The 40,871-nt window shown below is 61.1% G+C and carries 24 protein-coding genes and 5 pseudogenes; 4 read left to right on the top strand and 25 right to left on the bottom strand.

Annotated elements, in window-relative coordinates; genetic code table 11:
- The 14 genes and pseudogenes from F0169_RS28440 to F0169_RS14015 form a co-directional block, all read right to left on the bottom strand.
- Positions 1-5,759, bottom strand: a 5,759-nt coding sequence (locus F0169_RS28440; protein ID WP_152746855.1) for a hemagglutinin repeat-containing protein, incomplete at its 3' end; no start/stop codon positions are given.
- A complete protein-coding gene (locus F0169_RS28435) occupies positions 5,705-7,264 on the bottom strand; it encodes a hypothetical protein (protein ID WP_425274298.1) in 1,560 nt (519 codons plus the stop codon). The genes F0169_RS28440 and F0169_RS28435, both read right to left, overlap by 55 nt.
- A gap of 38 nt (positions 7,265-7,302) precedes the next feature.
- Positions 7,303-9,717 (bottom strand): two-partner secretion domain-containing protein, encoded by a 2,415-nt coding sequence (locus tag F0169_RS28430; RefSeq protein WP_425274297.1) that lies wholly within the window; start codon positions 9,715-9,717, stop codon positions 7,303-7,305.
- Between the two features lie 30 nt (positions 9,718-9,747).
- Entirely contained in the window at positions 9,748-11,469 is a 1,722-nt protein-coding gene (locus tag F0169_RS14055; RefSeq protein ID WP_152746854.1) for a ShlB/FhaC/HecB family hemolysin secretion/activation protein, read from the bottom strand.
- A 403-nt stretch (positions 11,470-11,872) separates the two neighbouring features.
- Positions 11,873-11,980: pseudogene (locus F0169_RS28425) on the bottom strand (poly-beta-1,6-N-acetyl-D-glucosamine biosynthesis protein PgaD); the annotation flags it as partial.
- A gap of 100 nt (positions 11,981-12,080) precedes the next feature.
- A complete protein-coding gene (locus F0169_RS14050; RefSeq protein ID WP_152746853.1) occupies positions 12,081-13,577 on the bottom strand; it encodes a YdgA family protein in 1,497 nt (498 codons plus the stop codon).
- A 147-nt stretch (positions 13,578-13,724) separates the two neighbouring features.
- Positions 13,725-13,937 (bottom strand): annotated as a pseudogene (locus F0169_RS27410) (NADH:ubiquinone oxidoreductase subunit N); the annotation flags it as partial.
- A gap of 55 nt (positions 13,938-13,992) precedes the next feature.
- Positions 13,993-15,441 (bottom strand): efflux transporter outer membrane subunit, encoded by a 1,449-nt coding sequence (locus tag F0169_RS14045; RefSeq protein WP_122250137.1) that lies wholly within the window; start codon positions 15,439-15,441, stop codon positions 13,993-13,995.
- The gene (locus tag F0169_RS14040) at positions 15,438-16,328 is read right to left on the bottom strand and encodes an efflux RND transporter periplasmic adaptor subunit (RefSeq protein ID WP_122250138.1); all 891 of its coding nucleotides are present in this window, start codon (positions 16,326-16,328) and stop codon (positions 15,438-15,440) included. The genes F0169_RS14045 and F0169_RS14040 overlap by 4 nt, the downstream gene beginning before the upstream one ends.
- Positions 16,325-16,534, bottom strand: a complete 210-nt coding sequence (locus tag F0169_RS14035) for a DUF1656 domain-containing protein (RefSeq protein ID WP_012721577.1) — start codon at positions 16,532-16,534, stop codon at positions 16,325-16,327. Before F0169_RS14035 ends, F0169_RS14040 begins: the two co-directional genes overlap by 4 nt.
- Complete coding sequence (locus F0169_RS14030; protein WP_122250139.1) at positions 16,531-18,609, bottom strand: FUSC family protein; 2,079 nt, start codon at positions 18,607-18,609, stop codon at positions 16,531-16,533. Before F0169_RS14030 ends, F0169_RS14035 begins: the two co-directional genes overlap by 4 nt.
- Complete coding sequence (locus F0169_RS14025) at positions 18,606-19,025, bottom strand: MarR family winged helix-turn-helix transcriptional regulator (RefSeq protein ID WP_058413009.1); 420 nt, start codon at positions 19,023-19,025, stop codon at positions 18,606-18,608. The genes F0169_RS14030 and F0169_RS14025 overlap by 4 nt, the downstream gene beginning before the upstream one ends.
- A 200-nt stretch (positions 19,026-19,225) precedes the next feature.
- Positions 19,226-19,492, bottom strand: coding sequence for a hypothetical protein (locus F0169_RS14020; RefSeq protein WP_058413008.1), 267 nt, complete (start codon positions 19,490-19,492; stop codon positions 19,226-19,228).
- A gap of 607 nt (positions 19,493-20,099) precedes the next feature.
- A complete protein-coding gene (locus F0169_RS14015) occupies positions 20,100-21,704 on the bottom strand; it encodes a glycosyltransferase family 39 protein (RefSeq protein ID WP_172979439.1) in 1,605 nt (534 codons plus the stop codon).
- 256 nt (positions 21,705-21,960) lie between these two features.
- On the opposite strand from F0169_RS14015, the gene F0169_RS14010 reads away from it, so the two are divergent.
- The 3 genes from F0169_RS14010 to F0169_RS14000 are packed head-to-tail and all read left to right on the top strand — an operon-like array spanning position 21,961 to position 24,019.
- Positions 21,961-22,650, top strand: a complete 690-nt coding sequence (locus F0169_RS14010) for a hypothetical protein (protein ID WP_152746852.1) — start codon at positions 21,961-21,963, stop codon at positions 22,648-22,650.
- On the top strand, positions 22,647-23,351 hold the full coding sequence (locus F0169_RS14005) for an excinuclease ABC subunit UvrC (RefSeq protein WP_206670046.1): 705 nt from the start codon (positions 22,647-22,649) through the stop codon (positions 23,349-23,351). The genes F0169_RS14010 and F0169_RS14005 overlap by 4 nt, the downstream gene beginning before the upstream one ends.
- 8 nt (positions 23,352-23,359) lie before the next feature.
- Positions 23,360-24,019 carry a protein phosphatase 2C family protein gene (locus F0169_RS14000; protein ID WP_241679120.1) on the top strand — a complete coding sequence of 220 codons (660 nt, stop codon included), beginning with the start codon at positions 23,360-23,362 and terminating at the stop codon, positions 24,017-24,019.
- Between the two features lie 40 nt (positions 24,020-24,059).
- Here the strand turns inward: F0169_RS14000 and F0169_RS13995 are convergent, their stop codons facing one another.
- From F0169_RS13995 to F0169_RS13945, 11 genes and pseudogenes are all read right to left on the bottom strand, one after another.
- Positions 24,060-25,493 carry an efflux transporter outer membrane subunit gene (locus F0169_RS13995; protein ID WP_152746851.1) on the bottom strand — a complete coding sequence of 478 codons (1,434 nt, stop codon included), beginning with the start codon at positions 25,491-25,493 and terminating at the stop codon, positions 24,060-24,062.
- On the bottom strand, positions 25,490-26,548 hold the full coding sequence (locus F0169_RS13990) for an HlyD family secretion protein (RefSeq protein WP_152746850.1): 1,059 nt from the start codon (positions 26,546-26,548) through the stop codon (positions 25,490-25,492). Before F0169_RS13990 ends, F0169_RS13995 begins: the two co-directional genes overlap by 4 nt.
- Before the next feature lie 27 nt (positions 26,549-26,575).
- Positions 26,576-28,111, bottom strand: coding sequence for an MFS transporter (locus F0169_RS13985; RefSeq protein WP_058413002.1), 1,536 nt, complete (start codon positions 28,109-28,111; stop codon positions 26,576-26,578).
- A gap of 135 nt (positions 28,112-28,246) precedes the next feature.
- A complete protein-coding gene (locus F0169_RS13980) occupies positions 28,247-29,167 on the bottom strand; it encodes a LysR family transcriptional regulator (protein WP_152746849.1) in 921 nt (306 codons plus the stop codon).
- Between the two features lie 58 nt (positions 29,168-29,225).
- Positions 29,226-30,074, bottom strand: coding sequence for an ABC transporter permease (locus F0169_RS13975; RefSeq protein WP_058413000.1), 849 nt, complete (start codon positions 30,072-30,074; stop codon positions 29,226-29,228).
- A gap of 11 nt (positions 30,075-30,085) precedes the next feature.
- A complete protein-coding gene (locus F0169_RS13970; RefSeq protein ID WP_099238182.1) occupies positions 30,086-30,937 on the bottom strand; it encodes an ABC transporter ATP-binding protein in 852 nt (283 codons plus the stop codon).
- Between the two features lies 1 nt (position 30,938).
- Positions 30,939-31,963, bottom strand: a pseudogene (locus F0169_RS13965) (ABC transporter substrate-binding protein).
- 14 nt (positions 31,964-31,977) lie between these two features.
- Complete coding sequence (locus F0169_RS13960) at positions 31,978-32,871, bottom strand: TauD/TfdA dioxygenase family protein (RefSeq protein ID WP_152746848.1); 894 nt, start codon at positions 32,869-32,871, stop codon at positions 31,978-31,980.
- Positions 32,872-33,118: 247 nt separating this feature from the next.
- Positions 33,119-34,482, bottom strand: a pseudogene (locus tag F0169_RS13955) (HlyD family type I secretion periplasmic adaptor subunit).
- Entirely contained in the window at positions 34,472-36,628 is a 2,157-nt protein-coding gene (locus F0169_RS13950; RefSeq protein ID WP_058412995.1) for a type I secretion system permease/ATPase, read from the bottom strand. The pseudogene F0169_RS13955 and the gene F0169_RS13950 overlap by 11 nt, the downstream one beginning before the upstream one ends.
- A 45-nt stretch (positions 36,629-36,673) precedes the next feature.
- Positions 36,674-38,041 (bottom strand): TolC family outer membrane protein, encoded by a 1,368-nt coding sequence (locus F0169_RS13945; protein WP_058413162.1) that lies wholly within the window; start codon positions 38,039-38,041, stop codon positions 36,674-36,676.
- A 336-nt stretch (positions 38,042-38,377) separates the two neighbouring features.
- Between F0169_RS13945 and F0169_RS13940 the strand changes: the two are divergent.
- Positions 38,378-40,871, top strand: a pseudogene (locus F0169_RS13940) (retention module-containing protein); the annotation flags it as partial.

Raw genomic sequence — 40,871 nt, 5'->3', positions numbered from 1 at the left:
TCTTCAAACTGTGCCTGCAATTTATCAATGCGGTCGATGTACGTCTGTTTGACCGAATCCCAAACGCCGCCGCTCTCAACCACGGCCTTGAGGGCCGCGTACGTTTCCCTAAGGTTGCCAGCGGTGTGCACGATGCTATCAACGGCGTCATTCAGCCCCAACACAGCGCCAGCGGCAGTACCTGCTGTAAAACTGGCGTCTTGCGCGATGTCGATCGCCATCCACTTGGTCGCAGTTCCTGTCCGGCAAACCGTGCCCTCGCAGCCGGCCATTTCCGCGTCACGCTGAGCTTTCTGCGCCTTGCTCAGGTAGTTGTTCTGAACAGCATTGCTACCCGCTTGCGCGCCCGTCACTGCGCCGCTCAGGTCACCACCTGCAATCCCTCCAGCCAGCCCGGCAGCCAAACCGGACAGTGCTGAAACCGTCTCTTTTTGCTTCTGCGTCAGATCATCCGCCGCTATACCCGGATAAAGTTGATGGGCGATTAACTCGCCCGTCGCAGCCCCGGCGCCGCCTGCCAGCGCCGAGTTACCCTGTACCTGCGCAACCACCGCACCCAATACGGCATGCGCCATGGTGTTGAGTGCGAGGTTGTCTCCAGTAGTTTTCTTGATGACTTGCGCCAGGTACGGCGCCGATGCGCCCGCAATGGCTGAACCGATGTCGCCCCCAACCAGCCCCTGCAATGCCGCTGTCACGGCCTGAGCTACGCGCGGGTAGTTACCGCCGACGCCGTAGTCAACCATGACTTTTTTGTACGCAGCGCTGGCAGCGATCTGTTCACTCGTTGGCTTATCAACGCCTTGAGCGGCCAGTTCTTTGCGGCCCGCCTCCTGGGCGTTGAGCTCTCCTTGCGTGTGCACAATATCGACGGTTTGAGTACCAATATCCGCAATCAACTGCACCTGCCGCAGACGTTTCTGCTCTTTCTCCTTATCGAAAATCGGGCTGATGGCGCCGTTGGCGTGTTCAACATCGTGGCTCAGCGTCGCCACATCCTGCTGCTGTTTGGCAGGGTCGCGGAGGTCGAGGGTTCCATTGGAGATCGCCGACGAGGTGGTGCCGCTGTCACTGTCGCCGTGATTGGAGGCGATCAAGGTGCCACTCGGCATATTGCTGATGAAACCTTCAGCGCCATCGCTGCCACTGCTGGCGCTGGCGCTCTGCAACTGGCTTGTGTAGTCAGCCTTGTTCTTTAAAACGCTCCAGCCAAGGGTGTTGGTGCTCAGGCGGTTTTTGTCCGGCGTTGCGGTGCTGGCGATCACGCTGCCATCAAGTTGCGTGTGGTTGCCCACATCAATTTGGTAGCCGCCCTTACCGCCAAATAATCCGGTCTGCTCCTGCACACTTTGGTATTTGGAGTCGATCTTGCTTTTGCTGATGCTCAGATTTGCACTGCCACCGCTGCCGATGATGGCAAAACTGACGCCGCCGCTGACATCGGTCTGCTTGGACTTGTAGTTATCGGTGTCTTGCAGACTTTGCAGCGTGAGGTCGCGACCCACAGAGGCAGTAATGTTGTCTGCACTGACCTGCGCACCTTTGAGGGCCGTGTCGCGCCCGCTGATCAGGCTGACGTGTTTGCCTGCGTCCAGGGTTGTTTCTGTCCAGGTGGTGCCGGTGCCCTTTTCGTTACCGGTTCCCTTGTTCGCATTGGCGAAGACGCTCAGGCCACTCTCTTGCGAACCTACGCCCACACTGATGCCTACGGCACCGCCGCTGCTGCTGTTCTTGCCGTCGAGCTTTTGATTGTTAGCCGCAGCTTCCAGGCGAATATCACGCTCTGCCGCCAACTGCATCTCGTTGCCGGCTTGCAGCTTGCTGCCTTGAACACGGATGTCACCCGCAGCACCGGGCGTACCATTGCCGTCCGCGACGATGGTGATGTTGTTGCCCGCCGTCAGGCTGCTGCCCTGGCTGAGTGTCTGCTCCTGGGTTTGTTTGGAGTCGGACTTTTGCGAACCCAGCGAGAGGCTGATACCCACAAATTGGCTGGCGTTGCCGCTGTTCATGCCGCCGTTCTGTTGCGCCGCTTGCCAGGCCTGCACGCCGGTCAAGCCCGCCTTCACACCTTGTAGCGCCGAGAGGCGGCTGTCGTCCTCGTTCTTGGCTTGCTTGGCGGTCTGGTAAGCGGAATCCACTGCGCTGCCCACGGTGCCGGACAACGCCAGGGTCAAGCCACTGGATTTGCTCTTGGAGGTTTGCTCGCTGCGGTTGTTGTTCTCGGAAGCCAGGAGGCTGACATTTTGCCCAACCAGGCTGATGTCCTTACCGGCAACAACGTCGGAACCCCGAAGGGTCAGGTCGTTGCCGGCCTGGACGTTCACGCTGCCAACCACACTGCCGATGTTACTGGCGCGGGTGGTTTCGGTAGTGCTGGTGGAGGTGTTCTTGTTGCTGCTCGAACCCAGGGTGACGCCGATGCCGCCAGTGCTCAGCAGTCCCGATTTTTTGACCGAAGACGAATGGCTTTGCTCGACGGTTTCTGTCGCCCCGTCGATCAGCACATTGCGCCCGGCAATCAGGCTGGTGGCGTTGGTGGACACGACGTCGCTGGCGCGGGTACCAATGTCACGGCCGGCACGCACGACCACGGTGTCGGCGCTGATGGAGGAGCCTTGCTGGGTGACTGAGTTGCTGCTGTCGATGCGCGTCTTCTGGCTGCTGGAGAGCAACCCGCTGCTGGTTTTGGTTTTACGGTAATAGCTGTAGTCGGTGTTTTGTGCGGCGTTCAGCGCCAGGTCATTGCCTGCGTACAGGTAGGCTTCCTTGCCCGCACTCGCGCGGCTGGCACTGACGACGAGGTCGTTGCCTGCACTCAGGGAAAGGTTGTCACCGGCCACTAACGATGTGCCCGCTTGCTGCACATGGTCTTCCTGACTGGTGACCTTTTTGGAGTTAAACGCCGCATGCTGTTCATTCGCCGCCGACGCCAAGACCACATTGCCCTTGGCCGCCATCGCCAAATCACGCGTTGCATTCAACTGGCTGCCAATCGCACTGATGTCCCGCGCAGCCACAATTTGAAAGTCACGCCCTGCCTCCACAACCGTGCCGTACTGCGCCACGCTGCTGCTGCGTGCGTAGGTGCTGACGGTATTGGCATTGCGCTGTTCAGCGGTGGCCAGGTTCACGTCACGCCCAGCTTGTATCTGCGTGTCGGCGCCGCTTTTAAGCGCGCCGCCGCCGCTGTTGACGTCGCGGCCGGCTTGCACGGTCAGGTTGTTGGCGGCTTCGATGCGCGCCGCGTTGTCGACGAAGTCGGTGCGTTCGGTGCGGTAGCCGCTGCTGCTCTGGTGACTGATGACGCTGCGCTCGTTGAGCACGTCGCCATTCACCGCGCCTACGTTGACGTCGCGCCCGGCGATGATGCCGCCGGCGCGGTTGGTCAGGCTGTTGCCGGCGAGCAGATCAAGGCGGTTGCCCGCTTGGGTGAGGCCGCTGTTGACCATGTTGCGCCCAGCGCTGGCAGCGAGGTTATTGGTGGCGCGCAAGGTGCCGACGTTGTTCAGATCAGCCCCGGACACCAGGCTTAAGTCGCTGCCGGTGATCAGTGCACCGTTGGGCGCCAGGCGGTTGTTGGCCTGGGCCAGGTAGAGCACGGGCACCAGCACTTGCTGGCCGGCGACGGTTGCGTTTTCCATCCACACGATGTCGTGGGTCAGCGCCGCCACTTGTTCGGCGGTGAGGCTCACGCCTACCGACAGGTTGAGTGCCTGTTGGCTGCCGAGGGCGTTGTCCATCAGGTACTTGAACATCGCCGTATCGCTGGTCTGCCCATCGATGAAGCGCTGGCCGGTGCGAGCAATCACGGCCTGCTGGATCAGGCGTTGTTCATAGAGGCCGTCGCCGAGGCGTTTCTGTGCCTGGTCCGGGTCAAAACCCAGCTTGGACAGAATGTAATCAGAACTCAAAAACTGGCTGAGGTTGGTCAGCGCCGGGTTGGTTTCGATCAGGTACTTTTGCGGGTTGGAGACGAACTGGCTGTCGGGCAGGCCTTGCACGCGGTTGATCACCACGCCATCGGCCGAAGTGCCGCTACCCGGCACGACCGGGCCGGTAGCCGCAGTGCGGTCGACGGTGCCGCCGCCCAACGTCCACGGTTGAGGGCCGGTGCTGGCAGGCGCGCTGGCGCTTTCACCACTGAGGCGGAACAGACCACCCTGCCCGCTCGGCAACGCAAAACCCGGCAAGCTCAGCGGGTTGATCTGCTGTTGGGCCAAGTCAGGCGGCAGTTGCTGATTGAGGGTCACGAGGGTCGAGTAACCGGCGGCGCCACTGGCACCGGTGGCCGCGGTCGCGGTTTTCGCACCCGCGCCAATGTAGTGGTAACCCAGGCGTACAACGCTGTTGTCGATACCGGCTTGCGCCTTGACGTCGACCGCGCCAGCGGCCTGAATCACCGCGGCGTAGCGTTGGTCATCGCTGGCGATTTTGGTGACTTTGCCGAATTGGGTTTTCTCGCTCTCCATCAAACCGATGAAGTTGGCGACGGCCGCTTGCAGGCCGCCGAGGTCATTGGGCGTGTAATCCGGGCTTTTGTACCAATACTTATCGGTCAGTGCGCTAGCGGCGCTGAACCAGCCATCCGGGTGCTTGGTGCGCTCGGAAGTAAACAGCCGATAGGTTTCGGTTTCGCCGGTTTCGATGCCGGTGTTAACCAGGCTGTTCAGGCGTGCGGTGAAGTTGCCACCGGCAGCAATAGAGCTGCTGCTGTTGAGCAAATCGCCGCCAGTCAGCGTCATGTTGCCGCCCGAGGTGATGCTGGAGCCCGCGCTGGCGGCCAATACTTCCAGCTTGTCGCGGGTCACCAGTTCCCATACGTAGTTGCGCGGCGTGCCGCCGGCTCTGCAGTCACCGGCGTTAACCGACTCGATGCAGGTGCCTTCAGTGGCGGAGGCGGTGTAGACGCCCGCGTTATTCACGGTCAGCACCGCACGTTCATTTTTGATCGAGCCCGCGGCGAGGCTCAGGTCGCCGTCACTTTGCAGACTCGACGAGCTGTTGATAATGCTGTCGGCCAAGCCGCCCTTGCCGTCGCGATCGACGCTCAGGTTGCCCATGCTGTAGACGTCGCCGTAGCTGTTGTTCAACGACGCCACACGCAGGCTCATGTCGGCGCCGCTGAAGATCAGGCCGTGGTCGTTGAGCAACGCGCCGGTGGTGGCGGTCAGTGTTTGCCCGCTGCCCAAGGTGGCGTAGTTGTTGAGCGTGCCGGCGTTGATCAGCAAGTCGGTGGCCGAGGTCAGGCGGCCGCGGTTGTTCAGCACGCCGCTGATGGTTGCGCTTGTCACGCCACCACCGGCGATGCTGGCGGTGTCGCTCAAGCTCGCTTGGGCAGCCGTAAGGTTCAATTTGCCCAGGCTGCTGATGCGCCCGCTGCTGTTCAGCGCGCCGCTCAAGGTCAGGTCGAGGTCGCCGTCGCTGGCGATCAGGCCGTTGGTGGTCCAGTTGCCGCCGCTGCCGATAAAGCGCCGCGCGCCGAGCAGTTGCCCGGTCGCGGTCTGGTCGAGGGTGTTGACGTTGACCGTCAGTTGCCCGGCCTGGATGACGCTGCTGTTAGTCCAGTTGTCCTGGCTGATGGTCAGGTCACCCCGCGTGACCAGGCTGCCGCCCACGTCGTTGAGGTTGGCGGGGGCTATGCCGAAGTTGCCGGTGCCGACGTGCAGCACGCTGCCGCCAAGGTTCTGCAAGCTGCCGGCAGTCAGGAGCAGGTCGTTGTTGGCGGTTTCGAGCACGCCGTTGCGGTTGTCGAACACGCCACCGATGGCGAATTCGGTCGTACCACCGGCGCCCAGCGCACGCAGCGCCCGGTTTGGTTGTCGAGGCTGGCCGCGTGCACCTTGAGCGTGGATTCGCTTTCCACAATGCCCAAGCGGTTGTTCAGTGCACCGCTCAGGTCGAGATCGATCTGCTGGGCAGCTATCTGGCCATCGTTATCGCCACTGTTATCGAAGTCGTGCCCGACCACGCGCATCAGGCCTTTGGCATAGAGCCCGCCGTTGCGGTTATCGAAATTGCCGGTGGTGACCAGGCCGTTGCCGCCCTGCGCGGAAATGCGCCCGCCGTAGTTGTCCACGGTGCCGGCTTGCAGGTCCAGGGTTTGCCCCTGCATCACGCCGCCCTGGCGATTGTTGTTGAGGTCGTAACCGTTGCGCAGCACGCCGACGACTCGGGTCTGCAGCAAGGCTTTGAGGCTGGCGAGGGTGCCGCCCCGATTGTCGAGGCTGGCGGCGCTGACGTTCAGGTCGCCCGCCTGGGCGATCAGCTTGCCACTTTGGTTGTCGACGGCGTCGGCCACGTTCAGGGCCAGGCCCGTTTGGCTTTGCACTGCGCCTGCGCTGTTGTCCAGCCGGTTGGCAGTGAGCGTGAGGTCCGCGTTCTGGCTGTAGATCAAGCCATCGCTGCCGTTCTGCACCAGGCCACTGGCGGTGATGCTCAGGCGGTCATTGGCGGCCAGTGTGCCGCGGTTGCGGTTATCCAGGCCGCCGGTCAATAAGGTCAGCAAACCCTGGCTGGCGAGTTGGCCACCCTGGTTGTTGACCTGCGCCGCACGGCTGATCAGCAGCGGGCCACCGCTGGCCAATTTGCCGTTGGTGTTGGTCAGGGTGGCAAGCAGGTCCAGACGCGTGTCGGTGCCGCCAGTGATACTGCCCGCGGTGTTATCCAGGTTCTGCGCGTTCAGTGTGAGCGCCGTACCGCTGTCGATCACGCCGCCTTGGGCGTTGTTCAGCAAACCGGCGACGGTGAGCGTCTGGCCGGTGGCGCTGGAAAGCACGCCGTTGGCGCTGTTGTCCAACTGGGCGGCGTTAACGGTCAGCGCTTTCTGGCTGACCAGTGCGCCCGCACCGCTGTTGAGCAGGCTGGCGGTCAGCGTGGCATTCAGGTCGCCATAGCGGCTCGACAGCGTGCCGTTGTTGCGGTTGTCCAGGTTGGCGCCGCTGACGCTCAGGCCTTGCCAGCCAGACATCAGGCCGTTCTGGTTGATCAGGTTTTCGGCAGTGAGTACCAGCTGGTTATTGCTGATCAACTTGCCGCCGCTGTTGTCCAGCGTGCGCCCGCTGAGGTTCACGGTTTGCGCGCTGGAGAGTTCGCCGCCCTGGTTGCTCAGGTCGCGCAAGTGGCTGATGGTCAGGTTGCCTGCGCTGGTGATCAGGCCACCGGCGTTATACAGGTCGCCCGTGGCGTTGCCGAAGTCCAGGGCAATCGCACTGCCCAGCAGTGAGCCGTTCTGGTTGTGCAACTCGGCGCTGTTAAGCGTCAAGGTGGTGCCTGCGTTGAGCAGGCCCTGATCGCGATTGGTCAGGCGGCCATCAACGTTGAGCAGCGTGTCGCCACGGCTGGTGACGGTGCGCCGCTGTTGTCCAGGCTGGCCGCGTGGGCGTCCAGCGAGGCGGCGGCGATCATGCCTTTGACGTTGGCCAGGGCCTGGCCGATGCGCAGGGTCAGCGCGGTGTTGCTGAGCAATTTGCCGTTGCTGTTGTCCAGGTTGTCTGCAGCCAACGTGAACGCCTGGCTGCTGGAAATCTCGCCGCCCTGGTTATTCACGTCCTTCAGATTGTTGAGCACCAACAGCGGCGCGTTAATCAGCCCGCCCTGGTTATTGAACTGGCCACGATTGAGTGCCAGGGTCAGGCTGTCGGCGCTGGTGATCTGGCCGCCCTGCTGGTTGTTCAGGTCTGCGGTGGTGAGGTTCGCGGTTTGTCGCGCGCTCAGGGTACCTTGCTGGCTGTTGTCGAGACTCGCGCTGTTCAGGTTCAAGGCGCCGTCGGTCACCAGGCGCCCACCCTGATTGTCCAGGGCGCCGCGCGTGCTGATGGTCAGCGCGCCAGCGCTTGAAACGGTGCCCCCGCGGTTGGCCAACGTGCCCGCCGTCACGCTCAGTAGCCCTTCGCTGCTGATCAGCCCTTGGTTGCGGTTGAGCAACTGATCCGCCGTCAGGTTCAAGCCGCTGCCGGCAATCACCAGCCCGCCGTCGCTGTTATCCAATTGCGTAGCGCTGACCTGCACGCCCGCCCGGCTCGACAGCTCGCCGTTGCGGTTGTCGATGTTGGCCACGTTCACCTGCACACCGCTAGTACCCGCGATCAGGCCTTTCTGGCGGTTGTCCAGATTATTCCCGGCGAGGGCGACATTGCCCTGGCTGGTGAGCACCCCGTTCTGATTATTCAAGGCGCCGATGTTCAGGCTCAACGCTTTGCCGGCCGTGACCAGGCCCGCGACGTTATCCAGGGTATTCACTGTCAGTGCCGCAGTGTCCAGGCTCGACACTTCGCCGCCCTGGTTATGCAAGTCGCCCACGGCGGCGGTCAGCGCGCCATTGCTGGTGACCAACCCACCTTGCGTGTTCAGTAGGGTGTCAGCCGTGACACTCAGGCTGTCGTTGCTGAGAATGCGCCCCTTGTTCTGGTTGTCGACGGTCGCAGCGGTCATCTGTGTGCGCTGTTTCGCGCTCAAGGTGCCGCCCTGATTGTTCAAGGCGGTGGCATCCACGGCCACTGTACGGCTTGCGATAACGCTGGCGCCGGTGTTGTTGACGGTGTTGGCGCGCAGGCTCACATCGCCGGCGGCGTTGCGGGTGTTATCGGTGTTGACGCCGGCTTCGATAATGTCGCCGTTGGTCAGCGTGCCACCGCTGGACAGCGCAATGCGGTCACGTGCGGCGAGGCTTTTGCGGTTAGTCAGGTCGCCTTGGGTGTGCACGTCCAACGCGGTGCCCGCGTACACAGGGCCTTGCGCGTCGAGGCTGGCGGCTTTGACGTTGATTGCGCCGCTGGCCGCCGCCTGCGCCATGCTCAAATGCCCATTCGCATCAAGCTGAATATCCCCGCCACTGGCCGCCAGCGTGCCGTCGAGCTTCACGCCCACACCGGCCTCCGTGCCGACCAGTTTGATCGCGCCGGCGTACATGCCGCCCAGCGCCGACGAGTCAATCGACAGCTCGGGTTTGGCACTGCCGTCGTCGGCGCGCGGGGTGGCGGCCAGGGTGTTGGCGTCGACGTCGTTGCGACCGGCGATTACCGCCAGTTGGCGGGCGTTGATTTGCGCGTTGATCTTGGCTGAGCGAGTGATGATTTCGAAGCGGTCGACGTTGCTCGCGTTGAGGCCTTCGCCGTCGATGGTCACGGCGCCGCCGTCGACCTGGTAGCGCTGCAACTGGCCGCTGGCGTCGAGTACCGGTTTGCCGGTGGTCAGGGTGACGTTGGGGGTGTTGATGAAACCGCAGCCGCTGCAGGTGACGCCGTACGGGTTGGCGACGATGACTTTGGCCGACTGGCCGGCCACTTCGGTGTAGCCGCGCAATTGGCTGGGGCTGCCGCCGTTGACTTCGTTAAGGATGACGCTGGCGGCGCCGCCTTTGAGGTTGGGGTTGCCGACAATGTTGCCGCCCAACTGGGTGTTTTGTATCGCGCCGGTGGCGTTGTTGAGAATCACGCCGTTGGGGCCGACGTTGTAGTCCTTGAATTGGTTGTGCGACAAGCCGCTGCCATTCGGGGTGGCGATGTTCACCACGGGCACGCCGTTGCCGGCCTGGCCGACGGTGGTGCCGGGCGCGCTGACCGCAATGCCGTCGGCCTGCGCGAGCAGCGGCTGCCAGAACAGCGCGTTGGCCAGGATCAGCACCAGGCCGCGCTTGGGCAGGCCAAAGAACGAGTCCCGCGGCTTCAACGCAGCAGAAGGTTGGCGGGCCAGGAAGGCAAAGTGGCGAACATCCATTGTCGAACTCTCGATGTAACGGGGCGTTGATTACAGGAAGAAATCCATACGGAAGTAGATCGGCGCTTCGCGCTCGCTCATCACTGCCGGGCGTTCCAAAGAATGTGCAAAGGTCACGCTGGTGCTCACGTATTTGCCACGGGCGAACAGCTCCAGCGAGTTGCTCGACACCCGGCCGTGCACGTCGCCGTTGTAGCGGCCGTTGCTGATCACGCCTTGGTCGTAACCGACGCTGGCGCCGTATTCGACGAACGCCGGGCGCATCCAGTCCAGGGTCACCGGGCGCGCCCAGCGCACCTCGTTGCGCCAGTAGCCGCCGCTGTCGCCGGTCAGTTCCTGGTCCTTGAAACCACGCACCGAGGCCGAGCCGCCGAGGCTGATGCGCTGCGGGCTGAACAGAATGTCTTCACTGCGCTGGCCGGTGGCCAAGCTGGAAAAACTTAACGCCTCGCCCAACAGGCTGAACGGTTGCAGGTAGCTGACGGTGGCCGTGTATTTGCGGTAGCGCGCGCTGGGCTGGCGGTTGCCGTCAGCATCGCGCTCGTGTTCAGACTGGGCGTCGAACGCGCCAATGCCGTTTTGCATGCCCAGGTCGAGGTTGACGAAGGCGGTGCCGATGCGACGGCCGTGGTTGACGCCTAATTGCAGCTCGCTCAGGCGGTTGCTGCTGGTCTGAAGCTGTTCGTCATTGATGTAGTTGTTAGTGCGCAGGTGCGCCACGCCGACGTTGAGCGAGGTTTTGCTGACGTCGTCGCGGTGGATCACGCGTTCGGCGCGCAACTGGTGGTTTTCATTGTCGCCCGACTGCTTGAACTTGAAGGTGTCGGCGTAACCCGGCGCGCGGTAATCGCTCTCGCTGTAGGTGTAACTGAAATTCCACCAACCCCATGGCACGTTGTAGTAGAGCATGCTGTTTTTCGAGGTTTTTTGATGGTCGCTGACAGCATCGTGGCCGCCGCGCAGCACTAATTGGTCGGCCAGGCCGAGCGGGCTGTCCCACTCAAGGCCTGCGCCCCATTGCTGTTCGCCGGTGCTTTTTTGCCCGTCGTTATTACGCGACAGGCTGGCGCGCCAAGGCTTTTGCGGGGTGTTTTTGACCACCACGTCGCTGCCGCCGATCTGGCTGCCGGGGGTCAGCTCCATTTGCGCCTGCTTGGACGGCAAACGGTTCAACTGGTCCACCAGTTGTTCCACTTCGCGCAGGTTCAGCGCCTCGCCGACCTTGCCGGGGAAGGCCATGGCCAGTTCACGGTCGGTCACCGTGCTGCCTTCGGCGCCTCTCAAGGCTTCAAGTTTGCCCTCCACCACCAGCACGTGCAGGTGGCCGGTGGAGAGGTCTTGTTGCGGCAAGTAGGCGCGGCTGGTGACGCGGCCTTTGGCGATGTAGTAATCGGTGATGTTCTTGAGCAGTTCATTCAGCTGCGAGACGCCCAGGCATTGGCCGATGTAGGGCTTGAGCAAGCGCTCGCGGTCGGTGGCCGGCAGGCTGTCGGCGCCTTGCAGTTGCACGTCTTTGATCGGGAAGCAGCGTGTGTCGGCAGGCGTGGCCGGGGCTTGAGGCTTGGCCTCTTTGCCGGGCAGGTCCTTGAGTTCTTCAAGGCGGCGCTGCTGTTCTTCGAGCAAGCGGTTTTGCCGGTCGCGGATCAGGTCCTGATCACCCGGTGTGGGGGCCGCTGCGGCAGTGTTCAGGCTCAAGCAGGCGAGCGTGAGCGTGCACAGCGCAGTCCGAATCCGTGGCAATAACGAAGGCATATCCGATCCATCGAAAATCAAGGGCTGGCAAATTAACACCCAACTTGGGCAGATCCAAGAAGTTGGACTAGCTGCCTATTCGTCGACGTTAAATCTGCAAGTTATTGATTAATAAGAATAATAAAATTATAAAAAAGTGTGACAGCTTGTTACAGAGGATTTTATTCCGACAAGCGGCCGCTGTTTTGATAACGATTCGACAAAGGGCGCCTGGGTGCCAGTATTTAGCCACCAAGTTCGCGTCGTGAGGGTTAGTGCCGGGGAGTTCACAAAAGTTCGCGGGTGTTTTGTGAAGTGGATCGCATTTATCGACTTTGCCGTGTTGGGTCGTGGCGAGTGGGTTGTAGAGGCCTCTCAGCGCGCTCGCCACAATAGCCCGCTGGCCCTATGGAAACGGGGGCCTTTAGCCAAGCCCGCCGGGGCGCTCAACGTCGCGGGAAACCTGTGACTTCACCCGCTCCACGCCGCCCTCCTCATCGTTGTGAATCAACAGCACGCCGGGTTTGCGAAACGGCTCAGAATTACCGGCTCACAAAAACGAAAGGGGAGCGGCCGCTGCCTCAGGCAACCCCACTCCCCCACGCTTTATTGCTTGCTTGATGCAGGAAACGTTACTGCGCGCCGCTCACAGCACCCAACTTGGCCGTCATCAGGCTAATGAATTGCTCAACGGTCATTTTTTGGCCGTTGAAGGTCACTTCATTGTTGGCGTAATGCAGCTTGGACACTACATCCGTGCCCACCAGCGTCGCCAGCTGAGTGCCGACCGCCATGCCGCTGACCATCTCGGCGGCCATCTGCGATTGCTGCTCGATGGCTTTAGGGTCAGTCACGCCACCCGCCTGCGCTTGCAAGGCAGCCACGTCACCGATCATTGGCTTGGACAGGGTCAGGTTGGCGTCCAGCAGCGCGATGGCCTGCTTGCCCAATTCAACCGGTGGCAGTTCCAGCGATGCCGGTTTGGTCAGGTCGACAACCAGGTTGAATTTGCTTTCGCCATGGGTGGTTTTCAGCGAGAGGTTTTCCACCGCCAGTTGCGGCTTGGCAGCCAGCACTTGGTTGACGTTGGTCTCGGCCAGGGTTTGCTCGGCTTCAGTCAGTTGCAACTCAGGCATCGGTTGGTTATTAGCGGAAGCTGCTTGCACCGGCTGCATCTTGTCCTGGTACAGCTTGGTCAGTGCCAGCATGCCCGGAATATCGATGTTCTTCATGCTCACGGCCATGGCCGCCGAACCAACAGGTTTGCCCTGATAACCGATCTCGTCGATCTTGTAGTCAACGCGGCCTGCCAGGTTGTTGCCCTTGGCCTCGCTGCTGTCTTTTTGCTCGAAGCCCTTGAGCGTCAGCACGGTTTTCTGCGGGCCGAAGGTGACTTTGGTGTCGGTCAGCTCAATGGTGTTTTGCCCGGTGTAGAAACCGAACGTGGATTTTTCCAGGTTGCTGGCCACGGTCAGGCCGGACAGCTCGGCTTCGAACGGCTCGCCTTTGGCGTCGATCAACGCGACTTTAAGGCTGTTCATGTAGCCGCTGGCCTTGACCTTCTGGCCTTCGGCGCTGCTGTCGACGTCGAGGTTGGCGCCGGAGAAGCTCACCGAGGACTTGTCGTCCTTGATTTCCAGGGGCAGCAATTCGACATTGCCATTCACCGAGCGGTTATAGCCGATGTTCGCCACGCCTTTGACCGGCGATACGTCTTTGCTGGCGGCGAACCATTTTTCGGTGGTGGGGTTTTTTTCCATCTCGTAATGACTGGTGGCCATGACCGGCAACCACTTCAGCGACACCAGGCGCGAGAATGGCAGCGGGCCGTGTTCAATGTGGTCAACGAACAGCAGCTCCGGGTTCGGGTTGGCGTCGCCGAATACACTGCCCTGCCCTTTGAGGCGGTAGTGCGCGGTACTGCTGAACAGGCCACGGTCCAGCGACACCAGCTCCAGGTTCAAGCTGCCATCGGTGCCGGCCATGGACGTTTGCAGTTCCTTGTTGGCGTTCTGGATCGCGGTTTGCAGCACCGGCTCCAGTTGCTTGCCGGTGTACCAGGCGCCGCCTGCACTGACGACGCCGACGGCGACAACGAAACCCAAAAGAACGACTGCTGGCTTATTCATGAAGTGACCTGATCAAATCCTGTGAGAAGTGGGCTGTCTTCCTTGAACCCCGAAAGGGTTGGCTCAAGCCCGCCGAAAACGGGGGAAGATTAGCACTGGCGGCCGAGAACGGCGCAGCTTTTCAGAGGGGTCAGCCTGGCAGTTGGTTCACGGGTACCGCGTTTTGATCTCATCCAGCGGGTGGTCAAAACGCTTCAAACGCACCGTCCAGGTGTACACCAACACCTCAAACTCACGGTGTGTAACGGCATTATTCGAGGTCATGGCCTCCAGATCGCAGACGTCCAATGGAAAACGCTCTTGGCCCATGGCAGTGGCCACGCCAGACAATTCCCACGCACTATTCAGCCAATGCCTACCGGACCGCCTGACTAAAACATCAAGGCGGACCGACTTTTGCAGCATCGCTATTGGCTCAGGGTTTGCCGGGCGGTGACGCTTGCGCTCGTGCGCTTTCCCAACCGCCGCCCAACGCCAGGAACAGATTGATCTGGCTCATGGCAACTTGAGTGTTCGCCGCCGCCAGTTGCGCGCGCACGTCGGTGTAGGTGCGCGTGGCTTGCAGGTCGGCGAGGAATGAGGCGCGGCCGGCCTGGAAGAAACGGTGCGTCTGTTGCGCGGCTTCTTGGGCGGACTTGCCGGCATCGGCCAGTGCATCCCGGCGCTGCAACTGCGCGGTGTACTGCGCCAGGCCGGTCTGGGTCTCGCGGATGGCGTTGAGCACCACCCCGTCAAAATGCGCCAGCGCGCCTTGGGTCGCGGCTTCGGCTTCGTGAATACGTGCACGCGCACCGTTGGTTGGCACCGTCCAACTGATCAGCGGGCCAAAGCCCCAGCGATTGGTCGCCGGCGTGCCCAAGTCATCAAGCAAGCCAACCGTGCCCACGGTGGCGCCGATACTGATGTCTGGGTACAACGCGCCGGTGGCCACGCCGATACGCGCGGTGGCGGCGGCCAGTTGGCGCTCGGCCTGGCGTACATCGGGGCGGCGCTTGAGCAAGGTGGCGCCGTCGCCCACCGGCAATAACTGGGCAATGTGCGGCAGCTCGGCGCAGCTGTCGGTGCCTGGCGGCAGTTGGTCCAGCGGCGTGGCCAACAGCATCGACAGGCGGAATAACCCGGCCTGGCGTGCCGCTTGGTAGCGCGGCATGTCGGCGCGCAAGGATTTGTATTGAGTTTGCGAGCGGGTCACCTGGGTTTCGTCACCGCGCCCGGCGTCACGCAGGCGCTGGGTCAACTGGGTGCTCTGCGCTTGCAGGCCGAGGGACTCGTTGGCAATCGCCAGTTCTTCGTTGGCCGCGCAGACTTGGGTGTAGGAACGCACCACATCGGCTACCAGCGTGATGCGTGCCGTATCGGCGGCGGCTTGGGCTGCGTCCGCACTGGCGTGGGCGCTTTCGATACCGCGCTGCAAGGTGCCGAACAAGTCGAACTGGTAGGACGTGCTGATGCTGGCGGCACCGATGTTGCCCACCGGGACTTTTTCCGTGAGCAAATAGGCTTCGCCGGACTCTTGCAGGCGCTGGGCTTCAGCCTTGGCACCCACGCTCCAACCGCCCGCAGATTCCGCCTGTTGGGTCTGGAAGCGCGCGCGTTGCAGGTTGGCGGCGGCCACCCGCAGGTCGGTGTTCGACGCCATGGCCTGGCGCACCAGCGCATCCAGGCGCGGGTCGTTGTAGAGCTTCCACCAGTCGGCCGGCACCGGCGCCGACACCACGTTGTTACCCTCGCCCGCGAGCTGCCCTTGCAGGTCGTCACGGTTGATTGCGGCGTTTTCCGGCAACTTATAATCCGGGCCAACCGCTTGGCAGGCCGACAGCAGCACACCCAAGCTGACCGTTGCCAGCAACGCCGCGGGTTTCATGGTTTTTCTCCGTCTGTAGCCGTGTCGGCAATGATCGACACGGTGGCCGTGCGCCCGGCGATCATGCGAAAGTTCGCCGGCACCTCATCAAAGGCGATGCGCACCGGAATCCGCTGGGCCAGGCGCACCCAGCTGAACGCCGGGTTGACGTTGGGCAACAGGTTAGAACCGCTGCTGCGGTCGCGGTCTTCGATACCGGCGACGATGCTCTGCACATGGCCGCGCAGGCGAGCGTTGTCGCCGATCACGCGAATATCCACCGCCATGCCGACGTGAATCCCGTCCAGCTTGGTTTCTTCGAAATAGCCGTCGATGTGGAAGGAGTTGCTGTCCACCACCGACAGCACCGGGCGCCCGGCCGTCACGAATTCCTGGGCACGCGGCGCGCGGTCGTTGACGTAGCCGTCCACGGGGCTGCGGATCACCGAGCGGTCGAGGTTAAGTTGGGCGGCGTCCACCGTCACTTGCGCCTCGGCCAACGCAGATTGAGCGCGGGCCACGCGCGATTGGCTTTCTTCCAGTTGCTCGCTCGGCACCAAATTGCCCAGGCCACGGTTACGCTTGTACTCACGAGTGGCCTGGGCCAGGGTTTCCTGGCGGTCAGCCACGGCGGCCTGCGCTTGGCGCAGGGCCAGCTTGAAGCGGTCCTGGTCAACCGCAAACAGTACTTGGCCCTTGGCGACGAGCTGGTTGTCGCGCACGTCGACTTGCTGGATCAGCCCGGACACGTCCGGGGCGATCTGCACGATGTCGGCACGGATGTGCCCGTCACGGGTCCAGGGCGCAAACATGTAGTACATGACCATGCGCCACACAACAACGACCGCAAACGTCACGATCAACAGCGTCAGGACGACACGGCCGATGGTCAAAAAAGGTTTTTTCATGTCATGAGGTATCGACTGAGTGAGTCCACCGCGCCCAACAACAGCGCGTAGAGCCCCACATTGAACAATGCCCGGTGCCAGACCAGGCGATAGAAGTGGACGCGGGTCAACAGCCCGTGCACCACCAGAAACAGCACATACGTAATGCCCATCAGCACCAGCAACGTGGGCAGGAACACCCCGCTGATGTCCAGGTCACCGATCATAAAGGCGCTCCATCAGGCAGCGGCGCTTCCATTTCGGTGCCGCCAATAAATTCCACGCCCGGCAGCAGCGACAGGCGTAAACCCGCGAGTGCGTGCAACAGATGCAGGCGGCTGTCGTCTTCGTTTTGCAGGCCTTGGCCGTTGAGGGCGCGACGCGTGCGGTCGAGGGTCATCAGCAGACCGCTGGGCGCAGGCAAGCGTTCACCCGCTTTGAGGCAGGCCTTGAAGTAGCCGCCAACGCCCTCGACCACTTGGTTGAGCAATACGCGTGGCACGCCGTGGATGCGTGGCGAGTAGGCGAGCAGATCAAGCAGGTTCAGCGCCACACGCAAATCGCGCAGGGCGATGCCAGTGTCCTGGCCGATGATTGCCAGGCGCGGCAAGTGCTGCATCAAGCGGTCGAGCATTTGCGCGGCCATATGCCGGTGTTCGGCCAGGGTCGCAGGTTCGGTGAGGCTGACAATGTCGCGCCAGCTAAAACGGGTCAGGCGCTTGGCCGCCAGCTCAGCGCCGAAAGGCCGCGCCACCAGCGTCCACACAAACGCAAACAGCAAGCCCACCGGCCCGGCCAGGTTGACGTTGGCGAAGTTCAGGAAGTCTGCGTCATAGGCGCCCTGGATGCTGATGAACGACGAGGTGTTCACCAGCGTCAGCAACATGCCCAAGTAGAAACGCGGCTGCACGGTGAGCGTGCCGATGCAGATAAACGGCACGGCGAACGCCAGCACCAGCATGGGGAAATCATGCAGGTTGGGCAGCACCAAAAACAGATACAGGCTGGCGAACAACACCGACATGGCGGTCCAGAAAAAGAACCGGTAGATCTGCGGCGCCGGGTCGTCCATCGAGGCAAAAAAGCTGCACGCCACGGCGGCCAGAATCACCGCGCTGCCGCCATCGGTCCAGCCCAGCAGAATCCACAATACCGAGGCGACGATGATCGCGGTGACGGTGGAAAACGCCGAATAGAACATCAGGCCACGGTCGAGGAACGGCGTCAGCCGGCCGAGGCGCCAGTGGCGGTAAACCGCGCGCCAGGTGTCTTGGCTTTCGCATTGCAGCGCGGCCTGCAGGCTGCGGCAGTCTTGCCACAGGTCGATCCATTCACCCAGCCGATACAGGGCGTTGGAGAACAGCAGTGTGTGGCGGTCGTTCAGCGCTTCGCCGGCCGGTTGCAGCGCGTCGACTTGGTCACGCAGCACGCGCCAGCGTTCCAGCGGTGCGCTTTCGGTGGTGCTTGCAAGCCATTGCTCAGCCGCTTGCAACAGCGGTGCAAGGCGGTCGAGAAACTCCGGCGCACGATGCTCGACGGCGTACACCGCATCGTCGAGCGCATCGATCACCGGCATCAGGTGAATCATCCGCCCGCGCAGCTCTTTGGTGTTGCGCACCGTTTGCGGCCGCGCGCCTTCGTGCGGCAACTGGCCGATCATCAATTCCAGGGTATTAAAGGTCGCCACCATGGCGCCGCGCAGGTTACTCACCTCTTCCGGCTGCACGTTGCGGGTCAAAAAGCGCTGGCTGTAAACCTGCGCATCGGCGAACCACTTGGCCACCGAACCATCGAACACCGGCATCAGCCGACGCGGCCAGAACATCGCGCCTACCACCGCCGCTACCGCGATGCCGAGGAAGATTTCTTCGGTACGCGCCTCGGCCACATCCCACACTGCCAGCGGGTTATCCACCACCGGCAAGGCGATCAGCGGCAAGGTGTAACCGGCGAGCATCAAGGCGTAGTTATTCGCCGTGCGCAGGTGCATCGACAGGAACAGCAAAATGCCCGTCCACAGCGCAATCACCACCACCAGCACATAAGGCGCTTGCACAAACATCGGCACAAAAATCACCGCGGCCGCGGCCCCCATAAAAGTGCCGACGGCGCGGTACAGCGCCTTGGAGCTGGTAGGGCCGACAAACGGGCTGGAGACGATATACACCGTGGCCATCGCCCAGTACGGACGCGGCATTTGCATGAGCATGGCGATGTACAACGCGATCATCGACGCCGCGAACGTACGTACGCCGTAAAACCAGTCACGGGCAGGCGGGAAGCCGCTGAAAAATCCGTTCAAGACGCTGCAACCCCGGCCACTTCAAAGGCCCGCAGCACGCGCAGCGCCGCTTCGAGATCGCTGCGACCAATGTCCGACAGCACGTCCTGGCGCAGGCGCACCAGTTGCACTTCTACCGCTTGCACCAGCTCTCGGCCACGCGCGGTGAGGCTCAAGGCCTTGGCGCGACGGTCGTGGATGTCTTCGGTACGGCACACGTAGCCGCCGCTGCACAGTTGGTCGAGCAAGCGCACCAGCGACGGGCTTTCAATTCCCGATGCCTGGGCGACTTTTACTTGATGCACACCGTCGCCCAAGCGGCCGATCATCAATAACGGCACGGCGCAGGCTTCGGAAATACCGTAGCTCACCAGCGTGGTCTGGCAGATTTTGCGCCAATTACGGGCGCCCACCACCATGCTGCTGCTGAGGTTCATGTGGAGTTGTTCGAGGGTTTGAGGCACAAGACAGTTCGCATACAGTTAGTTTGCTAACTATCAATATGAGGGACCGACCCAAGTCAGTCAAGTTTCGAAACATATTCGCTGATCGGTGGCGGGTTTCGACGCAGGCTGATAGGGCAGTGGTGGCGAGCAAGCCCGCTCGCCACAACGGGCCTGTTACCTTGGCGCTGGCGTCAGCTCTGCTGTTCGGCCTGCGCATCCAGGCGGCGCTGGATTTCGCCCATCATGTCCAGGCCATCTCGCAGCGAGACCAACGCCGCCGTCACCAAGTGCTGGCGGTTTTGTTCGTCGGTGGTTGAGGTGAGTGTGTCGAGCAGCTCAGTGCCGATACGCACGCGACTGCGGGCGGTTTCATGCAGCAAGTGCGAGGGGGCGAAGGTGTTGAAGGTCAGGACGGGAACGCTGGTCGGGTTAGATTTGAGTCGAGAAAATTGTTCCATTGGGTAGATAACCTTTGAGTTGGCTTCAATTAACCACCCGCCTGTCGCCAAACAGAATAGGTGGCAGCTGTACGCAGGTTGCGAACCGGTTATCTACCCAACCCGGCAGGCCCGAAGGCCTCCCGCGCACAGCCGCCATAGAACCACCCGCCGCAAAATACGGGCAGGTAGCATGGTGCGCTGAAGCGCTGGGTAGATATGCGGATCGCCAAATCCGATCGCCGATGTGCGGCGACGGCGAACTATAGGTGGGATGGTTGAGGCTGTGCAACCGCTACTGCGTTAGCTGAGCGCCTTCCCCGCTTCGACCTCAATAAACTCAAACACCTCCTCCGGCACACTGTACTGAAACTGCTGCGGGATTTCTCTTCGCTCGGGAGCAGGCGCAATCGCTTTCAAGCAGAGGCTTCGGTGAAGATGGGCATAACCAACCAAAGACATCGCGCAACCTCGGAAAAAGTTCACTCAGGCGATTAAACCCCAGATTTTTTCAACCATAACCAGATTTTTTCAAGTTATGGCTTTTTTCCCAAGTTTTTTACACCCCTCGCCCGGCTCGCAACGACATTGCATGAGCGGCTCCCGGGAAGTAACCCATCAACTGAGTTTAGCGGCAGCCCTCAGGTTGCGGTTGCGGCCCGTTGCACACGACGAACAACCGCGCCCTGGCACCGCCGCCATCTTGCCGGCTCAGCTCGCGCCAGCCCTCGGGCAGCGGCGCAAAATCGTCCGGCGCCTCAACGCTGCTGATCAGCCATACGCGGTGAGTATCGGCGGGCAATGCCGCCAGCCGGTCGAGGTAGATGCGCCCGCCGTCCTGGTCCACCAGCGTGCCAAAACCGTAGGCATTCGGGCGGGTGGGCGTACCGTCCGGTTTAGGCGGGGTGTAGAGCTGCAGTTGGGCGTCGGTCTGGTCGTAATACACGTAGCTGAGGTACCACATCATGTCGCTGAGGACGATGCGGTCGTCTTCCTGGTAATTGCGGTTGACGAACTCCACCGGCACGTTGAATTGGTCTTGCTCATCCACGCTGAAATTGTTTTTCAACCCCAGCAGTTCCACCCCGACGAACAGCACGAACAGCGCTGCTCCCAGCAGCGACAGGCGCGATGGCAGGCGGTCGATGGCCAGGGCCAGGAGGATCGGCAACCCGAACGCGTACACGGTGAGGTAACGCTCGATAAACACCGGGGACAGAAACGACACCGCGTACACCAGCAGCAGTGGCAGCAAAAAGAACAGCGCCAGCAAGCTGGCTGGCCGGTAACGCTCGCGGTCCCGCCAGGTGGTGACGCCCACGATGCTCACCAACAGTATCGGAAACAGCCAGAACAGCGGCTGCCAGAAGCCGATGCCTTCATCCTGCAGCACGAATTGCCAGACCATGGATGGCAGGGAAAACACGTTGACCGGCTCTTCCCAGCCAATATCGCCGCCTACTTTCAACTGTTCCACGTGTTGCACCAGGTCCAGCAGGTTCGGCAACCAAGGCAAGTACAGCAGCACAATCGTGACATTGGTCAGCCACCAGGCAGGGCGCAAAATCAAACGCTGGCCCGGCGCCCGGGATGTGCTCAACACCGCCAGGTAGGCCCAATGCACCAGCACGCAAAGCGCGGTGAAGTAATGCGTGTAAAAGCCTGCGGTCATCAGCAGCCCATACGCCACCAGGTAGCGCATGCGTTCGGGCTGCCGCACCCAATACACCAGCGCCAGCGTGGCGCCCAGCAGCCACACGCCGAGCAGTGAATACATGCGCACTTCCTGGCTGTAGCGCACCGCCGTGGGCAGCAGCGCCAGCAGAATCCCCGCCAGCACCGCCGCACGCCGAGTGGAAAGTTGCCGCGTCAGCCAGATACCCAAGCCTACGGCGACCACGCCAGGGATTGCGCTCATGCCGCGAATCGACAAGATGCTGTCGCCGAACAGCTCAATCCAGCCACGCAACATGAAAAAATACAGCGGCGGGTGCACATCGTGCGCCGCGTGAAACCACAGGTCGCCCGCCGCGTATTCACTCAATAGCAGGCTAGAGCCTTCGTCGCCCCAAATTGCCGACGCCGTGAGGTTGTAAAAACGCAGGGCCATGGCCAGTGCCAGGATCGGCACCCACCATAATTGGCTGATATAGCTGGCGCCTTCCCAAGAAAAGCGACTGAATGCGGGTAACTCCCCAAGCTTTTTGTTTTGCTCTACCACAGACCGATGCACCTCAATTCCCCTGCCATTACCTGAATCACCTGACGCAAACACCGCCACTCTAGGACAAAAGCCTGTTATTCGCTTCTGGAATCGGACAAAGCCTTGATCCTGCATTGGCCGCAAAAGTTCTACTTCCGACTGCTGGACCCGAGTGAATGGTTTGGTGGGGAATGGGGTGTTTTGCAGAATCGTTGACATACACGTGAACTCTGTGCAAGAAAGTGTCCTCTGTCCGCGGACAGAGGACACTTAGATTCGGAGCCCCATGAAAAGTCAAGACATCGTGATCCTGTTCAAGCTGATCAGCCTGGAGCTTCAGGCCAAAGGCGAGCGCGTAAAAAAGCGAGAGTTCTCTGTGGAAAAAGAGCACGCGTCCCTCGGATTTCAAAGTCTTCCTGAATACATACAAAATTTTGAAACCGTTCAGCTTTCGTCACTTGATGACTGGCAAGGCTGGGAGGATCTGAATGAAGATTCCGAAAAAAGCAGCCTGCAAAACTACTCGGTCAGAGCCCTGTCTTCTGCATTGGGCTTAAGCAAAACAGAAGTCTCCTCGTCCCTGAACCGTTGCAGGGAAATTGGCATGATTTATACGAGCCATGCCAACGGATTACCTCTGGTAAGGAGCAAGGCGCTGCTTGACCTGGTCACGTACAGCATTCGCTACATCTTCCCCGCTAAACCAGGCCCGATCGTGCGTGGCATTCCAACGGCATTCGCTGCGCCAATCCTGGCGGGCAAAGTCATGAGCGGCGGCGATCTCATTCCGGTCTGGCCGGACGCATACGGCAAAAGCAAAGGTCAGGAGATCACCCCCTTGTATAAAACCGTCCCCGGCGCGGTGAAAAAGGACGAGCTTCTCTATCATTTTTTAGCCCTTGTTGACGCCATTCGCATCGGCGGGCCACGCGAAGCCAAAGTGGCCGATGCGATGCTGCGGGAGTGGATCTTATGACGTCCAACCGAACAATGATGCTGCAAATGCTGGAAGAGGTTGCCGAGGCGCTGGGTGAAGAGTTACGTGGGAAGGTGGCGTTTGTCGGCGGGTGTACCACGGTTTTGCTCATCACCGACGAATACACACTGGAGTCGATTCGAGGTACAGACGACGTGGACTTGGTCATTCATTTGACTGGCACCACGGACTGGTATCGGTTGGAGGAAAGCCTGAAATCCAAGGGTTTCAAAAATACCGGCCAGGACACTGTTACCTGCCGTTTACGACTAGGCGCCTTGAAAGTCGACTTCATGCCGACCGATGAAAAGGTACTGGGTTTCTCCAATACCTGGTTTGTGGGGGGACTGGAAAATGCCATCGCTTACACATTGCCCAACGGAACACGCATTAAGGTATTTTCAGCCCCTTGGTTCCTTGCCGCAAAACTGCAGGCCTATCAGGGACGAGGTCGTGGCGACGTACTGACCTCCAACGACATTGAAGACATCATTGCCCTACTGGACGGACGGGAAGAGCTGATCGAGGAAGTGAAGCAAGCACCTGCTGAGCTGCAACGCTTCGTGAGCGACCAACTTTCGGCGTTGCTCAAGCTGACAGATTTTCAGAGTGTGATTCAAAGCACCGCTCAAGACGCTGATCGCGAAGCCTTGATTTACGACCGCCTGAAAGCCTTGATTGGATTCGGAGCGCGCGTTTGATACTTCGCTTGAGTCTTAGCCAGCAAGGCGCCTGTTCAGCAGAAAACCGCGATGCCAGCGGCTCAGCGCAGAATACGGGGTCGTGTCTTTATATGATTGCTGACGGCTCCGCCAAACCTGGAAGTGGCGAGCTGGCGAAGGCCTTGACTCAACACGTGCTCGACGCCTTTTCCCGGGCTGCACCGATAACCGTGTCTTGCCTTGATGAGGCATTGAAGCTGACGCTGACCTTACTCGAAGACGTGCATTCAAATGTGTGTCCCGACTTTCCGGTCGCCTCCACCAGTTACCTTGCCTTACTGGTGGTTGACCACACAGCAATTTCCATTCATTGCGGTGACTGCTGCCTGGGATACCTGGAAAAGGACCAGCGCCCGCGCTGGCTGACCTCACCTCAATGCGGGCCGAACTGGAAAGGCGATCTAAGCCACGCGCTTATCGCGAACAACCCCGCGCGTAAAATATTGCTCAACTGCATGAGCCGTCGCAGGCGCCATGAACCCCATGTTCAATCTTTGCTGATAGCCAAAGACACTACATGGATACTGGCAACCGACGGGTTCTGGGCTGAACTCTCGCCTGAAAGCCAGCTCGGTGCTATCACCGCAGGCAGCCTTGACGCCTACCCCGCCGAAGACGACGTTACCTTTATGCTGTTGCAAACCTGAAAGCAGTTAAGCCTGGACAATTCCAGTGCGCAAGCTGTGCTTAGCCTTCAGGGTAAACCGACTGCCAGCCGCCGCCCAACGCCTTGTATAAGCCAACCATGGCCAGTGACACGCTGGTGGAGCTTTCCACCCACTGTTCCTGCGTCGCCAGCAGTGCGCTTTGTACGGTGAGTACGTTGACGAAATCGGCGACGCCTTCGACGTACTGATGTTGCGCGGTGGTGAGGGCGATCTGGTTTTGGCGTACCGCCTCGGCGAGGCTGTCGCGGCGCAATTGGCTGGCGTTGTAGCGGGTCAATTGGTCGTCGATTTCATGCCAGGCACGCAGCACGGTTTGCTGGTACGCCAGCGCGGCTTCCTGTTGCTGGGCTTCGCGCAGGTTCAACATGCCTTGCAGGCGCCCGCCATTGAACAGCGGCAGGCTGAACTGCGGGCCGAAGGCAAAAGCGCGCGAGCCCCAAGAGCCGAAATCCGAGAGTTGCAGGGCTTGCGAGCCGAGGCTGCCAGACAAGGTGATGCGCGGGTAGAAGTCGCCCTTGGCCACGCCGATATTCGCAGTGGCCGCGTGCAAACGCGCCTCGGCCTGGCGGATGTCGGGGCGGCGTTCGGCGAGTTCCGACGGCAGGCCGATGGCGACTTGGCGCTGGGCCTGCGGCACGGCGGCGTCTTTGGACAACTGCGCGTGCAGCGCTTGCGGCGGCTCGCCCATCAACAGGCTAAGGGCGTTGATCAACTGGTCCTGGCGCTGCTGCAAATCCGGCAGGCGCGCTTCGATGGCGGCCACCTGCGCGGCGGCTTCGGCCACGTCCAGGTCGGTCGCCACACCGTCGGCCAGGCGCAGTTGCGAGAGCTTGAGGCTGTGGCGGGCGACGTCGAGGTTTTGCTCAGTAACGGCGCGGGTGTTTTGCACGCCGCGCAACTGAATGTAATCCTGAGCGGTGTCGGCGAGTACCGATAACAGCACGGCGCGGCGGTCGTTTTCGGCCACTTGCAGCGTGGCATCGGCGGCCTCGGTTTCACGTTTGACGCGGCCCCAGAAGTCCAGCTCCCAGGCGGCCGAGAAGCCCGCGTCCCACTGGTTGAATGCCGAACGGCCATTTTCGCCAGACGGATCATTCAAGCCTTTGCCGCTGTTGCGTTGGCGCAGGTAATCACCGCTGGCATTGAGGTTGGGGTAGCGCTCGGCGGTGGTCACCTGGCGTACGGCGCGGCTCTGTTGCAAACGGCTGCCGGCCAGTTTCAGGTCGAGGTTATCGCGAAGCGCGCGCTGTGTGAGGGCTGAGAGCTGCGGGTCGTGGAACACTTCCCACCAGCGCTCCTGCAACGGGTCGGTGACCGCGCGGCTGGCGGCCTGTCGCCCTTGGGGCTCGCTCCATGGGTTGACGGGCGAGCCTTGTGGCCGCTGGAAATCCGGGCCGACGGTGCACGCACTCAGGCTGATCAGGCTCAAGCTGAGCCAGGCAAATCGCTTCATTGCTGGGCCACCTCACGCGGCTGCGTGGCTGGCTGGGTGTCGACGCTGGCTTCCACCGACATGCCGACGCGCAGCCGTTCGGTCAGCGGCTGATTGGGCTCTAGCACAATCTTTACCGGAATGCGCTGCACCACCTTGGTGAAATTGCCCGTGGCATTGTCGGGTTTGACCGACGCGAAGGTCACGCCGGTGGCCGGCGCCAGGCTTTCCAAATGGCCGTTAAGCAGTTCACCGTCGAGGCTGTCGACGCGCACTTGCACGGCTTGGCCGGCGTGCATGTGCGACAGCTGAGTCTCCTGGAAATTGGCCACCACAAAGGCCTCGCTCAACGGCACCACGGCGAGTAGTTTGCTGCCCGGCGTCACATAGGCGCCAACCCGCACCGCGCGCTCGCCGACCATGCCATCCATCGGCGCGACGATGCGCGTGTAGGACAACTGATAGCTGGCCATTTCCAGGGCCGCCTGCGCGCGTTTAAGCCCACCTTCGGCGGCGTCACGCTGGGCGCCGAGAATTTCCACCTGCTTGCGTTCCGCCGCCAGCACCGCGGTGGCATTCGCCAGGCGCGCGGTGGCCTGGTCGATGCGGGTTTTGGCTTGTTGGGCGTTCTGTACTGTGCCCGCGCCCACACCGGCGAGGTGGTTGTAGCGGTTCAGTTCGTGTTCGGCGAAGGCCACCTCGGCGCGGTCTGCTGCGACGCTGGCTTGCGCTTGGGCGATCACCGAGCTTTGCCGCTCCAGGGTTGCAGTGGCGTTTTTCAATTGGGCCTGGGCGACGAGCGTATCGGCGTCGGCCGCTTGGGCGGCGGCGCGAAAATCGCGGTCGTCGATCAGCGCCAACAGTTGGCCGGCTTTGACGCGCTGGTTGTCCTCCACCAGCACTTCCTTGATGAAGCCGGCCACGCGCGGCGCCACCAGGGTGAAGTCGGCGGCGACGAAGGCGTCGTTGGTGGTCTGGCGCGTGTTGCCCAAAAGGCTCGGCGCAACCCGGTACGCCAACACAGCCAAGGCGAACACGGCGATAGCGGAAAGGGCAATTTTGTCTTTGCGTTTCATCAAAAATCCTTTTGGCTCAGTGAGCAATCAAGTCGGTGCGCGGGGCGGAAAGATCCGCGTGGGCATCCAGAAAATCAGCAGGATCAACGCCACCGCGACAGCGGCCATGACGTAATAAAGGTCTGCAGAGGTCAGCACCACGGCCTGCTCGTGCAGCCGCTGCGCCAGGCCCGGCGCATCGCCGTCGGCCAGCGGCGAATTGCCCAAACGGTCCACCAACATGCTTGAGTGGAAGTGCAAACGCTGCGTGGTCAGCACCTCCAGCAGCGCCGTGGCGACCACGGCGGCGAGGCCTTTGACGGTGTTGAACCAGGCCGAGGCAAACGGGCCGTCCATCGGCTGAATGCTGCCGGTGGAAAGCATCAGCAGCGGCAGCACGGCCATCGGTTGACCGAAAATTTGCAACAGGTAAAGGCCATAGAAATCGTCGCGAACCCACGCTGATGTCAGGTGCGCGCTGCCCACGCAACACAGCACCAGCATGCTCAAACCGAGCCCCAGCACCCAACGGCAATCGACCCAGCGCAGGTTGCACAACGCTGCCACCAACGGCAGCGCAATCAACTGCGGCAGTGCCATCAGCAGCATCACCGGCGCGGTTTGCAACGGTCGATAACCTTGCACCTGCGCGAGAAAACTCGACGGAATGATGATCACCGAGGTCAGCACCATCAGCACGCCTGCCAGCACGATCAAGGCGAACGCGAGGTTGCGCAGGCCGAGCATCTGTAACTTGAAAAACGGGATCGGCTGCGACCATTCATTGACCAGGAACAGCACCAGCAACAGTGCACCGCCGCTCAGCAGAAAGGTGATCAGGCCGGACTCGAACCAGTCCAGTCGGTTGCCTTGCAACAGGCCGATCACCAGCATGCAGATCGCCGGGAACCCCAGCAGCAGGCCACGCCAATTGAACTGCTTGAAGCGCTCCAGGCGCAGCGGGTCTTGCGGCAAGCCGTAGGCCACCGCCGCCATCGCCAGCAAGCATGGCGCGACGATTTGCCAGAACGCCCATTGCCAGCCGACGTATTCGGTCCACAGCGCTGCCAGCGGCGTGCCCAGGCTGGGGCCGAACGTTGCGGTGAGCGCATAGCCGGCCAGGCCGTACAGTTTGACGTTGGCCGGCAAGAAGCGCAGCGCTACGGTCATCAGCATCGGCGGCAACGCACCACCGGCCAGGCCCTGCACGGTGCGCAACAGCAGCAGGCTTGGGTAGTTAGGCGCAAACGGGCACAGGATGCCCAGCACGGTAAACAACCCAATGGCGCACAGGGTGAAGCGGCGCAGTGAAAACGTCACCGCACACCACGGCGCAAAGGCCATGGCCGCGACGGAGGTGGCGGTGTAGGCGGCGACCAGCCAGGTGCCTTCGTCAAAACCGATGAACAGCGCGCCGCGAATATCAGCGAGGGCGACCTTGGTGACCATCTCGTTGAGGCCGGACACCAGCACGGCCAGCAACACGCCGACCAAGCCTGTGATGATGCGCGGGCCAAATACAGGCGGGCTGAGGGCAGTGGGTGTGGCTGCGGCCTGCAGGGCGGGGGCAGCGAGCGATGTCATCAACACGTAACTCAGGATTAGAAATACCCGAGCAGTTTAATCAGGCACATGCATGACAAAAAGTTACTTATCCGAAGCTTATAAGTGCGCGAGACGCAATCCACACAGCCCGCAACACGGTGGGAACGATCAGGTTCAGGTGGGTTGGGCTTGCAGCCAGGTGGCGTGGCAACTCTCGCGCAGGGTTTCGCGCAGCCATTTGTGGGCGGGGTCTTTGTCGAAGCGCGGGTGCCAGGATTGCGCCAGGACCAGCGTGGGCAAGGAGATCGGCAGCGGGAATGCGCGCAGGGGCAACTTCAGGCGCTTGGCGCTGTAGAGCGCCTCTTTGGGCACCGGCAGGATCAGGTCGGAGTCGGGCAGCATGAACATCGCGCCGTGGAAACCCGGGGCGATCATTGCCACGCGGCGCTCCAGGCCTTGGGCATTCAATGCGGTGTCGATCGGCCCGCGGGCGATGCCGCGCCGCGAGATGCTGATGTGCGAGTAGCTGGCAAACCGCGCGGCAGTAATCTCTTGGTCAAACAACGGGTGATCTTCCCGCGCAAGGCCGACGAAGGTGGTGGAGAACAGGTTCTGCACCTTGACTTCGGGGCTGACGGGCATGGTGTTGCTCACGCGCAGGTCGAGCCGCCCTTCGCGCAATGCTTCATCGTCAGTGTCACCTTCGGGCACGAAACACAGCTCGCACAACGGCGCCATGCGCTCCATGGTGTCGAACAGACGACCGCCATACACGCCGATAAAAAAGTCGTTGGCGCGCACACTGAAACGGCGGCGCAGCGTGCTCAAGTCCACTTGGTCGGCCGAGCGAAACAGCAACGCCGCCTGCTCCACGACGTTGCGCACCTGGCCCTGCAACTCCAGGGCCTTGGGCGTCGGCACCAAACCGCGACCGGCGCGCACCAGGATCGGGTAACCCACCGCCTCGCGAATACGCGTGAGGGTGCGGCTCATGGCGGCCGGGCTGAGGTTCATGCGCCGCGCCGCGCCGACCACGCTGCCCTCGTCGAGCAAGGCGTCGAGGGCGACCAGCAGGTTCATGTCCGGTAGTTGCATGCCAAGCACTCGTGATCAGTCGGGAGTGAACTGGGCGCAATCGTAGCAGCAATCGTGTTTAGCGCTGCATGCCCCAGCGTTTCACCGTAAGCCGCTCAAAGGTGTCGAACACCAGGTTTTCGACCAGCAAGCCAATCAGAATCACCACCGCCAAACCTGCAAACACCTTGTCGGTGTACAGCTCGTTGCGATTCTGGAAGATGTACCAGCCCAACCCGCCCTTGCCGCTGGTGGCGCCGAACACCAGCTCGGCCGCGATCAACGTGCGCCAAGCGAATGCCCAGCCGATTTTGAGGCCGGCCAGGATCGACGGCAGCGCTGCCGGAATCAGAATGAACAGCACAAAACGCATGCCCTTGAGGCCGTAGTTGCGACCGGCCATGCGCAGGGTTTCGGACACGCCGAGAAACCCCGAGTACGTGTTCAGCGCCAAGGCCCACAACACCGAATGCACCAACACAAATATCAGGCTGTTCTGCCCCAGGCCAAACCACAACAGCGCCAGCGGCAGCAGCGCAATGGCTGGCAGCGGGTTGAACATGGAGGTCAATGTACTGAGCAAGTCGCGGCCCAACTGCGTGGACACCGCCAGCGTGGTCAGGGCGAACGCCAACACGATACCGATCAGGTAGCCCTTGATCAGCACCACCAGCGAGATGCTGACTTTACTCAGCAATTCGCCACTGAGCAGGCCGTCGTAGAGCGCCGCTGAGGTTTGCAAAAAGCTCGGCAGCAGCAAGTCGTTATTCTGGTAACGCGCCACCGCTTCCCAGAGGATCGCCAGCACGATCAGGATCAGGCCCTTGCGCAGCCAGCCTTGTTGCCATAGGCGTTGACGCAGCGGTAGCTCGCGTTCCACAGGCACGCTGAGCAGTGGTTGCAGGTCAATTTCAAATTCCTGGCGCATGGGCGGCCCCTTCAGTAAGCGATGCGGATGTCGGCGAAACCCAACTCACGTTCGGCCTCGGGCGCTTCATCGAACAGCAGGCGATGAATACGCCGCGCCGACGCCTGGAATTCCACACCGCCGAGGCTGTGCAGGTCGTATTGATGGCTGTGAATTTCGGCGCGCACCCGCCCCGGATGCGGTGACAGCAACAGGATGCGATTGCCCACCACCAACGCCTCTTCGATGGAGTGAGTGACGAACAACAGCGTGAAGCGAACTTCTTCCCAGAGCAGCAGCAGTTCTTCCTGCATCTTGCGTCGGGTCAGGGCGTCGAGGGCGGCGAAGGGTTCGTCCATCAGCAAAATTTTTGGCTGCATGGCCAAGGCGCGCGCAATCGCCACCCGCGCTTTCATGCCGCCGGAAAGGGTGTGCGGGTAAGCGTCGGCAAAGGCGCTGAGGCCGACTTTATCGAGGTAGTGCAGCGCGCGCTCTTCTGCTTCGGCGCGCTTCAATGTTTTGGATGCGAGCAGCGGGAACATCACGTTTTGCTTGACGGTTTTCCACGGCGGCAGTTGGTCGAATTCCTGGAACACCACAATGCGGTCCGGGCCGGGTTGCTCAACCTTTTGCCCGAGCAAGCGGATCTCGCCTTCGCAGGGTTTGATAAACCCGGCGATGGACTTGAGCAAGGTGGATTTGCCACAACCCGAAGGGCCAAGCAGCACGTAGCGGTCGGCCGGGTCGATCTCGAAACTCACCTGGTGCGTAGCGCGCACCACACGCTCCGGCGTGCGGTATTCCAGGCTGACGTGGTCCACCGCCAGCAACGGCTCGGTGGTGTGCAGGTTGCTGGCCGTGTGGCCTTGCAAGGGCGCGTTCATCTCAACTTCCTTGCAGGGGCTTGGCGTCCTGGAAGAAATAGTCCTTCCACGATTCAGGCTTGTTTTTGATGGCGCCGACGCGGTACAGAAATTCCGCCAGCGGGTAGGTGTTTTTCGGCGTCACGCTGAATTCGAACTCGGGGTTCTCGATGATTTTCAGCAGCGCGGCTCGGTCGATCTTGGCCTTGGTCACACGGAGGTAGGTGTCGGCGGCCGCGCTTTGTCGTTCTGCGCGAACTGCGCGGCTTCGGTCAATGCTTCGACAAAGGCCTTGTAGGTTTTCGGGTTGTCGTTGCGAAACTTCTCGGTGGCAAACAGCACGGTCGGTGAGTTCGGGCCGAGAATGTCGTACGAGTTAAGCACCACGTGCACGTTGGGGTTGGTCAGCGCCTGCTCCTGGAACGGCGGGTTGGAAAAGTGCCCGCTCAGTTCGGTACCGCCAGCGATCAACGCCGCAGTGGCGTCAGGGTGTGGGACGGCCACGGTGTACTTGTCGAGGCGATTGAATGCCTTGTCACCCCACTGCTTGGCAGCGGCGTACTGCAAGAAGCGCGACTGCACTGACACGCCCACCGCTGGCACCGCGATGCGGTCTTTCTCGGTGAAGTCGGCGATGGTCTTGACGTTCGGGTTGTTGCTCACCAGGTAGTACGGGAAGTTGCCCAAAGACGCCACGGCCTTGACGTTCTGCCGGCCGTGGGTGCGATCCCAGATGGTCAGCAGCGGGCCGACGCCGGCACCGGCGATGTCGATGGAACCGGACAGCAGCGCGTCGTTGACCGCTGCGCCGCCGGAAAGCTGGGTCCAGTCGACCTTGATGTCGAGGCCTTCCTGCTTGCCGTATTTCTCGATCAGGTGCTGGTCACGCACCACATTGAGCAGCAGGTAAACGATGCCGAACTGCTCGGCGATGCGAATCTCGCCTTCGGCCTGCGCGGCGGCCGGTGCGACCAGGCTGCCGGCCAACAGGCTGACACCCAGACCAATGGTCGCAGCCAAGCGTGCAAATGGAATGTGTTTGGACATGCTCGTGCTCCGAATCAGAAAGGCGCGTCGCCCTGGATGGTGGTGCGAAACAGCTTGCGGCGCAGGTGGCTCGGGCAACCGGCGGCCAGGTGGATCAGCGAGCGGTTGTCCCAGAACACCAGGTCGTGGGGCTGCCACGTGTGGCGGTAGATGTTCTGCGGCAGCACGCTGTGGGCGTAGAGCTGGGCCAGCAGGTCGCGGCTTTCGTCGTCCGGCAGGCCAACGATGCGGGTGGTGAAACCTTCACTGACGAACAGCGCCTTGCGGCCGTTTTCCGGGTGGGTGCGCACGATGAGGTGCACCACCTCGGCGACTTGGGCGAGTTGCTCGGGCGTCAGCGTCGGGCGCCAGTTGCCTTCGAATTTGGTTTCGCTGTAGCGCGCCGTGTAGGAATGCGCGGCGCTGCGCCCTTCTACGGCCTTGCGCAGGTGCTCGGGCAGTTGGTCCCAGGCTTTGTGCATGTCGGCAAACAAGGTATCGCCGCCCTCGGCGGGCAATTCCTGCGCGTGCAGCATCGAGCCCAGGCTTGGCAGCTCTTTATAGGACAGGTCTGAGTGCCAGAATTTGCCCGCGTCACCCAAGCCGATGGATTGGCCATTTTCGATGATGTTGGAGACGATCAGGATTTCTGGGTGGTTGGCCAACAGGAACTGTTTGAGCACGTGAATTTGCAGCACACCGAAGCGGCGGCTGAAGGCGATCTGTTGTTCGGGGGTGATGCGCTGGTCACGGAACACTACGACGTGGTGGTCGAGGTGCGCGCGGTGAATGCGCGCAAAATCCTGATCGTTGACCGGGCGGGTCAGATCCAGGCCGATAATCTCTGCGCCGACGCTGCCGGGGAATGGACGAATTTCGAATGTTTGGGCGGTGGGGGTCGCTGTTGGAACAGTAGAGGTGGCGGACATGAGGTCACTCCCGGTCGGACAGGGGAGTGACTTTATAGATATAAGAACGCGCGATTAAATACCGTTAGTGCATATCGATATGCATTAGGGCTGGGATCTGTGGTGGGCTGATGGCCTTATCGGGAGCAAGCCCCCTCCCACATTTTGATGTGTGGACACATTTAAAATGTGGGCTCGCTCTACGAGAGCCTGCAATTCCGTGTGAGAGAGGGCCTGCTCCCGATGAGGGCCTTGCAGGCACTACAGATCACCGCTCGTGCAACGCCTCGGCCCGCGCTTTGATGATCGGCTTGAGCAGGTAGCTGAGGATGCTTTTCTTGCCGGTGATGATGTCCACCGACGCGACCATGCCGGGAATAATCAACAACGGCTTCTCATCAGTGCCCAAGTGGCTGCGATCGGTGCGCAAGGTAATCATGTAGTAGGTGGTTTTTTTGTCTTCATCGGTAATGGTGTCGGCACCGATGCGTTCCAGCTTGGCCTTCAGGCCGCCATAGATGGTGTAGTCATAGGCGGTGAATTTGACGATCGCTTCTTGCCCAGGGTGCAGAAAGGCGATGTCTTGCGGGCGGATCTTCGCTTCCACCAGCAAGGTGTCGTTGAGCGGCACGATTTCAACCATGTCGCTGCCCGGCTGGATCACGCCGCCGACGGTGTTGACCAGCAACTGCTTGATGATCCCGCGCACCGGTGAAGTCACCAGCGTGCGGCTGACGCGGTCTTCCAGCGCGCGGCCGGTGGACTCGGCCTTGTTCAGTTCAGTGCGGGCTTCGTTAAGCTGGGTCAGCGCCTCGCTGCGGAACTTGCCACGGGTTTCGTCAATCTTGCGCTGCACTTCCTTGATCGCCGATTCGGCGCGGGGAATCGCCAACGTGGTGGCGTCCAACTGCCCACGGGTTTCCATCTCGGCGCGCTTGAGGCGCAACACTTCCACCGGCGACACCGCACCCTGCGCCACCAACGGCTCGGACATGTCGATCTCTTGGCGCTGCAACGACAACTGGCTGCGGTATTGGCTTTGTTTGGAGGTGAACTCGCGCAGTTCCTGTTGGCGCTGCACCAGTTGCTCCTGCAAGCCGCGACTTCGTCTTTCAATTGCTGGCGGCGGCTTTCGTACAACGAGCGCTCGCTGGCGGCCTGGCTCGGCGCGGCTTTGAGCACATCGGCGGGGATGTTCAGCGGGCGGTCATCCACCTGCGCGCTCAAGCGCTCAACGCGCAGTTGCATGGACAAGCGCAAGGCTTCGGTCTCGCCGGCGTTGGAAACAAAACGCGTGTCGTCGAGGCGAATCAACGGCGCGCCGGCTTCTACGATCTGGCCTTCCTTGACGTACAACTCGGAGACGATACCGCCTTCCAGGTTCTGGATTTTCTGCAGCTTGGAGGACGGAATCGCCTTGCCATCGCCACGGGTGACTTCGTCGATGCTGGAAAAACCGGCCCACGTCACCAGAAACAAAAAGAACGCGATAATCGCCCAGATGGTCAGCCGAATAACACGCGGCGCATCTTCGATCAGCGCTTTGTTGACCTCGGGCAAGGGCTGGCCCTGCAGCGAGTCGGAGCCTTTGAAGTAGCGCCCGACCGCGCCCTTGATGGAGTTAAGCAACACTGATTTGCCCCTTTTTCAACGCTTCCATAACCACGGCTTTCGGGCCGTCGGCGATGATCTGCCCACGGTCGACCACCAGCAAGCGGTCGACCAGCGAGAGCAGCGAGGCGCGGTGCGTGACCAGCACCACCGTCTTGTTTTGCACCACCGATTGCAGGCGTTGTTTCAAGCGTTCTTCACCGGTGTTGTCCATGGCGCTGGTGGGTTCGTCCAGCAGCAGGATGGGCGGGTTAAGCAACAGTGCACGCGCCAGAGCGACGTTTTGACGCTGGCCGCCGGACAGGTTCTGCCCACGCTCGCCGACTTGCAGCTCATAACCTTGCGGATGCAGGCGCGCGAACTCGTGTACGCCAGCCAGTTCTGCGGCTTGCAGGACCATTTCGTCCTCGACATAGCGTGCGCCGGACACCAGGTTGTCGCGCAGCGTGCCTGCGAGCAATTGGATGTCTTGGGCGACATAACCGATGTTGTGGCGCAGTTCGCTGACGTCGATTTGGCGCACGTCCACGCCGTCCACCAGCAAGGCGCCGGAGTCGGGCTGATACAGGCCGACGATGAGTTTGGCGAGGGAGCTTTTACCCGAGCCGCTGCGGCCAATAATGCCGATTTTTTCGCCCGGCTTGATCACCAGGTTGAGGTTTTTCAGCGCGGCGTTTTGTTGGTTCGGGTAAGTGAAGTTCAGGCCCCGGCACTCGATAGCACCTTGCAAAGTGCGACGGCTCATCGGGCGCTCTTCAAAATTGCGCTCTTGCGGCAGCTCCATCATCTGGTCCACCGAGGCCATGGTGACCTTGGCTTGCTGGTAACGCGTGAGCAGGCCCGACAGCGAGGCCAACGGGCTCAGCGCGCGGCCACTGAGCATGTAGCAGGCAATCAGGCCGCCCATGCTGAGGTTGCCGTCGATGATCTGGTACACGCCGAAGACAATCATGATCACGCCGGCCAATTGCTGGATCAGTAGGGTCATGTTCATCGACAGGCCCGACAGCAACTTAACCCGCAGCTCAAGCCGGCTGAGGGTGCCGATGGTCTGTTCCCAGCCGTACTGGCGCTCGCTTTCGGCGTTATTGACCTTGACCGCGTCCAGCCCGGCGAGGGTTTCGATCAGGCTCGACTGGCGCTCGGCCGCCAGCGACATGGTCCGCTCCATGGTCGCCACCAGCGGTTTTTGCAACGCATAACCAATGCCCAAGGCGATTGGGAACGCGAGTACCGGGATCCACACCAAGTGCCCGCCGAGCATGGCGATGACCAGAAAAATCAGCAGGGTAAACGGCAGGTCGATCAGGCTGGTGAGGGTCAGCGACGCGAGGAAATCGCGCAGGCTCTGAAATTCATGGATGTTCTGCGCGAAGCTGCCGACCCGCGCCGGGCGGTACTTCATCGACATGCCGACGATACGTTCAAACAGCGTCGCCGAAATGATCAGGTCGGTTTTTTTACCGGCCAGGTCCAGGCACAAGCTGCGCAGGCTTTTGAGGATCAGGTCGAACAGGTACGCGCCACAGATACCCACAGCCAGCACCCACAAGGTGGCCGTGGCCTGGTTCGGCACCACGCGGTCATACACGTTCATCACAAACAGCGGCGCGGCCATGGCGATGATGTTGATCAAAAAACTCGCGGCGATGGCGTCGGTGTAAAGCCAGCGCGAGCGCTTGAGCGTGTCACGAAACCACGAACGCGCCCGAGGAATCAGGGTGCCGTGGTTAACGTCGAATTTGTGCTGCGGCTGGGCAAAGAAGACCTTGCCGATGTAGTCGTCGGCCAACAGCTCACGCTTGATCAGCACTTCACCGCCGTCGCTTTCACTCAGCAGGATGCGCGCGTGGTCCTCGCCCTGCCACCCCACCAGCACGGTGCTGCGGCCGTCTTTGAGCAGCAGCAGCGCCGGCAGTGCAATCACCGGGATCTGTTCCAGTTTGCGTTGCAGCACGCGGCCTTGCAGCCCGGCCCGTGCGGCGGCGCGTGACAGCAAGTCGGCACTCAGGCGTTGCGCCGGCAACGGCAGGCCGGTGGTGAGCATGGCCGCGCTGGCTGGCTTTTGATGCAGTGCGCAGAGCGCCAACAAGCCGTCCAGTAACGGGTCGTCATGCAGCGTGCGTGGATCATGACTGAGATGAACTCGACTGACTTCGGATTCCACGCGGTGCACTCTCGACTAGCAGATGGGGCTATCTATAGGGGTGACTCAATTCATCCCGGGCAGTTGGACTTTAGGCTTCACGTCGTTCTGCACCACGGAGGCCATGGGTGCGACTACGCCTTGGCTTTTGAGCAATTCGCCCATGGTCGCCTTGATTCGATACTGAGTAAATAACTGAATGTTCTTGATCTCTTCCAGGCGACGAGAAGCGGTGAACAATTCGTTCTCGCTGTCGAGCAAATCCAGCAAGGTACGTTGGCCCAGGCCGAACTGTTGCTGGTAAGAGGTGCGCACCCGGGTGCTGTGGTCCACGTATTGCTGGGCCACCGGCAACTGCGCGTTGGCGTTGTTCAACGCGTTCCAGGCCAGGCCCAGTTCTTCATTGAGTTGGCGCAAGGCATTGTTGCGAATGTCCAGGGCCTGGCTGGCCTGGTACGACTTCGATTGCAGGTCAGCCTTGTTGCTGCCACCGGCAAACAGGTTGAAGCGCATGCGCACCATGGCTTCCCAACCGTTGCTGTGGCTGGCATCGCCGGAGACGTTGTTGTCGGCATTGGTGCCAAGCTCGGCGTCAAAGCGCGGGTAGAACGTCGACTTGGCGGCTTCGTACTGGCTTTCGGCGGCGGAAATATCCGACTCCGCCGAGCGCAATACCGGGCTGTTATCGAGCATCTGACGACGCGCTTCGTTGAAGTCCGCCGGCAGCATGGCCATGAACGGTGCCGGGCGCTCAAGCTCGTCGGGCATCTGGCCGACGGCGCTGAGGTAGTTGACCTGGGAGTCGGCCAAGTTGGTCTGCTCGGTGATCAGGTTGTTGCGAGCCTGGGCCAGACGCGCTTCGGCCTGGTCCTGGTCGGCACCGTTGCCGACACCGCGTTGGGTGCGCAACTTGATTTGATCGTAGATGCGTTCGTGGTTGCGCAGGTTTTCTTCAGCCAGGCGTACGAACTCGCGACGCGCCAACACATCCAGGTAGACCTGAGCGACGGTCAACGCGGTGCGCTCGGACGTGCCGAGCAAAGAGTAAGCACGCGAGTTGACGTTGGCTTGTTGGCGCCCGACTTCGCTTGAGGTGGCGAAGCCGTCAAAAATCATTTGTTGCAGGCGCAGGCTGGATTCGCCGCGGTTGAGCGTATCCCACTGGTCGCGGTTTGCACCGTTTGCAACGTTGGCGGCGCGGGTGGTGGAGTTGTCGGTGCCTTCGCGGCCATAACCGGCGTTCAAGTCCACACGCGGCAGGTAGCCGCCTTGCGCCGCACGCAGTTGGTAATCGGCGGCTATGCGGCTGTTCACACCGGCCTGAATTTCCGGATGCACATCCAGCGCCTGCTGCATCGCCTGGGGCAATGTTTGGGCGTGTACGAAACCGGCGGCGAGAACGAACGGTATTGCCATAAGCAGGTGCAAACGCATCTGAAAAATCCCCAGGACTTCTTGTTTCAAATCACAGTAATTCACGTCACTGCATCGGAATATGGGTAGCGTAATGACCGTACGTCGGAAAGTTCAAAAGATGAACTGCTTCGCACATGTAGGACGGTTCGCCGCGTAAATATCAATGTGACATTACGGGGGCGATTGTTTAGGATGGCGCCCGTAAGGTCAATAGTTTGGCATAAACTAGATAACTAAAAGTTCTAGCCAATTATTTGACGTCAGTATCTTATTAGACTACGCCCCTCCGGCTTGGCGCTCTCAGTGTGAGCAGCCATACGGAAATCATCAAAATGCATCGCCGGAGAAATCTTAATGAGCAGTGTTGTTGCCATCGTCAAAAGCATTGTTGGTCAAGTTTTCGTTATTTCTCCGGAAGGCGCGCGGCGCGTCCTTATTGAAGGCGACCGCCTGTTCGCGGGCGACCAAGTCGATACCGGCCTGTCCGGCTCAGTGACCCTGGAACTGGCAGACGGCCGCACGCTGGACCTGGGCCGAGATACCCAGTGGAGCGCCGACACGCCTGATTCCAGCCTCGACCTGGCGGCTGCCACCGAGCAGGCCGCGCCGTCGGTTGCCGAACTGCAGCAAGCCATCGCCGCCGGTGTCGACCCGACCACCGACCTGGAAGCCACGGCCGCAGGCCCAGCCGCTGCCGGTAATGGCGCAGCCGGCGGTGGCCACAGCTTCGTCGTACTGGACGCAACCGCCGGCAGCGTCGACCCGACTATCGGCTTCCCGACCGCCCCAATCGGCCAGGCCAACACGACGCAGACTCAGCTCACCGGCGCCCAGGCCACCACCGGCACGGGCAACCAAGCCTTGCAGGCCTCGACCCTGAGCCTGAGCGCGACCCCGACCATCACCGAAGCAGGCGGCGTACTGACCTACACCGCCACCGTGACACAGGCGGCGACAAGCGACCTCAACATCACCCTGTCCAACGGCGCGGTGATCACCATCACCGCCGGCCAAACCACCGGCACCGTCAACGTGCCGCTGGCAGCGAATGACAGCCCGTACATTGATGCCAGCCAGATCAGCGTCACCGTGACCGGTACAACCGGTGGCAACAATCTTGCGCTGACCACCGACACTACCCCGGCCGTCACCCAGGTTACCGATACGATCGACACCACCACCGTTACGCTGACCGCTGGCCAGACTGTGACCGAAGGCGGGCAGATTACTTACACCGCGACCTTGACCAATCCTGCGCAAACGCCTGTGACTGTCACCTTGAGCGATGGCTCGGTGATTACCATCAAGGCTGGGGAGTCGGTTGGTACGGTGGTCGTGGATACACCGGCCAACGATGTTTACGCCAATGGCTCGACGGTCAGCACTACGATTACCGGTGTGGCTGGCGGTAACTTTGAAAACTTGGTGCCGAATCCAGCGCCTGCTGTAACCACCATTGCTGATTCGATCGATACCACTACTGTTACGTTGACGGCTGGCCAGACTGTGACCGAAGGCGGTCAGATTACTTATACCGCTACGCTGACTAATCCAGCGCAGACGCCAGTGACTGTGACGCTGAGCAATGGCTCGGTAATCACTATCAAAGCCGGTGAGTCGGTTGGCACTGTAGCCGTCGATACCCCGGCTAACGATGTTTACGCTAATGGCTCGACGGTCAGCACTACGATTACCGGTGTGGCTGGCGGCAACTTTGAGAATCTGGTTCCGAATCCAGCGCCTGCTGTAACCACCATTGCCGATTCGATCGATACCACTACCGTCACGCTGACGGCTGGCCAGACCGTGACCGAAGGCGGTCAGATTACTTATACCGCTACGCTGACTAACCCAGCGCAGACGCCAGTGACTGTCACGCTGAGCAATGGCTCGGTGATCACTATTAAGGCCGGTGAGTCGGTTGGCACTGTTGCCGTGGATACTCCGGCCAACGATGTTTACAACAACGGTTCTACCGTTAGCACCACGATTGCGAGTGCCACCGGCGGTAACTTTGAAAACTTGGTGCCGAACACTGCACCGGCGATAACCACCATCGCCGACTCGATCGACACCACCACCGTTACGCTGACCGCAAACAATTCGGTCACCGAAGGCGGTCAGATTACCTACACCGCTACTTTGACCAATCCTGCGCAGACGCCGGTAAACGTGACACTGAGCAACGGCTCGGTGATTACCATCAAGGCCGGTGAGTCAGTTGGCACCGTGGCCGTGGATACTCCAGCTAACGACGTTTACGCCAATGGCTCGACTGTCAGTACTACGATTACCGGTGTGGCTGGCGGTAACTTTGAAAACCTGGTGCCGAATCCAGCGCCTGCGATTACCACCATTGCTGATTCGATCGATACCACTACTGTTACGTTGACGGCTGGCCAGACTGTGACCGAAGGCGGTCAGATTACTTATACCGCTACGCTGACTAACCCAGCACAGACGCCAGTGACTGTCACCCTGAGCAATGGCTCGGTGATTACCATCAAGGCCGGTGAGTCGGTTGGCACTGTTGCCGTCGATACCCCGGCCAACGATGTTTACGCTAATGGCTCGACGGTCAGCACTACGATTACCGGTGTGGCTGGCGGTAACTTTGAGAATCTGGTGCCGAATCCAGCGCCTGCTGTTACCACCATTGCTGATTCGATCGATACCACTACCGTTACGTTGACCGCAAACAACTCGGTCACCGAAGGGCGGGTCAAATTAACCCTACACCGCTACTTTGACCCCAATCCTGCCGCAGACACCGGTAAACGTGACACTGAGCATGGCTCGGTGATTTACCCATCAAGGCTGGTGAGTCGGTTGGTACTGTGGCCGTCGA

The sequence above is a fragment of the Pseudomonas kitaguniensis genome, from assembly GCF_009296165.1.
GTDB lineage: Bacteria > Pseudomonadota > Gammaproteobacteria > Pseudomonadales > Pseudomonadaceae > Aquipseudomonas > Aquipseudomonas kitaguniensis.
The sequence above is the reverse complement of the archived record's forward strand: the minus strand, read 5'-3'. Positions and strand labels throughout refer to the sequence as shown.

Coding starts and splice junctions, on each gene's coding strand:
- F0169_RS28430 (WP_425274297.1), bottom strand. CDS start 9,717: ATGGATGTTCGCCACTTTGCCTTCCTGGCCCGCCAACCTTCTGCTGCG.
- F0169_RS14055 (WP_152746854.1), bottom strand. CDS start 11,469: ATGCCTTCGTTATTGCCACGGATTCGGACTGCGCTGTGCACGCTCACG.
- F0169_RS14050 (WP_152746853.1), bottom strand. CDS start 13,577: ATGAATAAGCCAGCAGTCGTTCTTTTGGGTTTCGTTGTCGCCGTCGGC.
- F0169_RS14045 (WP_122250137.1), bottom strand. CDS start 15,441: ATGAAACCCGCGGCGTTGCTGGCAACGGTCAGCTTGGGTGTGCTGCTG.
- F0169_RS14040 (WP_122250138.1), bottom strand. CDS start 16,328: ATGAAAAAACCTTTTTTGACCATCGGCCGTGTCGTCCTGACGCTGTTG.
- F0169_RS14035 (WP_012721577.1), bottom strand. CDS start 16,534: ATGATCGGTGACCTGGACATCAGCGGGGTGTTCCTGCCCACGTTGCTG.
- F0169_RS14025 (WP_058413009.1), bottom strand. CDS start 19,025: ATGAACCTCAGCAGCAGCATGGTGGTGGGCGCCCGTAATTGGCGCAAA.
- F0169_RS14020 (WP_058413008.1), bottom strand. CDS start 19,492: ATGGAACAATTTTCTCGACTCAAATCTAACCCGACCAGCGTTCCCGTC.
- F0169_RS14010 (WP_152746852.1), top strand. CDS start 21,961: ATGAAAAGTCAAGACATCGTGATCCTGTTCAAGCTGATCAGCCTGGAG.
- F0169_RS14005 (WP_206670046.1), top strand. CDS start 22,647: ATGACGTCCAACCGAACAATGATGCTGCAAATGCTGGAAGAGGTTGCC.
- F0169_RS13995 (WP_152746851.1), bottom strand. CDS start 25,493: ATGAAGCGATTTGCCTGGCTCAGCTTGAGCCTGATCAGCCTGAGTGCG.
- F0169_RS13990 (WP_152746850.1), bottom strand. CDS start 26,548: ATGAAACGCAAAGACAAAATTGCCCTTTCCGCTATCGCCGTGTTCGCC.
- F0169_RS13985 (WP_058413002.1), bottom strand. CDS start 28,111: ATGACATCGCTCGCTGCCCCCGCCCTGCAGGCCGCAGCCACACCCACT.
- F0169_RS13980 (WP_152746849.1), bottom strand. CDS start 29,167: ATGCAACTACCGGACATGAACCTGCTGGTCGCCCTCGACGCCTTGCTC.
- F0169_RS13975 (WP_058413000.1), bottom strand. CDS start 30,074: ATGCGCCAGGAATTTGAAATTGACCTGCAACCACTGCTCAGCGTGCCT.
- F0169_RS13970 (WP_099238182.1), bottom strand. CDS start 30,937: ATGAACGCGCCCTTGCAAGGCCACACGGCCAGCAACCTGCACACCACC.
- F0169_RS13960 (WP_152746848.1), bottom strand. CDS start 32,871: ATGTCCGCCACCTCTACTGTTCCAACAGCGACCCCCACCGCCCAAACA.
- F0169_RS13945 (WP_058413162.1), bottom strand. CDS start 38,041: ATGCGTTTGCACCTGCTTATGGCAATACCGTTCGTTCTCGCCGCCGGT.